We start from the raw sequence: 54005 nt of genomic DNA, 5'->3' as shown, positions 1-54005 counted from the left end.
GGCGTCGTCGGCAACCCGAAGGGCAAGGTCACGATCGTCGAGTTCTACGACTACAATTGCGGCTTCTGCAAACGCGCCATCGAGGACATGAAGGCATTGACCAAGTCCGACCCGGACCTGCGCTTCGTGCTCAAGGAGTTCCCCATCCTCAGCCCGGATTCGCAGAAGGCCAGCGTCGTCTCCATGGCGTTCCACCTGATGCATCCTGAGAAATACGGCGAATTCCATACCGCGCTGCTTGGCGGCCAGGGTCGTGCCACTGAAGCGACCGCGATCAAGGTGGCGCTTTCGCTCGGCGCCGACGAGGCGACCCTGCGCGAGAAGATGAAGGACCCCAGCATCGCCGAAACGCTTTCGCGCACCTATGACCTTGCGACGAAACTGTCGATCACCGGCACGCCGTCCTATGTGGTTGGCAACGAGGTGATCTTCGGAGCGCTCGGTCAGCAGGTCCTGGCGGAAAAGATCGAAGAGGCAAAGAGCGCGCTCTAAGCGCCTCAAGGCATGTCGCCCAAGTGCGCACCGATTCTGGGGCAACGACATGGGTCAAAACAAAGATTTAAAGCGCGTCGCCCGAATCCGTTTCCGGGCGACGCGCTTTAAGGCGCAAAAGCCGGCCGCTGTGGACAGCGAAAGAACGCACTTGCGCTCTTTTCGCGGGCGGCTATGCCCATTATAGAGGCCCAGTGCGCCGGCTTGGGGTCGGCGTAGAACAAGGTCGGCATATTGAAAACGATTTTCGTCCTCAACGGTCCCAATCTCAATGCGCTCGGCAAGCGCGAGCCGGGGATATATGGCGGCAAGACGCTTGCGGCCATCGAAGAGGACTGCAAGGCGGCGGGTGCCGCGCTCGGGCTCAAGATCGATTTTCGTCAATCCAACCATGAGGGCGACCTGGTCGACTGGATCCAGGAAGCCGGCGAGAAGGCGGCAGGCATCGTCATCAACCCCGGCGCCTACAGCCACACCTCGATCGCCATCCATGACGCAATTCGCGCCGCGGCACCCTTGCCCGTCGCAGAAGTGCATCTCTCCAACATCCACGCGCGGGAGCCCTTCCGCCACGTCTCCATGGTCGCGCCGGTCGCTGTCGGCATGATCTGCGGGTTCGGGCCGCTCGGCTACACGCTCGCGCTGCAGGCATTGGCGGCACGCCTGTGACCGGCCCCCAAACAGAAGGCTCGAAAATGTCGATAAAAAAGACCGGTGTTGACCAGCAGCTGATCCGCGACCTGGCGGGCATTCTGAACGACACCAATCTGACCGAGATCGAGGTCGAGCTCGGCGACCTCAAGGTGCGTGTGTCACGCCAGTCGCAGGCCGTCCATGCCGTGGCCGCGCCGCTGCCGGCGATCGCCGCCGCTCCAGCAACCGCGCAGCCGGTTGCCGTGTCCGCCGCCGCGCCCGCCGATCCGGCCAAGAACGCCGTGCCCTCGCCGATGGTCGGCACGGCCTATCTGGCGCCCTCGCCCGACGCCAAGCCGTTCGTCGAAATCGGCCAGAAGGTGAAGGAAGGCCAGACGCTGCTCATCATCGAGGCGATGAAGACGATGAACCAGATCCCCTCGCCGCGCGCCGGCACGGTGACGGCGATCCTCATCGAGGATGCCCAGCCGGTCGAGTACGGGATGCCGCTGGTGGTCCTTGAGTAGGAACAGCCAAGAGATGTTCCAGAAAATCCTCATCGCCAATCGCGGCGAAATCGCGCTCCGGGTGCTGCGCGCCTGCAAGGAGCTCGGCATCCAGACGGTCGTGGTCCATTCGACCGCCGATTCCGACGCCATGCACGTGCGGCTTGCCGACGAGAGCGTGTGCATCGGCCCGCCGCCCTCGCGCGAAAGCTACCTCAACATCCACCAGATCGTCGCCGCCTGCGAAATCACCGGGGCGGATGCCGTGCATCCGGGCTACGGCTTCCTGTCGGAAAACGCCAAGTTCGCCGACATTCTCGCCGCCCACAACATCACCTTCATCGGCCCGTCGGGCGACCATATCCGTATCATGGGCGACAAGATCGAGGCCAAGCGCACGGCAAAGCGTCTCGGCATTCCCGTCGTGCCAGGTTCCGACGGCGCGATCAACGACGACAAGGAAGCCAAGCGCGTCGCCGCCGAAATCGGCTATCCGGTGATCATCAAGGCCTCGGCCGGCGGCGGTGGCCGCGGCATGAAGGTGGCGCACACTGAGCAGGACCTCGAAGTTGCGCTGCAGACGGCAAAGTCGGAAGCGGGCGCGGCCTTCGGCGACGACGCCGTCTATATCGAGAAATATCTGGAGAAGCCGCGCCATATCGAGGTGCAGGTGTTCGGCGACGGCGCCGGCCGCGGCGTCCATTTCGGCGAACGCGACTGCTCGCTGCAACGTCGCCACCAGAAGGTCTGGGAAGAGGCCAATTCGCCGGCGCTCAACGCCGAGGAGCGTTCGCGCATCGGCGGCATCTGCGCCAAGGCGATCGCCGATCTCGGCTATTCCGGCGCCGGCACGATCGAGTTCCTCTACGAGAATGGCGAGTTCTATTTCATCGAGATGAACACGCGCCTGCAGGTCGAGCATCCGGTGACCGAAGCGATCACCGGCATCGATCTCGTGCATGAGCAGATCCGCGTCGCTTCCGGCGCCGGGCTGTCGGTCAGGCAGGAGGACATCAAGTTCAACGGCCATGCCATCGAGTGCCGCATCAACGCCGAGGACCCGCGCACCTTCACGCCCTCGCCCGGCACGATCACGCATTTCCACACGCCCGGCGGTCTCGGCGTTCGCGTCGATTCCGGCGTCTATTCCGGCTACAAGATCCCGCCCTATTACGACAGCCTGATCGGCAAGCTGATCGTGCATGGCCGCAACCGCGTCGAATGCATGATGCGGCTGCGCCGCGCGCTCGACGAGTTCGTCGTCGACGGCATCAAGACGACGCTGCCGCTGTTTCGCGACCTTGTCGGCAACCCTGATATCGCCAATGGCGACTATGACATCCACTGGCTGGAAAAATTTCTGGCCAAAGGTGAGTGATACGGGGATGCGATGACCCGTCCCTACGCACCAGGCTATCGCATCCCGACCGACCTTTTGTTGAGGGCCTACGCCTCTGGCGTCTTCCCGATGGCCGAGAGCGCCAACGACCCGGAAGTGTTCTGGGTGCGGCCGGAAACGCGCGGCATCATTCCGCTGGACGGATTTCACACACCGCGCAGCCTGAAGAAGACGATCCGCAGGCATCCGTTCGACATCCGCTACGACTTCGATTTCGAGGCGACGATCGATGGATGCGCCGAAAAGCGCGAGGAGCGCCGCTCGACGTGGATCAACGCGCCGATCCGCGAAGCCTATGTCGAGCTCTATAGGCTGGGGCACTGCCATTCGGTCGAAGCGTGGCGCGAAGACAGGCTGGTCGGCGGCCTCTATGGCGTCTCACTCGGGCGCGTGTTCTTCGGTGAGAGCATGTTCGCCAGGGAGACCGACGCCTCGAAGACCTGCCTCCACTATCTCGTCGAACGGCTGAAGGCGCGCGGCTTCGCGCTGCTCGACACGCAGTTCACGACCGAGCACCTCAAGCGCTTCGGCGCCGTCGACGTGCCGCGCGGCCAGTATGAGAAGCTGCTCGCCGAGGCGCTGAAGGGTGAGGCTGTCTTCTACCCTTGAGGCTCAGTCCTGCGCGGTATCCAACGGCGTCTGCGCATGGAACATCATCTTCCAGCCGTCGGCGCGATGGACATAGCCGGTGCTGACCAGCGCGGCATAGGATTCGCCGTTCTCGCGTGTCGCGTGCGCCTCGTAAGTCAGCATAATGATGTCGCTGCCCGGCTCGACCATGCCCTTGAGCTTGATGTCGAGGTCGCGCCATCGGTTGGGCTTGCTGGCCGTCGCTGCCAGTTCGGCATTGGTCATCGCCTTGGCCATCTGGGGGAACGCAACCAGGCATCCCGTATCGGCATTGGCTTCATAGTAGGCGGAATCGCCGGTCCAGAAGCCCTTCTCGATGTCGAGAAGCTCCTGCTTGTTGGCCATGATCGGCTTTTTGGGGGGCATCGTGGAATCCTCCTCGCCTTGCCGAGTTGGAACGGCTCAAAGGCGGACAGGTTCCGGGATCAGTTGGCGCTGGAAGGATCGTCGTCAGCCGGCTCGGGGGCGGCGTCGGCCGGTTGCGCCGCAGCCTTGGGCTTGGCGGCCTCGGTCTTCGGCTTGACCGTGTCGGCCTTGGCCGCGGTCGGCGGCGGCACGTCGGACTTCTGCTTGCAGCCTTTCAGCCAGACGTCATAGACGGCGTGCTCGACGGCGTTGAGGCCGGGGCTTTCGGCGAACATCCAGCCGGTGAAGATGCGGCGGATCTTGCGGTCGAGCGTGATCTCGTCGACCTCGACGAAGGAATCGGTCTTGGGCTGTTCCGTATCCGGCCGCGAATAGCAGACGCGGGGCGTCACCTGCAGAGCGCCGAACTGCACCGTCTCGTCGACATAGACGTCGAAGGTGATGATGCGTCCGGTGATCTTGTCGATGCCGGCGAACTCGGCCACCGGATTGGTGATGCGGTCGGCAACCGCGGGTGCCGCGGCCGGCGCCTGCGCGGCGAAAGCAGCCGTCGAGGCAATCAGAATCGACGTCGCCGCGATCAGCGCCTTAGAGATATGGCCGAAAGAGCTCATGCAAAATACCGGTGGTTGTGCCCGGGTGATTCTTCAACACCCAAGGCTAATCATGGCTGCGCAGTCAGCAACCAGCTAAATGCCAATTGTGGCGATAACGGACCGAAGCGGCGCCTTAGATGACGATCCGGAGGATTACGATCCCGGCGTCCAGGCGTCGTAGTCGCCGGTCACCTGCGGACGATGCTGATTGGTCAGAATCGAACCTTGCGGCCGATAGGCGCCAGGTGTTCCGGTGAGGTTCGCCCGATGCGGCTTCTGCCACTCGCGCGCCTTGTAGCTCTCGCTCGAGGGGGGCGTGTCGACACGGTGATGGATCCAGCCATGCCAGCCGGGCGGGATCTTCGAGGCTTCCGAATAGTCGCGGTAGATGATCCAGCGGCGGGTGCGGCCTTCCGAATCGACGCCGCCCTCGTAATAGACGTTGCCGGCCTCGTCCTCGCCGACCTTCTTGCCGAAGCGCCAGGTGTGCAAGCGCGTGCCCAGCGTCTGGCTATTCCACCAGGTGAAAAACTGCAGCAGGAAAGTTTTCATCCAGATCCTCGCGGCGGCAGCGGCTGCGCCTTTCTCCTGCTTATGGCGTCACGCCACAATGAAGGCAAGGGTTTTGCCATGCCCGCAGTATAAATGCTTCGTGCGCTAAATCGATGCACCGCTACTACCGGCGACAGCGCCGCTTGCCAAGCGTGGCCTGTCTTTCTAAAGCTCTGCCCGTCCGTTCCGGGCGCGCCTAGAGCCGGATGATTTCAGGTCGAATCGACCTGAAATCATCCGGCTCTAAAGAGATTGAGCATGATGTCGTCCGAAAACCGCTACACACTTTTCGGCATCATGCTCTAGGGAGGTGACGATTGACTCGTGATCCGTCCGCCGCCATCCGGATCAATGCCGAAGACATTCGCCGCCGCAAGGGCGGTGTGCCGATCGTCTGCCTCACCGCCTACACCTACCCCGTCGCTCGCCTGCTCGATCCGCATGTCGACCTGCTGCTGGTCGGCGACAGTGTCGCCATGGTCCTGCATGGTCACGCAACGACCCTCGGCGCCTCGCTGGACATGATGATCGCCCATGGCCAGGCCGTGATGCGCGGCTCGGCCAAAGCATGCGTCGTGGTCGACATGCCGGCCGGCAGCTATGAGGCCTCGCCGGCACAGGCCGTGACTGCGGCAAGGCGCATCGTCGAGGAAACGGGCTGCCAGGCTGTGAAGCTCGAAGGCGGCGTCGACATGGCCGTCCAGATCGCGGCGATCGTCGCGGCGGGAATACCCGTCATGGGTCATATCGGCCTGCAGCCACAGTCGGTGGAGAAGGAGGGCGGCTACAGGATCAAGGGCCGCACGGAGGAGAACATCGCAGCCCTCTTTCGCGATGCCGAGGCTGTGGAAAAAGCCGGCGCCTTCTCCGTCGTCATCGAGGGCACAGTGGAGGCGGTAGCGGCGAAGCTCAGCCATCATATACCCATACCGACGATCGGCATCGGCGCCAGTGCCGACTGCGACGGCCAGATCCTGGTGATCGACGACATGGTCGGCCTGACCGTCGATCGCGTGCCGAAATTCGTCAAGGAATATGCCGACTTGCGCAGCGTGGTGGCGGATGCGGCGGCGCGCTATGCGGCCGAGGTGCGCAGCCGGGCCTTTCCCGGTTCCGACCACGTCTTCACGACTGCACCCGGCAAGGACGAGATATGACCGCTCCCATCGTCGTCGACAGCGTCGCCGCCCTTCGCGCCCAGGTCCGGGACTGGCGGCAGGCCGGCCTCAAGGTCGCCATGGTGCCGACCATGGGCGCGCTGCATGACGGCCACATCTCGCTGGTCAGGATCGCGCTCGAACGGGCCGATCGCAGCGTCGTCTCGATCTTCGTCAATCCGACCCAGTTCGCGCCGACGGAAGATCTCGACAAATACCCGCGCCAGCTGGCGCGCGATCTCGACCGGTTGCGGGACGCAGGCGCGCACCTCGCCTTCACGCCCGGCGTGGCGGAAATGTACCCGGCCGGCTTCACCACCAAAATCTCGGTGGGCGGCCCTTCCTCCGGTCTCGAAACCGACTTCAGGCCGAATTTCTTCGACGGTGTCGCGACCGTGGTGGCCAAGCTCTTCCTGCAGGCAGAGCCCGATTGCGCCGTGTTCGGCGAGAAGGACTACCAGCAGCTTTGCGTCGTCAGGCAGCTCTGCCGCGATCTCGACCTGCCCGTCGAAATCGTCGGCGCGCCAACCGTGCGCGACGCTCACGGCCTCGCCATGTCGTCGCGCAATGCCTATCTCGGCGAGGCCGAGCTTGACATCGCGCGCCAGCTCAACGTGATCCTGCGCCGTGCGGCGGCGGCGCTTTCGGCCGGCGAGGACGAAGCCGGCGCCACCGAAGATGCTGCAAAGGCCCTTGTCTCAGCAGGCTTCCGGAAGGTCGACTATGTCGCCGCCCGCGCGAGCGTCACGCTTGCACCCTGGCAGCGGAAGCGCGACGGCCGTGTGCTCGCAGCAGCCTGGCTTGGCACGACGCGGTTGATCGACAACGTGGAAATCCCTTCCACCTGAGCGCTCGCTGCTCGACGGCTGCTGATCCTTGAATTGTCGCCACTGCCGCGATCGGCCTGCTCGCGAAACGCCTACTCTTCCGACGGCATGTGCAGATACATCGACTGGATGCCGACCCGGCCCGGTCCGGTGAAGCGGTTGACGACGAAATTCATGGCGGCGCCGAAGAAGCCGCTGGAAAGCTTGTCGATCCTCGTATCCATCCTCACCGAGGCGTCCTTGAACAGCCAGCCGCCTGGCTCGATGTCGATAGTTTCGCCGGGCGCCAGCACCTTCTCGAAGACGTTGCCGTAGCCGTGCAGCCAGACGATGCCGTCGCCGGTCTCGCCACGGAAACGGTCGATGAAGAAGCCGCTCTGGCCGAACAGCATCGTTCCCAGGCCGCGCACGCGCTCGAACGTGTAGTCGACGCTGGCGGTGGCGGCGAGAAACTGGTGCTCGCGCACCTGGATCTCTTCGCCGCGCCGGAGATGGATCGGCACGATATGGCCGGGCCCGTCGCGGCTGAAGGCAATGACACCCGGCCCGGACGCCTCGGTGACGAAGATCTGCATGCCGGCGATCATGCGCTTCAGCGCGCCCTTCAGCGACTTCAGGCCGATGGTGATGGTGGTGTTCTTCCAGAGCAGGATATGGTGCTCGAAATAGACCGGCATATTGGTCACATCGACCGACAGCACCGGCACCAGTTCGCCAGCGACGTGATAGGTCACGCCGCCGAAAGTCTCACCCGACACTTCGGTCGGCATCAGTTCCGGCAAGCTCGGCATGGTTTCCCCCTAGCGAGCGGCGCCCCTAACCTTGTGGCGGGTGCGAACGCTGCGTGGAACAGGTTTGATCGGGCGGATCGGCGCGATCAAATCAAAACCGCGCGATGATGCACGAGGATGCGCGCCGACGATCTAGCCGAGCCGCTTCTCCAGAATAAGCGCGGGCAATCCCGAATTGCCGCCGCAGTCGGCGGTCCTGCCCGCCGGCCGGAACCCATTGGCCTCGTAGAAGGCGATCGCCACGGCATTGGCTTCCTCGACCTCGAGACGCAGCGTATGCATCTCGGGAAAGCTGGCCTCGACCTCGTCGAGCAACGAGTGGCCAATGCCTCGCCGCTGGTAGGCCGGATGCACGTAGAGCTGGTTCAGAAGGACGATCTTCGGGTCGGTGGTGGCGGCGGCGAATGCCATGCCGCCGAGCCGCTTGCCATCGTCGGCGACCAGGAATTCGGAATTCGGTCGCGTCAACCGCGCCTTGAGCGAGGCGATCGAATGCCAGTCGTCGGTGATCGCGGTAACCCGCTCGGCGCCATAGATGGTGTCATAGGTCGCATGCCAGGTCTCGACCAGCAGCGCACGGACCGCAACCAGATCGCGTTCGCTGGCGGTGCGGACGAACATCGCCCTACTCGATGCCGAGCTTGGCCTTGACCAGGTCGTTGACCGCCTGCGGGTTGGCCTTGCCGCCGGTGGCCTTCATGACCTGACCGACGAACCAGCCGGCCATGGTCGGCTTGGCGCGCGCCTGCTCGGCCTTGTCCGGGTTGGCGGCGATGACCTCGTCGACCGCCTTCTCGATAGCGCCGGTGTCGGTGACCTGCTTCATGCCGCGGCTCTCGACCAGCTTGCGCGGATCGCCACCTTCGTTCCAGACGATCTCGAACAGGTCCTTGGCGATCTTGCCGGAAATGGTGCCTTCCTTGATCAGGTCTAGAACGGCACCGAGCTGATCAGGTGAAACCGGAGCATTTTCAATGTCTTTGCCGGCCTTGTTCAGCTGACCCAGCAGATCGTTGATGACCCAGTTGGCGGCGAGCTTGCCGTCGCGACCGGAGGCCACCTTCTCGAAATAGTCGGCAATCGGCTTCTCCGACACCAGGACGGAAGCGTCATAGGCCGACAGGCCGAGCACATCGACCAGCCGCGCCTTCTTGTCGTCGGGCAGCTCAGGCAGTTCCTTTTCGAGCGCGTCGACATAGGCCTGGTCGAACTCCAGTGGCAAAAGGTCTGGATCCGGGAAGTAGCGGTAGTCGTGCGCCTCCTCCTTGGAACGCATCGAACGCGTCTCGCCCTTGTTCGGGTCGAACAGGCGTGTCTCCTGGTCGATCTTGCCACCGTCTTCCAGGATGGCGATCTGCCGGCGCGCCTCGTATTCGATGGCCTGGCCGATGAAGCGGATCGAGTTCATGTTCTTGATCTCGCAGCGCGTGCCGAACGCGCCACCCGGACGACGGACGGAAACGTTGACATCGGCGCGCAGCGAGCCTTCGTCCATGTTGCCGTCGCACGTGCCGAGATAGCGCATGATCGAGCGAAGCTTCGTCACATAGGCCTTGGCTTCCTCCGCCGAGCGGATGTCGGGCTTGGAGACGATCTCCATCAGCGCCACGCCGGAGCGGTTGAGGTCGACATAGGACATCGTCGGGTGCTGGTCGTGCATCGACTTGCCGGCGTCCTGCTCCAGATGCAGGCGCTCGATGCCGACCTCGATATCCTCGAACTCGCCGTGCCGGTCGGGGCCGACCGAGACGATCACCTTGCCCTCGCCGACGATCGGCTGCTTGAACTGCGAGATCTGGTAGCCCTGCGGCAGGTCCGGATAGAAATAGTTCTTCCGGTCGAAGACCGACTTGTGGTTGATCGCGGCCTTGAGGCCGAGCCCAGTGCGGATCGCCTGCTTGACGCATTCCTCGTTGATGACCGGCAGCATGCCGGGCATCGCCGCGTCGACCAGGCTAACGTTGGCGTTGGGCGCCGCGCCGAACGACGTCGAGGCACCCGAGAAAAGCTTGGCCTGCGAGATCACTTGCGCATGCACTTCGAGCCCGATGATGACCTCCCAGTCGCCGGTGGCGCCGGGGATCAGACGTTTTGCGTCGGGGGTGCGGGTGTCGATGATGCTCATAGAGGCCTGCTCGTTCGCGAACGTGATTTTCACGCCAGACGTGAAAGTCACTCGCTAGTGCAAACCGCCTTGTGAGACAAGCCTCGCGCTGGCCTTCCGCGCCGCTTTCGCCTAAGAAGTGTCCATCCAATGGAGAGTGGATGTCCACTTACGTCAGTCCCGGTGAAGCCCTGACCTCGTAAGAGGCAGGGCAGGAAAACCTGAAACCCCGTGCCGCGATGTCTCGCGGCGGCGGCTTTTGTTGTTTTTCCCGGGAGTTCTCCAATGGGCATTTCGCGCAGCGCATGACCCCGAAAATCGGAACCGATTTTCGGAAAGGATCATGCGCCAACCAAGAGTGCCACGCGTCCAAGAGGACGCGCGGCGCTGTGGGGAACAGCGCATCCTGCATCTGCTCGCGCAGGGCGGACGTATCGAAATCGAAAAGAACGAGAGCAGGAAGATCGCCGCGGTTCGGTGCCTGACCCGCGACGGCTGGCGCTATCCGGGCTTCGACCTGGAACTCTTTCGAAAACTGAGGCGCAAGAAAGCGGTTTCCTCGACGGATGCCGGACCTTACCGCATCACCCGGCGCGGGCTCGAGCTGGTCCGCGCCGAGCTCGACAACCGATAGAACGCGCCGACGCCGCCGGCTGGCAACAGCCGGCGGTTTTTACTCAAGATCAAGCGGTGGCGATGTATTGCTTGATCTCTTCGGCCTCGCGCTCGACATCCTCGATGCGGCGCTTGACCACGTCACCGATGGAGACGATGCCGTCGAGCAGGCCGTTTTTCTCCACCGGCAGATGGCGGAAGCGGCCCCTCGTCATGATCTCCATGACCTCGTTGACCGTGTGGTTTTCGTTGCAGATCTTCACCTTCGGCGTCATCGCCGAACGCACGGGGATATCGAGCGCGGCGGCGCCTTCCCTGGCCACGACCTTGACGATGTCGCGCTCCGAGAGGATGCCGACGATCTTTCGGTCGCCATTGGTGATGACGAGCGCGCCGATCCTGTGCTCGGCCAGCATGCGAATGGCCTCGCTAAGTTTCTCATTGGGCCCGAGCGTGAACACGTCATGGCCCTTGCTTTCCAGAATTGCCTTAACCGTCATGGCGTCCTCCACTGCCTTTGACGCCGGCTCCCCCGCCCCGACCGGCTTTTGAGCCCCTGCGCCCTCGCAAAGACACTGGGTGCTTGGGCAACATCGTGCGCCGTGATTGGTTGCATTTCAAGTGGAAGCAGGTCTCAGACCGCGGGCCAAGGACGGTCGAAAAAACGCAAGCCGAAAAAGCCGGCGACGAAGCCGCCGATATGAGCCTCCCAGGCGATCTGGCCCTCGATTCCTGGCGCGAAGCCGATCAGGCCGGTGGCAAGATTTATGACCATCCAGACGCCCAGAAAGGTCATGACGCCACGCGAGCGCAACACCGCCGCGATCGGCAAGGGCTCGCCGGCGAAAGCGGCCTTGCCGGACGAACGGTCGACGCGGAAGCCATAGCGCGCCGCCGCGCCCATCATGCCGGAAATCGCGCCCGAAGCACCGACCAGCGGCGCCTCGCCATAGGGATGCAGCGCCCAGAACAGAACAACCGAAGCCAGCCCGGTCACAGCGTAGAATATCGCAAAGCGCAGCGCGCCGAGGCGATTGGCGAGCGGCGAGCCGAAAGCCGCAAGCCAGATCATGTTGATGGCGATGTGAGCAACGCCCCCATGCATGAACGCATAGGTGAACGGACGCGTGAACAGGAACCAGTCGAAGCCGTATTGGCCGGTATAGAGCACCGGAATGAAGGCACCGTCGTAGAGCAGCGTCATTTGCTGCGTCTCGTTCAGCCCATATTGCTGCAGCAGATAGACCGCCCCGCAAATGGCGATCACCGCGAGCACGATCGGAGGCAGATTGAACACCGGCTCGCGACGCGGCGGCTCGGGGGCCTCGTCCGGCAGCGGTTCGGTTTCGGTGGGATTTACCGGTTCGCTCATGCGCCCTTGCAGGTCTGGGACTCGATTTCGGCGAGCATGTAGATCACGCGCTTTCGAAGCACAAATAGCGAATCGCCACAGTCACGACCGGAAAAGCGCGAATCAGAACCGGGGGCGAATCAAAAAGAAGGCCGTCCAGGTGTCCCCCTGAACGGCCGGTCGAGTCCCCCTGCTCCCATAAACTCTGACTGAAGTGCTGCCGATCGCTGCTGAAACGACCGTTTTGGAGTGACTTTCGTGTGCCACGGGCGTCGCCAGCGCGCAATGTAAACCACTTGTTAACCTTAACGACCCCGAGGCGTGAACAAACGTTAACGATACTGGCACGCATCCTGCTCCGCACCGCATGAAGGTCATCGGAGGGCGCCCTGTCTGTTCGCCGATGGGACATCAAAAGACAGATTGTGCGGAGCGGAATGGACATGAAAGAAAAAGGATCGATCGCGCTGTTCCAATATTGGAACCAGCTGCGTGATGGTCGCCTTGCCCCGAAGCGATCGGAAGTGGAGCCGGCGGACATCAAGTCGCTTTTGGCGGACACCTTCATCCTGGAGCGCGACACGCGCGGCGAAGCGGTGTTCCGGCTGGCCGGCACAAGGCTCTGCGCCTATTACGGCCGGGAGCTCAAGGGCTTCTCCTTTCCCTCGCTCTGGCGCGAGAAGGACCAGCGGCTGGTGTCGCGGCTCATGCAGGGCGTTTTCGAGCAGAAATCGGTCCTGCTCATGACCTTCGAAGGGTTCAGCCGCAACGGCCGTTCCAACAAATTCGAGCTCCTGGCGCTGCCGCTGGACGGCGGTGCGGAGAACCAACGCTGCCTCGGCATCATCAGCACCGCCGACAAGCCGTTCTGGCTGGGCGCCGACCCGCTCGTCGACGCACTAATCGACACGATCCGGGTGATAGATCCCGAGAAGGAGCCGATGTTCCTGAAGAACCGGCCCGCGATCGACGTTCCATCGCTCGTCCCGGCCGAATTCGACCCTCCGGAGACCATTTCGGCGCTCGGCCGCGTGCGCCGCATCCGCCATCTCGTCGTCCTCGACGGCGGGCGTCACGAATGAGCCCGGCCGCGCGCGTTTTCTGCCTCGCACACGGTTAATTTTTCCGCCTGGAATCGACTTCCCGGCGTCGGCATTCGCGGCCGATTTTTCCCGTTTGTTAACCTGCTTTGCTGTACTTTTTGGGCGAAATTCCTCGCATCGTCGCGCGGAATGCCAATGGGGTGTAGGCGGTCATGAGGTCAGCGGCGGTAGATTATGCACCGTCACGAGCTGAACGGCGCAACTTTCAGCGTGTCCGCGTCAAGATTTACGGGCGCTTCATGCTGGAGGACCGCACCGAGCATCCATGCCAGGTGATCGACATGTCACCCGGCAACGTTGCGCTGCGCACCGATCGCATCGGCATGCCGGGCGAAAAGGTCATCGCCTATATCGACCATATCGGCCGCGTTGAAGGCGTCGTGACCCGCACCTCGCAGGACGGCTTCGCCATGACCGTCATCGCTTCGGATCGCAAGAAGGACAAGCTCGCCGCGCAGCTCACATGGCTTGCAAACAAGCATGAGCTAGACCTGCCCGAGGACCGTCGTCATGAGCGCGTGGCGCCGCGCAATCCGATGAGCGTTCTGCAGCTCACCGATGGGCGCCAGTATCAGTGCCGCATCATCGACCTGTCGCTGTCCGGTGCTGCGATCGAGATCGACGTCAAGCCGGCGATCGGCGTCCAGGTCATGCTCGGCACGATGCGCGGCCAGGTGGTGCGCCATTTCGAGGACGGCGTCGCCATCGAGTTCGCCGTCATCCAGCGGCCGGAAACGCTCGATCAGGAATTCAACGCGCCGCGGTCCTGACGCGGACCGCATAGCAAGCGCGAAGCCAACCGGCCCTCAGCGGCCGGTTTTTTGTTGCCTAGTCTTGATCGCCCGGAGCAGGCACGTCCCGTGCCGGCAGAACCCTCTCGCAAACCTGGGTAACCCTGAATAATCCAGGACCGCGATAGTTCAAATTTTATGTTTATTCGACCGGCGTTTTACTCAATGTCTACTTCGCGTTTTTGCGTCAAATAAATCCCAACGTGGCACAGTCTTCTCAAACGGGGAGACTACCACAATGAAAATGACGAGGGGCAAGCTGTTGCTCTTGGCAATGGCGATGCATCTGTCCGCGTGGGGAACGGCAAGCGCAGGACCGGTTTACATGCATACGGGTGGCCGCACTACCCAGCCGGTCGGTCACTATGATTTCTGTCAGCGCATTCCTGTCGAATGCAACGAGCGGACGCCGAAGGGCACGCCGGTCGAGCTGACGCGCAAGCTGTGGGCGACGATCGTCAACGTCAACAATTCGGTCAACACCCGCGTCAAGCCGCGCACCGACATGGAAATCTACGGTGTCGAGGAATACTGGGCCTATCCTGACAAGGGCGTCGGCGATTGCGAGGACTACGCGCTGGAGAAGCGGCGCGAGCTGATGGCTGCGGGTGTCCCGGCCGGCAATCTGTTGATGACGGTGGTGCGCCAGCCGAATGGCGATGGCCATGCCGTGCTCACCGTGCGCACCAGCCTCGGCGAGTTCATCCTCGATAACCTCGAGCCGAAAGTGCTCGCCTGGAACGACACGGTCTACACCTACCTCAAGCGTCAATCGACCGAGAATTCGGGCGTTTGGGTCACCATCAACGACGGCCGCGAGGATGCGGTCGCCAGCGTCCGCTAAGGGCGCCAAAGCGATTAGCTACGTCGTGCCCGCGCGGCGTGCTTAGGGAAAAGCCCGGTCGAGTCCCCACCCTCCCCGTCCCCAACGACCGGGTTTTAGGAGCCGGCCCCTGTCCCCGGGGCCGGCTCCGCTATTTCGGGCAGTACCCGTCTCGAGGTCGACCGGCCGGCGCCCTCTTGCCGAAGCGCCATTGGCCGGCGGCCCTTCCGGATCGGGGCAGACAGGAGTATAGCGCGATCATTGCGGATCAAGGCGATGCTGGAAGTCCCGGAGGATCGCGGTGCCCGGCACCGGTTGTTCAAGGCCATAGACGAGGCTTTCAAAACGGGCGACTTCGAGGGCCTCGGCAAGGCGCTCGGCGGCTCGGCGAACTGGTTCGACGAGAGGATGCCGTTCGAGCTCGGTCTCGGCCATCCGCTGGAATATGCCATCTACTGGAGCCCGGCCGCATTCATCGCCGCCTTGCTCGATGCCGGCTCGAACCCGAATTATGAGGATCCTGCCGGCTTTCCCTCGATCATTGCCGCGTTATCGACGGAACGGCCGGACAGGCTGGAGGTCTTGCGTACCCTGATCGAACACGGCGCCAACCCGGATATGCGCGGCGTGAACGACTGGACGCCCCTGCACTACGCGGTTTCGCGGCGTGACGCCGAGGCGATCCACCTGCTGCTGGTCTCGGGCGCGGACCCGTCGCTAAGGACCCGCATCGACGACTATGAGACACCATTGGAAGGCGCGGAAGAGGCCGGCTTCGAAGCCGGCGCCTTTCTGCTGCGTGAAGCGATGAACAGTCGCCGCGGATGAGGACGCGGCGCGCGGTCGCCGTTATACCACCGCCAACTTGGCCTTGAAGCGCTTGGCGTTGGCCACGTAATGGGCTGCCGAGACACGCAGCCGCTCGATCGCCGCTTGGTCCAGCGTCCTTATCACCTTGGCGGGCGAGCCGACGATCAGCGAATTGTCCGGGAAAACCTTGTTTTCCGTCACCAGCGCGCCGGCGCCGACCAGCGAGTTGCTGCCGATCCTGGCGCCGTTCAACACGATGGCACCCATGCCGATCAGGCTGTTGTCGCCGATCGTGCAGCCATGCAGCAGCGCCCTGTGGCCGATCGTGCAGCCTTGGCCGATGGTCAGCGGAAACCCCGGATCGGTGTGCATGATCGTATGTTCCTGCACATTGGTGTCGGCACCGATGATGATCGGTTCACCGTCGCCGCGGATGGCGACACCGAACCAGAAGCCGACATTGCGGCCGATCCTGATATTGCCGATCAGCGTGGCGTCGGGGGCGATCCAGTTGGTTTCCGCATCCTCGAACTCAGGCGCTTTCCCATCGATCGCATAGACCGGCATTTTGCGTCTCCGAATCGTCTCAACCAACGAATTCGAAAGACCCTAAGTTGGCGGTCGCCCAGGATGCAATGGTAATGATCACGACGCCGAGCGCCAGCGCCCAGGCAATGGCGGTGCAGCCGCAGGACAACAGCGCCATCGTGCCGATGCGCCCCTCGCGCCGGGCAGCCAAGGCTTCATTCGTGAGCATAAACGGTCCGGCGCAGGCCGTCGCCGCCAGTGAACGCAGGATATGGACCGGCGAAACATAAGGTTCGGCAAAGGCCAGGCGCCTGCCGGACAGCAACTCCATGGCCGACCCGGCCAGCCCGCAGGCCGTCAGACCGACCGCAAAAGCGTAAAGAACAAGCACAACGGGATCCATGTTTACCACTCGTTTACCATGAAAACGCACAGTCGTGCCAACGCGCTGCAAGAGCCATGCCGCGCAGGCTGTGCCGCCGAAGGACAGGTGGGCGGATCGGGAAAGAGCGAATGAAACAGGCAACCGCCGCCGAGAGCCCGGACTTCGAGGTCGTCGATTCGACCTTGATGAAGCGGGTCTTCTATGTTTTCGCGGCGCTGGCGCTGCTTTCGGTGGCGATCAGCGTCGGCGGCAAATGGCTTGGACGGTCGATCGCCATGGCCGGCTATTCGGATGACACGACGGTGCGCCGGATCGTCATGGGCAACAATCTGATCAGCGTGCCGGCAAACTTCATCCGCTTCGACCAGGCCAGGCGCGACGGCATCGCCTCGCGGCTCGATCTCTACCTGCGCTATCCCGAGATGGACGGCTACAGCACCGCCGCACGCGACGACTTCAACCACGCGACGACCAAGAAGATCGTGTTCCTGTCATTCGAGCCGCGCATGATGTCGCGCGACATGAGCGGCCGCTTCGCGCCGATCTACAGCGCCCTGATCGAAAAGCCGGGCACAGCCGGTCCGGGCGGCACGACGGTTTATGCCTTCAGCGAAAAATCAGGTTATCTCAACGAAGTGCTGGCCGTCGCCGAACGCCCCGGCAAGGATCCGTTCGTCGCCCGCTGCCTCAGCGGGCCGAGCGCCGAGGAATCGCTGGCCCCTTGCGAGCGCGACATTCAGGTCGGCGATGAGCTCAGCCTCACCTACCGTTTTCCGCGCGAGTTGCTGGCGAACTGGCCGGCGCTCGATGCGGCCATTGCAGCCAAGGTGACGGCTATCCTGAAAACGGGACACTAGCGGCCGGCTCAACGCTTCTCCGTTTCGGGCGCCAAGACATGGTCTGGCATCGCGCTGACAAGGCGCGCTAAAGATTGAGCATGACGCCAGCCTATCTCGCCTTCGACCCCGCCAGCCGCCGCCTCCGACTCGACCCGCACGAGCCGGCCTTCGTGCAGAACCCGTATGAGGCTTATGTCTTCCTGCACGGCGCCGCCAACGCCTTCTTCTGGGAGGACTACGGCTTCTGGTGTTTCGGCGGTTTCGATGACGTGAGCCGTCTTTTGCGCGACCGCCGTTTCGGCCGCCAGAACCCGGCGGGGATCCCCGACAGCCGCGGCGTGGGCGACGACCGCTCGCATCTCGTGTCCTTCGACGCGATCGAGGCAAATTCAATGCTGGAGCTTGAGCCGCCGGTGCATACGCGGCTGAGGACGCTGGTCAACCGCGCCTTCGTCTCGCGCCAGGTCGAGCGGCTGAGGCCGCGCATCGAGGCATTGGCCAATGAACTGGTCGACCGCTTCGAGCCGGGCGGCGTCGACCTATTGCCAGCCTATGCCTCGCCCTTGCCGATCACCATCATCGCCGAAATGCTCGGCGTCCCGGTCGATATGGGGCCGCAGCTGCTCGACTGGTCGCATCGGATGGTCGCGATGTACGTGCACGGGCGCACGCGCGAGATCGAGGACACGGCCAACCGCGCCGCGCGCGATTTCGCCGCTTTCCTGCGCGGCCATGTGGCCGAGCGGCGCAGGAGACCTGGCGACGACCTGCTTTCCCTGCTGATCGAGGCCCAGGACAACGGCCAGAAACTTTCCGAGGACGAGCTGGTGTCCTCGGCGATCCTGCTTCTCAATGCCGGCCATGAAGCGACTGTGCACCAGACGGGCAATGCGGTGCGCTCGATCCTGGCGCAAGGCGGCGATCCACGCCGCTTCTTCGAAACGCCGGAGAAAAACGTCGCGGCAGTCGAGGAATGCCTGCGCTACGACGCGCCGCTGCACATGTTCCTGCGCTATGCCTATGAGGAAATTGAAGTGTCGCCGGGCATTCTGGTCAAGCCCGGCGAGATGGTGGCATTGCTACTCGGCATGGCCAACCACGATCCCCTGGCCTTTGCCGAGCCCGACACATTCAATCCGGCGCGCACGGACCAGAAGAACGTCTCCTTCGGTGCCGGCATTCATTTTTGCATCGGCGCGCCGCTGGCGCGGCTGGAGTTGCAGGTGTCACTGAAAACGCTGTTCGACCGGCTGCCGGATCTGAGCCTGGCGGAGACGCCGCGCTTCCGCGACACTTACCATTTCCACGGTCTGGAACGGGTTGCCGTGACCTTTTGACCGCGAACCGATCCGCCTCGAAAGCTGAAATCGTCGTTCGGAACCTAAACATGAAATTCGCCTACCTGCAGGAGCCGCCTTTCTGCTTCACCGACGCGTCGGGCGCGATCACTGGCTGCGACGTGGAACTCGCCAAGCGGATATGCCAGATGCTCGGCGAGGACTTTTCGTCGATCGAGACGGAGTTCGCCGAACTGCTCCCCGGTTTGGTCGACGGCCGCTGGGACATGACGACCGGCCTGTTCATCTCGGAAGAGCGCAGCAAGCTCGTGGATTTCACACGGCCGATCTGGTCACTCCCGGACGGGCTCATGGTCGCCAGGGCCAACCCGCTGGACTTGACTGGCTACCGGTCCATCGCTCGGCACCCCTCCGCCGCGCTCGCAGTGATATCGGACCAGATCCAGCACCAGACCGCGCTGCGGAATGGCGTGCTGCCGCAACGGATCAGGATATTCGCAACACAGGCCGAAGCAGCCGAAGCCGTCGCGGCGGGTCACGCCGACGTCTATGCCAGCGTCGCCATGGCACATCGCGGCTATGTCAACGGGCGGCCAGGCGCGCTGCTCGATGTGATCGACGTCCCGGCCTCCGAACGGCAACCGGCCGCGGGCGCTTTCGCTCTCGCCAAGGGCAATGACGCGCTGCGCCGGCGCGTCGACCAATGCCTCGGTGACCTGCTCGGAAGCGCCTGGCACCGAGAGATCATGGGTCGCTATGGCTTTTCCGACAGCGATATCGACCGGCTGCTCTGATTACGGCTGCGAAGCAATCAAAGCTTGATCACATACCCCTTGCGCGTCGTCTCGAGCACTTCCCAGGTGCCCTTGAAACCTGGCCTCAGCACGAAACTGTCGCCGGCCCGGACAGTGCGGGTCTCGCCGCCATCCTCTGCGATGACCGAGACGCCGGACAGGATGTGGCAGAACTCCCATTCGTCATAGACGATGCGCCACTTGCCCGGCGTCGCTTCCCAGATGCCGGCATAAAGGCCGCCGTCGCGCTCCTCGACGTTCCAGGTGCGGAATTTCGGATCGCCGGAGATCACCCGGTCCGGGGCCGGCGCGCCGGCCTCCGGTTCGACGCTGTCGATATTGACCGCAAGAAAGGCCGACATATCAGACCTTGCCGAGCGCCTGTTCGAGGTCGGCGACGATGTCGTTGACGTCCTCGATGCCGATCGACAGCCGCACGGTATCCGGCCCGGCGCCGGCCTTGACCTTCTGCTCGTCGGAAAGCTGGCGATGCGTGGTCGAGGCCGGGTGGATGACCAGCGACTTGGTGTCGCCGACATTGGCGAGGTGCGAAAACAGCTCCAGCGCCTCGACGAATTTGACGCCGGCCTCGTAGCCGCCCTTGAGGCCGAAAGTAAACACGGCGCCGGCGCCCTGCGGCGAATATTTCTTCTGCAGCGCGTTGTTCTTATCGCTCGGAAGGCCGGGATAGTTCACCCAGGCAACCTTGGGATGGTTGGAGAGCCAGCCGGCGACGCTCGCGGCATTGTCACAATGGCGCTGCATGCGCAGCGGCAAGGTTTCCAGACCGGTCAGGATCAGGAAGGCGTTGAAGGGCGAGATCGCCGGGCCAAGGTCGCGCAGGCCGAGCACGCGCGCAGCGATGGCGAAAGCGAAATTGCCGAAGGTCTCGTGCAGCACCAGACCGCCATATTCGGGCCGCGGCTCCGACAGCATCGGATATTTGCCCGACTTCGACCAGTCGAACGTGCCGCCGTCGACAATGACGCCGCCGATCGAATTGCCATGGCCGCCGATGAACTTGGTCAGCGAATGCACGACGATGTCGGCGCCGTGCTCGATCGGCCGCACCAGATAGGGCGAGGCCAGCGTGTTGTCGACGATCAACGGCAGGCCATACTTGCGGGCGATGTCGCCGATCTTTTCGATGTCGACGAAGACGCCACCGGGATTGGCAAGACTTTCGATGAAGATCGCCTTGGTCTTGTCGTCGATCTGGCTCTCGAAGGTCGCGAGGTCGTTGACGTCGGCCCAGCGCACCTCCCAGCCATAATTCTTGAAGGCGTGGCCGAACTGGTTGATCGATCCGCCATAGAGCTTGTTGGCGGCGATGAAATTGTCGCCGGGGCGCATCAGATTGTGAAAGACGATGACCTGCGCGGCATGGCCCGAGGCAACGGCAAGCGCCGCCGTGCCGCCTTCGAGTGCTGCGACGCGCTCCTCGAGCACCGCCTGGGTCGGGTTCATGATGCGGGTGTAGATGTTGCCGAAGGCCTTCAGCCCGAACAGCGAGGCGGCATGGTCGGCGTCGTCGAAGACAAAGGAGGTGGTCTGGTAGATCGGCGTGGCCCGAGCGCCAGTGGCCGGATCGGGCTTGGCGCCGGCATGAACGGCGAGCGTGTTGAAACCGGGCGTACTGGTCATCGAAATCCTCTCCTGACCGTTCTAAAATCGCCGGGCATTCTTGGCGAAGCCCGGCTGGGAATGCAAAGAAGAAAATACCTTTCGGCGTGCGATCTTCGGCGAACGCCCGAGAAAATCCATTTCTTCCCGGTATAATTTTGCGCGAGCTGCGCTCCGCTATTTCTGCCGCACGCCGAAGCTCTGAAAACCCTGGCGCATTATCGGCTTCTTCGACGACAGAACGCCGGAATTGACGCCGGTCCAACCGATTTCGCCCGACAGCTTGCCATATTCGATCTTGGGGCAGCGGTTCATCACCACCTTGATGCCGGCCGCCTCGGCGCGGGCAGCGGCCTCGTCGTGGCGTACGCTAAGCTGCATCCAGACGACCTTGGGCAACGGATCGAGTTTCAGCACCTGGTCGACGATACCAGGGACTACCGCCGAGCCGCGAAAAATGTCGACCATGTCGACCGGCTGCGGCACGTCGGCCAGGCTGGCATAGACGGTGCGGCCAAGGATCTCCTTGCCGGCGTGTCCGGGATTGATCGGGAACACCGAAAAACCCTTGGCCAAAAGGTATTTCAGCACGAAATAACTCGGCCGCACATCGTTCGGCGAAGCGCCAACCATGGCGATGGTTTTCACCGAGTTCAGAATGCCGGCGATGTAGGCGTTGTCGTAAGTGTCGTGGTTCATGGCTCGTCCTCATATAGCGCTTCGGCGAGAAAGGCAGCCGGATCGCTGCAGAAGTCGCGCATCATGCGAAAATGATCGGTGTCCTGAAAATCAATCAGGTCGAGGCCGAAGCGGCTGATGCGGAAGAGCCGCGCGTTCGGACAAGCCATCAGCAGCGGCGAGTGCGTGGCCATGATCACCTGCGCCGTGCCGGACTGCTCCATGCGTTGAAGCAATTTGAGCAGCTCGATCTGGCGTGTCGGCGACAGCGCGCTTTCGGGCTCGTCGAGAATGTAGATGCCTTGCCGGCGGCAGCGTTCCTCAAAGAAGCGGATAAAACCTTCGCCATGCGACCATGAGAGGAAATCGGGCGGCGCACCGCCGGATTCCCGCGCCGCCGCGTCGAGATAGCGTGCAACCGAATAGAAGGACTCGGCGCGAAAGAACCAACCCGCGGTCACCTTTGGCAGCCAGTGGCACCGGAAACTGCTCGCCAATCCTGCGCCGCTCTTGTCGATGGCGCGAGAATGATCGACGGGCATGTAGCCCTTGCCGCCGCCAGCCTCGTCATAACCGGCCAAGGCACCGATCGCTTCAAGCAGCGTCGATTTGCCGGTGCCGTTCTCGCCGACGATGATGGTGATGGCCGAGGCGAATTCGAACTCGAATGCGCCCTCCCGAAAGAGCGGCAGGTTCCAGGGATATTTGTCCCAGTCGGCAACGCGCGACGGCTCAAGCAGGATGCGCCTGAGATAGGGCGCTTTCAGCCGCGTCAGTTGCTTGCGGGCAGCCATGTCGCACCTTCAGCGATGGGATGGCGCGGCTTCATTCAGGCCCGCTACTCGTCGGTCCATTCCGGCTTGCGCTTGCCGATGAAGGCGCCGATGCCTTCCTCGGCGTCGCGTGCCAGCATGTTCTCGACCATCACCCGGCCGGTATAGGCATAGGCATCGGCCAGCCCCATTTCGGTCTGGGCGTAGAAGGCTTCCTTGCCAGTCTTGACGACCAAAGACGATTTCGAAGCAATGGTTTGCGCGTATTTGTTGACAACTTGATTCAGATATTCGCGCGGCACGATGCGGTTGATCAGGCCGAATTCCTTCGCGGTCGCGGCATCGATCGTCTCACCGGTGAGCAGCATTTCCATCGCCTGCTTGCGCGAGACGTTGCGCGACAGCGCCACCATGGGTGTCGAGCAGAACAGGCCGATGTTGACGCCCGGCGTGCAGAAGGTCGCTTCGTGCGAGGCGATGGCAAGGTCGCAGCTGGCGACCAGTTGCAGGCCGGCGGCTGTGGCAAGGCCATCGACCTCGGCGATCACCGGCTTTGGATGGCGCACAATTGTCTGCATGAGCTTGGCACAAGCGGCGAAGGTCTTTTCGAAGAAGGCCTTGCCGCGATCCGTTTCGGCGCGGTGGGCCGTCATCTCCTTGAGGTCGTGACCGGCGCAGAACACTTTTCCTGACCCCGCCAGGATGATGACGCGCACGGATTTGTCTTCTCTCACACGGTCGAATTCGGCCTGCAGGGCCGCCATTGTCGCCAGCGACAGCGCATTGGCCGGCGGGCTGGCGAGCGTGAGGCGCAGGACGCCCTTGTCCTGGCTGACAAGAACGGGGCCGTCGGCGACGGCGGGCTTGATGGCGACGACTTCGGCCATTTCCAATCTCTCGGGTCAGCGCTCGCGGCGCATGGAGCAACAGAACTAGCACGCTGCCGGTTGAAGAACAGCCGCGAGGCGTGTTTTCTCCGTCGCACCGTTTGGTCCAGGCATATCGCCCGGAGCTTGCCATTCCATATAGGACGCCGCCATGCCTACCCAAAGCAATCTGAAGCCAATGCTCAACGCGGCCGAGGTCAATGCGCTGATGGCGAGCGTCTATCCGCAGCTCAACGACAGCTTTACCTCGTACGAGGCGATCGAAGTGTTTCCCGGAGGCTGCACGGTGCGGCTCAATGCCGATGAGCGGCATCTGCGCCCCGGTGGCACGGTATCCGGTCCGTCCTTATTCACGCTGGCCGACATTGGCGGTTATGTCTGCGTGCTCAGCCACGCCGGACCGGACGCGCTTTCGGTGACGGTCAACCTCGACATCAACTTCATGCGCAAGGCCGAGGCCGGTCCGATCGACGGCCATTGCCGGATCCTGAAGCTCGGCAAGAGCCTGATGGTCTTCGACATCGACATCGTCGCCGGTCCCGATGGGCACACTGTCGCGCATGCCACCGGCACCTATTCGATCCCAAGGAAACGCGAAATGATGCGGTAAAATAATACCGTCATATCAAACCATTGTTTTTGCTTGATTTTATGCACCGAATTCGTTTTCGATCGCCTTGACGGGTCAGGCGCCCTCGCCTATAAGCCCTCGCGAAGCAGCGGCCCGCAACGGCCGCCGTTTTGTTATTGGCGGGTGGCTTCGGCTTTCCTGTCAATCCAAGCAACAAGAAACGCCTTCTCTTGTCCCTTTTGGATGGGAAAGGTCAACGTGAGAGCAAAACCATGGCTACCTTTTCGCAGAAGCCTGCGGATGTGGTGAAGAAGTGGGTGCTGATCGACGCCGAAGGTCTCGTCGTCGGTCGTCTGGCCACCGTCATCGCCAACCATCTGCGCGGCAAGCACAAGCCCACCTTCACCCCGCATGTCGATGATGGCGACAATGTCATCGTCATCAACGCCGACAAGGTGGTGTTCACCGGCAAGAAGTACACCGACAAGGTCTACTACTGGCACACCGGCCATCCCGGCGGCATCAAGGAGCGCACCGCGCGCCAGCTGCTCGAGGGCCGTTTCCCCGAGCGCGTCGTCGAGAAGGCCGTCGAGCGCATGATCCCGCGCGGCCCGCTTGGCCGTCGCCAGATGAAGAATCTCCGCGTCTATGCAGGCGCCGAGCATCCGCACACCGCCCAGCAGCCCGTCACGCTCGACGTGGCCAAGCTGAACTCCAAGAACAAGAGGGCCTCGTAATGGCTGAGCTTTCCTCGCTCGCAGAACTCGGCACCGTTGCCGCGCAGCCGGCCGCGCCCGTGCATGTCCAGAAGCTCGACAAGTCGGGCCGCGCCTATGCCACCGGCAAGCGCAAGAACGCCATCGCGCGCGTCTGGGTGAAGCCGGGCTCCGGCAAGATCACCGTCAACGACAAGGAATTCGCGGCCTATTTCGCGCGTCCGGTGCTGCAGATGATCCTCAACCAGCCGATCGTCGCGGCCAACCGCGCCGGCCAGTACGACATCGTCGCCACCGTCATCGGCGGCGGCCTCTCCGGCCAGGCCGGTGCGGTGCGTCACGGCATCTCCAAGGCGCTGACCTACTACGAGCCGGGTCTGCGCTCGGTGCTCAAGAAGGGCGGCTTCCTGACCCGCGACAGCCGCGTGGTCGAGCGCAAGAAGTACGGCAAGGCGAAGGCCCGCCGCAGCTTCCAGTTCTCCAAGCGCTAACAAGCGCTTGGAGCCAAGTTTTCCAAGCGCTAAGGAGCGCTTGGGGGCAAGTTCTCGAAGCGCCAAGCTTTACGGGTTCCAAGCTTTCGAAAGGCCGCCTCCGGGCGGCCTTTTTGTTTCCGCTACCAGTGCCCGGCCGGCGTTTTGATGTAGTCGATGAAGGCGCGCAGCGGCGCGGGCACCAGACGGCGGCCGGGATAATAGAGAAATGGCCCAGAGAAGCTCTGCCACCACGGCTCAAGCACAGGTTCCAGCGCGCCGCTCTCGAAATGCGGGCGGACCCAGTCCTCGAACAGCCAGAGAATGCCGACGCCGGCGATCGCCGCATCGATGGCGAGATCGACGCCCCCACCGATGCTGACGAGCAAGGGCCCAGTGGTATCGACCCGTACCACCTCACCATCCCGCTCGAACTCCCAGGGCGTCATGACCCCGCTCGGGAAGCGTCCGCGCACGCAGGCATGGCCAAGCAGGTCGCGCGGGTGCTGCGGCCGACCGTGCCGGTCAAGGTAGGACGGCGCGGCGGAGGTGGTGAAGCGCTGCGCGCGCGGCCCGATCGGCACCGCGATCATGTCCTGCTCCAGCCGCTCGTCATAGCGGATGCCGGCATCGCAGCCTGCCACCAGCAGATCGATAAAGTTCTCCTCGGCGATCACCTCCAGGCGAATGGCCGGATAGGCGGCGAGAAATCCCGGAACGATTCTTGGCAGCACCAGCCGCGAGGCGCTTATCGGCACGTTGACACGCAAGGTTCCGGCGGGCCGGTCGCGAAAGCCGTTCACCACATCGAGTGCGGCTTCTACCTCGCCCAATGCGGGGCCGAGCCGCGCCAGCAGGCTGGCGCCAGCCTCGGTCAAAGCGACGCTGCGCGTGGTGCGGTTGAAGAGTCGCACGCCGAGCTGGGTTTCCAGACGACGGATGGCTTCGCTGAGCGCGGAGGCGCTGCCCGCCGTCGCGCGGGCTCCTTCGCGAAAACCGCCGGCGCGCGCCACCGCCATAAACGCCTGGAGATCGTTGAGGTCAGCTGCCATTGTTCTTATTTCCGTACAGGTCGTGCCAGTTATACCCGGTTATCGGGACAGCGGCCATGCTCTATCTCCCTCGTCGACACGAAGGAGAACCATGATGTCCAGCGTAGACAAATCAGGCACATACCAACTGGGCGACCGCTCGGTCCACCGCCTCGGCTACGGCGCCATGCAGCTTGCGGGCAAAGGCGTCTTCGGACCGCCGAAGGACCATGACGCGGCAATCGCTGTGCTGCGCGAAGCGATAGCGCAAGGCGTGGACCATATCGACACCAGCGATTATTACGGGCCGTACGTCACCAACAAGCTGATCCGCGAGGCGCTGGCGCCCTACCCCGACGACCTCACCATCGTCACCAAGATCGGCGCCCGTCGGGGCGAAGACGCGTCCTGGCTGCCGGCCTTCACAGCCGACGAGCTCGAGCAGGCGGTGCACGACAATCTTCGCAATCTTGGCCTCGAGGTGATGGACGTCGTCAATCTGCGCATCATGTTCGGGGCGCTTGGTCCAGCCGAAGGCTCCATCGAGGCGCAGGTCACCAAGCTCGCCGAGCTGCAGCGCAAAGGCCTCGTGCGCCATATCGGCTTGAGCAACGTCACCCGCGCCCAAATAGCGGAAGGCCGAAAAATCTGCAAAATCGTCTGCGTGCAGAACCAGTACAATCTCGCGCATCGCGACGACGACGCGCTGATCGATGAACTGGCACGCGACGGCATCGCCTACGTGCCGTTCTTCCCGCTCGGCGGCTTCAGCCCGCTGCAATCCTCGACGCTGTCAAACGTGGCGGAACGGCTCGGAGCGACGCCGATGCAGGTTGCCCTGGCGTGGCTGTTGCAGCGCTCGCCCAACATCCTCTTGATCCCGGGCACGTCATCGGTCGCGCATTTGCGGGAGAATCTCGCGGCTGCCGAGCTGGAGCTGTCGGCGGATGTGCTCGCCGAGTTGGATGGCGTGGCGAAGGCCGCGTGATTGGCGACTAGCTAATCTCCCCCCTCGTGGGGGAGATGGCCGGCAGGCCAGAGGGGGGCGCTGTCCCGCCAGCATATCCAGCGTTTTTGAGTCAATCAAGCTCACGTTTGAAGTCACTGAAGATCGCAGGCCATCGAAGCTGGCGTTCCTTCGCGCCCCCCTCTGCCCTGCCGGCCATCTCCCCCACGAGGGGGGAGATCGGCTGTATCGGCGCCTCGCTTAATTAATACTCGCCGTATGCGCCGGCTCGGCCTGCTTGATGCCCGTCGTATATGGTACCCGATAGCCATTGGCCGCCAACCAGTCGATCGCCGCTTTCGGCTCATCCGTCTGGATGATCGTCGCGCCGCGGTCGACCCAGAAACCCCAGGCTTCGCGCGGCAGGCCGGCGGCGACGGCGAGTTCATCCCCGCGGCCGCCGGCAAGGAAGCCGCCCGGCTTGTGGACGATGGCGTAGGTGTCCGCCCAGAGATGCCAGCCGCCGCGGACCGCTTCCGCACGCATATGGTTGCCGAACAGCGGGCCGCCGTTCGACGTCAGCGTTTCCGCGCCGTTGCGCCAATTGATCAGCTCGATGGCATGAGGCGCGAACGCCTTGTTGACCTCGGCGGCGAAGGCGGCGTCATGCACGGCGTCGTCGGCGAGGATCGGCATGAACTGGAAGCCACCGCCGGCCTTGGCGAGCGCGGCGCTCGCCGTATCGATGCGCTGCCGGTTCCGGAGGTTCTCCTTGACGATCACCTGGTCGGCCATGCCGAGGTCGCGCGCCTCCGCGACCATGCCCGGCAGGTCGGTCACCTCCAGCTTGTTGTCGAGGTTGATCAGGATCCTGTCCCTTGTCGTCAGCAGCATCTCGCGCAGCGTCGAAACCGTCTCGTTGGTGACGGCCCCCGTGCCCTCTATGACCAGCCGGCACTTCTTCAGCTCGGAAAGCGTGTAGTTCACGACCTCGCCCTTGCAGGTGGTGGTGCGGTCGAGCCAGCTGTCATGCATGACGACGAACTCGCCATCCTTCGCGCGCCTGATGTCGACCTCGACGATCTCGGCGCCGATGGCGATCGACCCCTCGACCGCGGCCAGCGAATTCTCGGCGAAAGGCGTCTTGCGGGCCTCCATGCTGCCGGCGCGGTGCGCGGCGATCATCACATGATCGAACTGATTGGCATGTTCGAACCGGTCGAGGATCTGCGCGGCGCGTGTCTCGCCGGCTAAGCTTTGGCCAGGGATGGCGGCAAGTGCTGTGGACAGAAGAAGGCTCAGCCAGAGTGTTCGCATCGGGGGAATCGCTCCGTTCCGGGTCGAGACCCGGTTAGGCGATGCCTATGACAGGGCGGTGAACGAAGCCGGCTAGTTTTTCGTATCGAAGTCCGTCAAACCCGCTTGGCAAGGCGTCGGAACCAGGCGAGCGCCGGCATTTCGACGAAGCGCCAGGTGAACCAGGACGCGACGACGACAGCGATCAGCATCGCGATCAGAGCCGCGAAGCCGATCCATGGCGAGCCGGCGCCGAAGCCGGTCGCATGGTCGCCGCGCAGCATCAGATCGCCGACGATGCCGAGGCCGAGCCTGCGTTCGATGAGGCCGCCGACATTGATCATGCGCGCCTGGACGAAGATGTGCACCATGTAGATCGAGTAGGAGAGCGAGCCGAGCAACAGCATCGGCCGGCTGCGCAAAACCAAGCTCAGCCAGCCGCCCTCATGGGCGAAAAGATAAAGCGCCAGCGCGAAGACGACCGGCGCCAAAACGCCAATGTCGTTGGTGCCGGCAAAGGAGACGAACAGCGCAATCCCCACGATCATCGCAAGCTCTGCCAGCGTCCAGGCAAGGCGCCCTGCCCCGCCGCCAAGCGCCTGTCGCGCCTCTGCAATGGAATCGTGCTGAAACCAGGCGAGCAACGCGCCGAGCGAGAAACCGTAAAGGCAACGGATGAAGCCGAAATCGAAAGACACGTCCATATGACGCGTCGAGACCGCGAGCAGGAAAAGCGGCGCCGTCACAGCAGCGGCGACGAACCATATCCAGGCGAGCTGGCCGGCGGCGAAGACGACGGCGGCAAAGATGAGATAGGTGAAGAACTCGGCCGAGATGCTCCAGCTCGGCGCGTTCCAGCTCAGATGATCCTCAACCCCCATGCCCTGCAGAAGGAAGAGGTTGGCGATGAGGCTCTTCAGGTCGAAGCCGGCGGTGAAGGGCCCGGGACCCGTTCCGTGCAGGGCCGGCAGGACGAGCCGCAGCGCCTCGAAGCCGGCGAAGGCGGCAAGCATCAGGACATGCAGCGGATAGATGCGGCCGAAGCGCACCAGCGCGAAGCGGGCAAGGTCATCCTGCTCGTTCAGCCGGCTGCCATAGGCGCTGGCGATGACGAAGCCGGAGAGCACGAAGAAGAAGTCGACGAACAGATAGGAGCCGCCGACAAAGGCGCTTTGCGAAATCATCGACGTGGTCGGGAAGTGGAACAGCGCCACCAGCAGCGCGCAGATGCCGCGCCAGGAATCCAGCACCAGGAAGCGCTCGCCGGTCGCCGTGCCGGCACGGGACATCGCCGGCGCGGGCGCAAGGTTGAGCAGAGCCGTCTCAGCCATAATGATACAGATCCTGTGCTGCCGTGGCGCTCAGCGAGCGCCGCCTCGTTTCCGCAAGCTGTGACTGGCATGTTGCGTGCCGGTTCTGTAGTGGTGGCTGCCCGATGAAACCGAGGACCCGTAATGGCGAACCAAGAAATCGATCACGCCTTCACCGCCAGCTCCAAGACGGGCGCGTCGTTCGAGCCGACCTATGCCGGCGCGCTGTCATTCATGCGGCGCAAATACACGAAGGACGTGAAGGGCGCGGACGCCGTCGTGTGGGGCATTCCGTTCGACGCCGCTGTCACCAACCGGCCGGGCGCCCGCTTTGGGCCGCAGGCGATCCGCCGCGCCTCGGCGATCCTCGACAACGACCCGCAATACCCGTTCTCGCGCGACCTGTTCGAGCATCTTTCGGTGGTCGACTATGGCGATTGCCTGCTGGACAGCGGCAACCATCAGAAGACGCCCGGCACGATCGAGCGCGAGGCGGCCAAGATCTTGAAATCAGGCGCGTTCCTGCTGACGCTCGGCGGCGACCATTTCGTCACCTGGCCGGTGCTCAAGGCGCACGCCGCGATCCATGGGCCGTTGGCCCTGGTGCAGTTCGATGCGCATCAGGACACCTGGCCGGACGACGGCAAGCGCATCGACCACGGCTCCTTCGTTGCCCGGGCGGTGAATGAAGGCATCATCGATCCAGACCGCTCGATCCAGATCGGCATCCGCACGCACGCGCCGGATACGTTCGGCATCAAGATCCTCCACGGCCATGAAGTCGAGGAAATGCGGGCTTCCGACATCGCCTACGCCATCGTCGAGCGCACCGGCGGCAAGAAGACCTATCTCACTTTCGACATCGACTGCCTCGACCCTGCCTTCGCGCCCGGCACCGGCACGCCGGTGGCCGGTGGCCCGTCCTCGGCAAAAATGCTGTCGACGCTGCGCCAGCTGGGTCAGATCGACATCGTCGGCGCCGACATCGTCGAGGTTGCGCCGGCCTATGATCATGCCGATATAACGGCGATCGCCGGATCGATCATCGCCATGCACTATCTCGGCCTGCTGGCGGAACGAAAGGCGCGGCTCGAAGAATTGAGCAACGGCACTTATGCCGCAACAAATCATGCCAACGGCATATAACATTGGAATCGCAAGGAATTGGGTAAGCGATGAAACCGAAAATCTTCATTGACGGCGAACACGGCACCACCGGCCTGCAGATCAGGGCGCTGCTGGCCGACCGCGGCGACCTGGAGATCATCTCCATCCCGACCGAACGCCGCAAGGAAGCCGCCGCGCGCGCCGAATTCCTCAATGCGGCCGATGTTGCGATCCTTTGCCTGCCGGATGCGGCGGCGAAGGAAAGCGTGTCGCTGATTACGAACGACACCACCAAGGTGATCGACGCCTCGACCGCGCATCGCGTGGCCGAGGGCTGGGAATATGGCTTCGCCGAAATGGACAAGGACCAGGCGAAGAAGATCGCCAGCGCGAAGCGCGTCGCCAATCCGGGCTGCTGGCCGCAAGGCCCGATCGCCACGCTTCGTCCGCTGCTCTCCGCCGGCCTTCTGCCCGCCGATTTTCCGGTCACCGTGAACGGCATTTCCGGCTATTCCGGCGGCGGCCGGCCGATGATCGAGGACTATGTCGGCAAGGGCGAGGACGCGCCCGAGTTCCTGCCCTACGGGTTGACACTGCAGCACAAGCATGTGCCGGAGCTCCGCACCTATGCGAAGCTGTCGCATGACCCGATCATGCAGCCGGCGGTGGGCAATTTCGCGCAGGGCATGATCACGGTGGTGCCGCTGCAGCTCGGCGGTCTCGATCGCGTGCCGACAGGCGCTGAGCTCCATGCTGCGATCGCCGACCATTATGCGTCGATCGACGGCGGCGTGGTCGAGGTCGCGCCCTACACCCATATGGAGCGCATCCCGGAGATCGATCCGGAGATCTACAACGGCACCAACCGGATGAAGGTCTACGTGTTCGCCAATGACGAGCGGGCGCAGGCGCTGCTGATGGCCGTCTACGACAATCTCGGCAAGGGCGCGTCTGGTGCGGCGGTGCAAAATCTCGACCTGATGCTCGGCATCAAGCACTGAGCGGCGATGCAGGCGTTTCCAGAGCGCTGGGGCCTCCGAAAGGTTCGCTCGCGATACTGATCGCCGGCCGTCAGCTTCCGACCTTTATCTCGGTCTGTAGCGGATAGGCGCCCTTGGTGCCGCGCCAGTGCGCGGCGGCGAAGCCGAGCAGGACCAGCGCGATCGCCTGGTGCGTCAACGCCATGTGCAGCGGCACCTGCATCAGCAGCGTGCCGATGCCGATCGAGGCCTGGACGACCACCAGCGCGAACAGAAGCGTAGCCCGGCGGGCGTGGGTGGTGCCCGGCTGGCGCCGCCAAGTGGAGATCATGTGCCAGAGCGTCACGACGAAGATCGTATAGGCGCCCAGCCGATGCACGAACTGCACCGTCTTCGGATTTTCAAAGAAGTTCAGCCAGGCGGGCTTCAGGAGAAGCAAATCGGATGGAATCACCTTTCCGTCCATCAGCGGCCATGTGTTGTAGGAAAGGCCGGCGTGGAGCCCGGCGACCAGCCCGCCGAGATAGATCTGGATCAGCGCCAGCAGCACGATGAAGCCGGCGAGCCGCTGTGTCGACCGGTCGGCGGCGGGCTCGGAGTGCGGCGCCAAACCACGCGCCACCACCATCGTCGCCGTGAAGATCAGCGCGGCAAGCGTCAAATGCGTTGCCAGCCGGTACTGGCTGACCGAAACGCGGTCGACCAGGCCCGAAGCCACCATCCACCAGCCGATGGCGCCTTGCAGTCCGCCGAGCGCCAGGATGCCGATCAGCTTCAGCCCAAGGCCGCGCTCGATGCGTCGCGTTGCCCAGAAGAACAGCAGCGGCAGGGCAAAGACCACGCCGACGCTGCGCGCCAGGATGCGGTGCGCCCACTCCCACCAGAAGATGGACTTGAAGTCCTCGAGGCTCATGCCCTTGTTGATCTCGGTGTATTGCGGGATCTGCTGGTAGCGCTGGAACTCTTCCTGCCATTCGGCGTCGTTGAGCGGCGGGATGACGCCATGTATCGGCTGCCACTGAGTGATCGACAGCCCCGAGCCGGTGAGACGCGTGGAACCGCCGACCAGCACCAGCGCGAACAGCACGAGCACCACGACGTAGAGCCAGCCGCGCACCAAAGCCCGGTTGTGGAGGTCGCGGTCACGTGCGGCGTGGGGGGCCGTGGCGGTCATGGCAGCCATGGTCGTTTTCCGACAGTTGAAACGCTGACGTGGTGGACCAAGGCCGCCCAACTGGCAAGACTGGACAGCGCGGCACGCCGTCGCGCCGGGCCGCGGCGGTTGCGCGCGCACGTCATTCAGCCTAAGCGAGACGGGTCAACGAGACCGCGACATGTCCATTCGCCTGAAAAAGCTGATCGGAACCATTCTGCTGGTGGCGCTGGTCGTCATCTACGCGCTGATCGCGTCGGCCGTCGCGGTCACCCGGCTCGCCGAATACGGCCCCACGGCGCATCTCCTGTTCTTCCTGCTCAGCGGCTTTCTCTGGGTCCTGCCTGCCATGGCCATCATCAAATGGCTGATCATCGAGCCGCGGCCGAAAGGCTGAGCCGCGCTGACGCCGGCGGCGCCGGCTCGTCTAGATCGTCACCACCATCTTGCCCGCATTGGCGAGCGGCGTCGTGATGCCGGACAGCATCGTGCGGATATGGGCCACGTTCTGGTAGCGACCGTTGACGGAGATGCGCGGCAGCGCATGCAGGAAGCCGACATGCTCGGCGCGCAGCACACCATGCCGTGTCGTCACCGCGGAGGCATAACCAGCGTCGCGCGCGAAGCCCACTTCGCGGCAGCCGACCGCGCTGGCATAGCCATACGGATAGGCCAGATGATGTGGCTCTTCGCCGAGCTTCTCCGCGAGGATGCGGCGGACGTCGCCGATCTCATGGCGCGCGTCGGCCTCGGACAGCCGCTTCAAGTTTCGGTGGGTGACGGTGTGCGCGCCAATGGTCACCAACGGATGCGCGGCCATGGTGCGAAGCTCTTCCCAGGTCATCAAGGTGCACGGGCGGCCCGAACCGAATTCATAGCCATTCGAACGAGCCAGTTCGCGCAGCGCGGCGCCCTGCTCTTGCTCCGCGACTTCCTCGGTCAGCCAGGCGTTCAGCCGCGCCACGGCCTGGATCTTGCGGCCGGGCGTCGAGCAATCGATGATTGTCGATCCGCCCTCCGTCGTCAGCGTCAGGCGCGAGCTGGTGTCGACGATATCCTCCACCACATCCCACCAGAGGTCGGCAGCGCCGTCGATCAAGCCGGGGGCGACGTAGATGGTGATCGGCGCGCCGTGTTTTTCCAGCACCGGCAGCGCCTCCGTCATGTTGTCGCGATAGGCGTCGTCGGCGGTGATCGTGGCGAACTGGCCGCCCTTGCCGCCAAGTTTGATGCGTTCGATCGCTTCATCAAGAGAGACAAAGGCATAGCCCCTTGCCTTCATGTCGGCGATCAGATTGTCGAGGAAGGCGGGCGCGATGTTCAGATGACGGTTGACGCTGTTCGGCTTCTCCGGCGTCGCGGTCACACGATGCAGCATCAGGATAGCGCCGATGCCGCCGACAAACGGCCGCGCCAGAGGTGCAAGGCCGGAGTAGCGGGCAAGGTTCAACGCCAGTTTCCGGATTGCCTCGCCCCCGTCGATCATTCCTTCACCTTTTGCGCCTAGGCTCAACCAATCACACATTCGCCTATGCCAACCCCCAAGTCGGAACCAATACGTCTTAAGGATTGAGGTATGGTTGACGCCGCCGCGTCATTTGACGGCAACCGGGTCGCGGCCAACGAGGTTTCCGCGCGACCTGTCAAAGCCTCTCAGGGCCGATGGGCTGCCGCCCTGAGCGGTGGAGCCGGCCTGGTGGACTACGCGCAATTTTGCGCCTCGGCGCTGTACGCGCCGGCGCAAAGCGCATCCTGGGTCAGCAACTGGGCGGCCGCGACCGGCGCCGACATCATTGTCGCGACGCTTGCCTGCGATGGCCGTCCAGCGCTTTCGCTGGCACTTGAGGTCGTACGTCGCGGCCCATTCAAGGTCGCGCGTTTCCCCGGCGGACGTCACGCCAACGGCAATTTCGCCGCGGTTGACCCGCGTTTCCTGCCTGCCATCGACGGCCCGGCGATCCGGTCGATGTTCAAGGAAATCGCTGGAACGCGGCCGGACATCGACCTGACCTCGCTGGAACGGCTGCTGCCCGACCTTGATGGCGTCGCCAATCCGCTTGCCGCACTGCCCAGCTTTCCGAGTCCGAACCTCGCGCTCGCCGTCGATCTTGACGGCGGGTTCGATGCGCTGCTGTCACGTGCGAGCGGCAAGCGCAAGCGCAAGAAGCATCGTTCGCAGACGCGCAAGTTCGAGGCCATCGGCACCTTCCGACGGATCGAAGCCCGCACCCCCGAAGACGTCGAAAGGCTGCTCGGCGCCTTCCTTGACATGAAGGAAGTGCGTTTCGCCAAGATGGGCATCGCCAATGTCTTCGGCGATGCGGGCGTGCGCGCCTTCTTCCGGGCGCTGTTTACCGATGCGCTCACCGAGGACAAGCCGTCGTTTCTGCTGCATGGCCTGGACGTGGCCGGGAAACTGCGCGCAGTGACCGGCTCCAGCCGCTCGGGCAAGCGGCTGATCTGCGAATTCGGCGCCATCGCCGACGACGATCTCGCCTTCACCAGTCCCGGCGATTTCCTGTTCTTCGACAACATCCAGGAAGCCTGCGAGCTCGGTTTCGACGTCTATGATTTCTCGGTCGGAGACGAGCCTTACAAACGGCTCTGGTGCGATATCGAGGTCCAGCATTTCGAGGTGCTTGCGCCACTGACGCTGAAGGGCCGCGCGTTGGCCGCGGCGATGCGGCAAGGCGCGCTGGGGAAGGCCTTCATCAAGAACAACCCGACGATCTGGAAGCTGACCAAGATGCTGCGCCGCAAGGCTGCCGGACAGGCAGCACCTGCCGCAGCCGAGGACGACAGCTAGACCTGGCGAGAGCCGCTAACTACGCCGCCTGAACGATCTCGACCAATTCAACGTCGAACACCAGGTCCTTTCCGGCCAACGGATGATTGCCGTCGAGCTTGACGCTGGCGTCGTCGACCCCGATGACCGTCACTTGCATGGGACGTCCCTCACGGGTACGGGCCTGCAATCGGGTGCCAACACCGACGTCGATGTTTGCCGGCACGGCGGCGCGGTCGACGGTTACGACCGCCTCGGGGCGATGGGGGCCATAGGCGGCGTCAGCGGGAACGGTGACGGTGCTTTTGGTACCGACCTCCATGCCCTCGACATGGGTTTCGAGACCAGGAATTACCTGTCCTTCACCGAGTGTGAACTGCAACGGTTCACTGCCTGAAGAATCAAATTGGGTGCCGTCCACCAGACGCCCAGTGTAGTTGATGCGTACGGTGTCGCCGTTCTTGGCCTGGGTCATAACAGCCATCCTTTGGGAGTTTTGGGGGCCGGCCTGGGATCACGGTCCCGCTCTCGATCATCCACGCACCAAAATGCGCAGCGCGAAACATCCAAACTAGGTGCCTTGCCGCCGATGTAAAGTGCGGGAGCCGCAGAGAAATGGTCCGGTCCGGCCTTGCACCTAAAGCGCGTCGCGATCCTTCGGATTCGCTCCATGTGCTTTAGGTCTTTGATTTTGCGCATGTATTTATCCCGAAACCGGCTCCCACTTTCGGGAGACATGCTTTAAGATTGTCATGCCCCCGGCTGAGCCGCGCTCCGTTTGTCGCGGTCCGGACTCCGGTACCTCGCGATTATCCTTCAAGCGTCGCGGCAGCGCCGGACAGCCGTCTCGGCCTCCAACCCTATGCAGCCGACCGGCGCCCGGGCAATGGATCTACCGGCTCATGGCCGACCGGCGTGACCAGCGTGACGCCCGGAAAGCCGTTCTCGATCAGCTTCACCGCGGCCTGGGTCACCTGATCGTCGGCTTCCAGCATCGACAGGAAGACTTCGGTGCCATCGCCGACCAAGCGGCTGATGCCCTGCGCGTCGGCCGGGCCGCATTCTACCACGACGAGGTCGTAGGCCGTGGTCAGCGATTGCATGATGATGGGCAGCCGGTCTGCGGCGCGCATAGCGCGCACCGGGTCGGCGGTGCCAACCGGAATGACATGCGCATCCGAATAGAGATCGGGATGGATAACGTCGCTGAACTGCGCTTCGGAAGCGAGCAGATTGGTGATGCCCGGAAACAGGCTCGAGTCCAGCATCGGCCGCGACGCCGCGCCCGATGCGGTGAGATCGAGCAGCAGCACACGCAGGCCGGCGTCCGAAACTTCCCGCGCCACGAGCACGGCGGACGCGGCCGCCTCGTCGCCTTCCGGCGAGACGAAGATCGCGCGTGATGCGCCGGAAGCGATCAGCTTCTCCGCCGCCTTGTCGACATCAATCTCGCCGAGCCTGGACGGAAGCGGTTCGGGTTTCGGCTCGGGCAAGGGTTGCGTCGGCTCGACGGGCTCCGATTCCATTGCACGGGTCTGCGCCATCCGAGACTCTTGCGGCAATCGTCCGCGGCGCATGGTCGCCTCATAGGGAGCGAAAGGATCCCCATCATCCTCCTCTTCGGCGACCGCCGGCTCGGCGCGCGTCACCGGCATTGCCACCTGCTCGATATTGGCGAAACGGGCGCCGGCGGCCGGACGCATGGCGCGGCCAGAGAACAGCTCGGCAAGCAGCGTGCCGATGGCCATCAACAACAGCGAAGCAGCGGCGGCGGCGCCAGTGATCGGCCCGATCTTCGGGAAATAAGGTTGCGACGGCACCTGTGCTTGCGCGATCAGGCTTGCCGCGACGGGCGAATATTTGCGATCCTTGCGCGAGGCCACCGCGTTGTAACTTGTCATATAGGATTCAAGCTGTTGGCGCTGAACGTTGGCGTCACGCTGCAAGGCGTCCAGTTGCACCTGCTGCTCGCCGGCGCGCGCCGAGGCTGCCTTCAGGGTGTTGACGTCGGCAACCAGCTGATCCTCGCGGGCCTTGGCCGTCTGGGCCTGGGCCGACAGCCCCCGGATGATCTTTTGAGCCTCGTTGCGAATCTGGCCGTCGAGGTCGGCAAGCTGCGACTTCAGCGCCCGGATGCGCGGATGGTTGTCGAGCAAGGTCGTCGAAAGATCGGCAATGTTGGCCCTGAGTTCCACCTGGCGCTCGCGCAGGCGCTGGATCAGCTCGGAAGACAGGACTTCCGGCACGCTGTCCAGCGAACCGCCGTTCTGCAGCGCCCGACGCACGGCCTCGGCACTCCCCTCGGCGGCGGCGCGGCTGGCGCGCACCCGCGACAGTTCGCTCGACAGCTCGGCAAGCTGCTGAGTGGGCAGCACCGCATTGTTGCCGCCCATCAAAAGGTCCGACTGAGCGCGGAACGCCGCGACCTTGGCCTCGGCGTCCTTCACGCGGTTCTGCAGGTCGGCGATTTCGGGCGCGAGGAAGTTGGTGGCGGCGGCGTTCGATTCGAGCTTGGCGTCGCCCTTCGAGGCGATATAGGCGTCGGCAATGCCATTCGCGACCGCCGCGGCAAGCTTGGGATCCTTCGAGGCGAACTCGATGGCGATGGCGCGAGTCTTTTCAACGGCATAGACATTGAGCTTGTCGTGCATGGCGTTCAGCACGCGCTCTTCCGGCGGCATATCGAACGGATCGCTTTTCAGGCCGACAAGGACCAGCACGCGCCCAAGCGCGGACATCTTCAGCGTCTCATCGAACTCCGGCAACTTGTCCAAGTTGAGCTTGGTCGCCACCTGCTTGAGGATGTCGGGAGAGGAAATGATCTGAACCTGGGTGGCCACGCCCTGTTCATCGAGAATCGGCTTGTCGTCGTCATTGGTGCCTGGCGGCCGGGTGTATTCCGATTCGCGCGAGCCGATCTCCAGCTTGGCCGTCGCCTTATAGTATGGCGTTGCCAGCCAGGCGAAAGCAAAGGCCAATCCGGTAACCAGAAGCGTCACAACAACAATACGCAGCCAGTTTCGCCCCAGACTGGCGAAAAGCTGTCTCAGGTCGACATCAACATCTGCGGCCGCGGACTGAACGGACATGCATCCTGCTCCGAACTTTGAGTCGAGGACGGACCGTAAACAACTATGGTAACTCACCCGTTAAGATGAACCCGAACCGCTACTGGCGCGAGCCCCCAAAACACTGTGCGAAAGCCATATAAAGACTCTGCTTTTTACAAATCCTCGTTCCTTCAGGGCGCCTTCCTTTACCGCCCATTAACCCTAACAGGATGATAACGACCCTACGTCCTGGGGTTGACCGCAGCGGTTGCGGCAAGAGCGATGAAGGTTCCTGGTCGGTCATGAAAAGCACTGCTTCCCTCTTTCGCGCTTTGCTTGCCCTGTCGCTGCTGACCGGCTGCTCGAGCTACCGGCCGACGCCGGCCGCCTTCCATGAAGTGCTCGACCAGCCTTACCGACTGGGCGCAGGCGATCGCGTCCGCGTCACGGTATTCGAGCAGGACGGGTTGACCAACACCTACAGCGTCGACCAGTCCGGCTATCTTTCCTTCCCGCTGGTCGGCGCGGTGCCGGCGCGCGGCCACACGGCACAGCAGCTGGAAAAGGAGATCGCCGACAAATTGCGCCAAGGCTATTTGCGCGATCCCGACGTCTCGGTCGAGATCGATCGCTACCGGCCGATCTTCGTCATGGGCGAAGTGGGTGCCGCCGGCCAGTATTCCTACGTTCCCGGGCTCACTGTGCAAAAGGCGGTCGCGATAGCCGGCGGTTTCACGCCGCGCGCCAATCAGGAGAGCGTCGACATCACCCGCGACATCAACGGCAAGGTGATGACCGGCAGGGTGGTGACATCCGACCCGCTGCTGCCCGGCGACACCGTCTACGTCCGCGAACGCCTGTTCTGAAAAAACCGTCGTGGCGGCGTCCCTGAGGATCGTCCACTGCTTTCGCTCACCTGTCGGAGGAATCTTCCGGCATGTGCGCGACCTGACCGAGGCGCAGGTCGCCGCCGGCCATTCGGTCGGCATCGTCTGCGACTCGACCACCGGCGGCGACTATGAAGAGCGCTTGTTCGAAGCGATGAAGGATAACCTCGCGCTCGGCATCCATCGTACACCGATGCAGCGCCATGTGGGGCCGGGCGACCTCGCCTCGGCCTGGCGCACCTACCGAATCATCCAGGAATTGCGGCCGGATGTGCTGCACGGGCATGGCGCCAAGGGTGGCGCCTATGCCCGGCTGTTCGGCTCACTGTTGCGGGTATCAAGGTCTCGCGTTGCCCGCCTTTATTCGCCGCATGGCGGCTCCCTCCACTATGACGAAACGACGGCGACGGGAAAGCTGTTCTTCGGACTGGAGCGCTCCATGGCGCGCTTCACCGACTGCCTGCTGTTCGTTTCCGACTACGAGCGCCAAACCTATCGCCGCAAGGTCGGCGAACCGCCCATACCCAACACGCTCGTCTATAACGGCTTGCGCACGGCCGAGTTCGAACCGGTGGCGACGGCGGCGGACGCCGCCGATCTCCTCTACATCGGCATGATGCGAGACCTGAAAGGTCCCGACATCTTCATCGAGGCGCTGGCGCTGGCCGGCAACGCGCTCGGGCGCCCGTTGAGCGCCGTAATGGTGGGCGACGGCGACGACCTGCCGCGCTACCACGTGCAGGTTGAACGGCTTGGGCTCAAGAGCCATGTCCGTTTCCTGCCGCCCATGCCGGCAAGGCAGGCTTTTGCCCTGGCGGAGCTGATCGTCGTGCCGTCGCGCGCGGAAGCGATGCCCTACATCGTGCTCGAGGCGCTCGCCGCGGGCATGCCGATGATCGCGACAGCGGTTGGCGGCATTCCGGAGATTTTTGGCGAAGACTCCCCCGCCCTGATCCGGCCGGACGCCGTGCAGCTCGCGGCCAGGATGGGTACAGCGCTCGACGCCTTTGACGCCTATCGCAGGCTGATGCCCCAGACGGATGAGTTGAAGGCCCGATTCGGCGCCGACGTGATGGCTGCCGAGATCGAGAAAGCCTATTTCGCGGCGCTCCAAAAGTAGCTTGCCACAGCCGACAGCTCCAAAACCACTGGTTGTTTCAAGGCTTTCTTAGCTCTCTTTTGCTATGTCGTTGCGCGAAGGCTCGCGGACAGTTCCCATGAATGAGATCGACCCCGCGCACCGCTTTTCCATGGATGCGGTGCGCAACTACGAGGCTCCCGCCGACAGCGATAAAGCCGGCGGCATCAACGATGTGGCGCGCCAAGTCGCGTCGCAGTACCGGCGCGATACCATGTCGCCGATCATGGTCAGCGGCGTGCTGCGCATGGTCGAGTTCGCGATACTGTTCCTGTCGGGACTCTGTGTCTATTTCTACTATGTCGGCTTCTTCACCTATCTGGCCTGGCAATATCCACTGGCAATCGCGGCGACCTCGTTCCTGGCGGTGGTGCTGCTCGACGTCACCGACTGCTATCAGATCGCGGCGCTGATGCGCCCTCTCGCCAATTTCGGCCGCGTGCTGCTCGTCTGGGCCGGCAGCTTCGCGCTGATGGCGCTCACCGCTTTCGTCATCAAGGCGTCGGAAGACTATTCGCGCCTGCTGTTCGGCACCTGGTTCGTGGTCGGTTTCGTGCTCATCTTCGGCCTCAGGCTGGTGATGTCCAACCTCATCCGGCGCTGGGCGCGCGACGGCCGCATGGAGCGCCGCGCGCTCATCGTCGGCGGCGGCAAGGCGGCTGAACAGCTGATCCGCTCGGTCGAGAAGCAGCCCTACAACGACATCCGCATCTGCGGCATCTTCGACGACCGCAACGACAAGCGTTCGCCGCCGATCGTCGCCGGCTACCCGAAGCTCGGCACCATTTCTGAGCTGATCGAGTTCGCACGCATCGCGCGCATCGACATGTTGATCGTGTCGCTGCCGCTGACCGCCGAATCGCGCGTGCTGCAGCTTTTGAAGAAGCTCTGGGTTCTGCCGGTCGACATCCGGCTCTCGGCGCATTCGAACGCGCTGCAATTCCGGCCGCGCGCCTATTCCTATATCGGCTCGGTGCCGATGCTCGACATCTTCGACAAGCCGATCAACGACTGGGATTCGGTCGCCAAGCGCGCTTTCGACATCGTCTTTTCACTGATCGGCATCATCGTCTTCTCGCCGGTGATGCTCGTCACCGCGATCGCCATCAAGCTCGACAGCAAGGGCCCTGTGCTGTTCAAGCAGAAGCGGCACGGCTTCAACAACGAGATCATCGAGGTCTACAAGTTCCGCTCGATGTTCACCGACCGGTCCGACCCGACCGCCAAGCAGACGGTGACCAAGAACGATCCGCGCGTCACCCGCGTCGGCCGCTTCATCCGCAAGACCTCGATCGACGAGCTGCCGCAGTTCTTCAACTCGCTCTTCGGCTCGCTGTCGCTGGTCGGACCGCGGCCGCATGCGATCGCCGCGCAGTCGCACAACCTGCTCTACAATGAGGTGGTCGACGGCTATTTCGCCCGCCACAAGGTGAAGCCCGGCGTCACCGGATGGGCGCAGATCAATGGCTGGCGCGGCGAGATGGACACCAATGAAAAGATCCGCATGCGCACCGAATACGACCTCTATTACATCGAGAACTGGTCGATGATGTTCGACTTGCGCATCCTGTTCCTGACGCCGGTCCGTCTGCTCAACACGGAAAACGCCTATTGAGCGCCATCGCCCATGAGTTGTCGCCTCAGGCGGTCAACGCCAAACTGATCTCGCTGATCGCGTCGGCGGCGATCGGTATCGGCATCCTGCTCTCCGGCTTCGTCATCAGCGAGCCCGCCCCTTACGAAATCTACATGGCCGGGCTGATCGCGATCTGGGCATTGTTCGGCCTCAGGATCTCGCGCGCGATCGTGCCGCTGCTGTTGCTGCTGGTGGCGATGAATATCGGCGGCATGATTGCCATGACGCAGATGGCGGACCTTGCCAACACGCCGCTCTATCTCGCGGTCTCGCTGTTCCTGGCCTTCAGCGCCGTGTTCTTCGCTTCGGTGACCTCGGTCCAGCCGATCCTCTACCGGCTGATCTTCATCGCCTATGTCGTGTCGGCCGTGGCGACGTCGCTGCTCGGCATCGCCGGTTATTTCCACGCCTTTCCGGGCGCGGAGATGTTCACCAAATACGACCGCGCCGCCGGCGCCTTCCAGGATCCGAACGTGTTCGGGCCGTTCCTGGTGCTGCCCGGAACCTATCTGCTCTATCTGCTCTTGACCGGCCCCGTATCGCGCATGCCGCTTCTGGCGGTGCCGCTGCTCATCATCACGGCCGGCATCTTCTTTTCCTTCTCGCGCGGCGCCTGGGGCATGTTCGCGGTGTCGGCGGTGCTGCTCACCGCCTGCCTGTTCCTGCAGAGCGCCAGCGGCAAGTTCAGGCTGCGGGTGGTGGTGATGACGATCGCAGCCGTGGCGCTGCTGGTCATCGCATTCATCATCATCCTGCAACTGCCCGGCGTGTCGGACATGTTCACCCAGCGTGCGCAGCTCGAGCAGAGCTACGATTCGGCACGACTTGGCCGCTTCGCCCGCTATACGATCGGCTTCCAGCTGGCGATGGAGCATCCGTTCGGCATCGGCCCGCTGGTGTTCGGCACGATCTATGGCGAGGATACGCACGACATCTGGCTGAAGGCGCTGATGGATTATGGCTGGCTGGGCTTCGTGTCGTTCCTGACGCTGACGCTGTGGACGATCGGCACCGGCTTCCGCATCCTTCTGCGCGACCGGCCCTGGCAGCCTTATCTGCTCTGCGCCTATGTCGCCTATCTCGGTAATATCGGGCTCGGCACCTTCATCGACATTGACCACTGGCGCCATCTGTACCTGTTGCTCGGGCTGGTCTGGGGCGCCATCGCGCTGGAATACCGGCACCAGCGGGAATTGCGGCTGGCAGCGCCTGCATCGCAGCTCTCGATTTCACCTGCGCGATAGGCACCGAATTCGGTTGACCGGCACCGGGTTATCACGATACATCGCCACCCGGTCCGGAGTGTAGCGCAGCCCGGTAGCGCACTTGACTGGGGGTCAAGGGGTCGTCGGTTCGAATCCGGCCACTCCGACCATTCTAATCCTTGATATCCCCACGCCTCGCGAAGCGCGCTCGCAGTGCCGCCCCAGACACCGGTCCCATCAATAAGGTGCAACAACGCCGTTGCGCACAAGAATGTCCTTGGTCTGGCGATCCCGGGATTCACTGCTTGTGCCCGACGTGATCCTTGCAATCGCATCGGCGTCGCAGCTCAGCTGCCAGGCGACAGCGCGTGAAAATTGTCGTTCTGCGTCGCTGTCGCAATACTTGCCTCTACGATCTCCCACCAAACCCGATCCGGAATACGGTTCGGGTCGACCCCTCGTTTCTTGACCGCCTTCTTCAGAAAACGTCGACCGGATGGCCGTCCAAGGGCATGCTGATCGAATTGACGAAAATACCGAGATAACTCACCGTCAAAAGCACAAGGCCGCAGCAAGAGATCCAGATTATTGTCGTCACCGCTTTAGCCTGCGCGCTTAGGCGATCGTCAAACCTACGCCCCATGCGCCGCCAGCATGCGGCGCGCGCTTTCTTCGTCGGTGATCAGGATGGTCGGCGCGATCAGGTGCATGGCGCCGAGCAGCGCCTCGGTCTTCTCGGCGCCGCCGGACGTGAGGATGCGGATCGGCGCCTTGCGGAGCCGATCGACATCCACGGACATCACATGGCTGTTGACGGGATGATCGACCAGTTCGCCGTTGCGGTCGTAGAAATGGAACAGAAGGTCGCCGACCGCGCCACGCGCAAGCAACGCCTCCCGATCCGCTTCCTGAAGAAAACCGCCGCGCGAGAAGGTGGTGGCCGAAGCGATGCCGCCGACGCTCAGCAGCACGGCGTCGAGCGAATCGGCCATCTCGAAAACCTCCTGCAGGCCGCAGCGCTCGACCAGCGCGATCTTTGTCTCGACGCTGTCGACGACCGCAGGCGTCGGGATCAGATAGCCGTCGCCCTGAAAAATCTGGGCGAAACGCCAGGCGAATTCGGCCGGGTTGTACCGGCGCACGACGCCGACGCCGCCGAGCAGCGAGATGACCCTGAAGTCGCTCAACGACTTGGCGCTGATAAACGGCAAGGTGCTGAACAGGGTCCTGCCCCAGCCGACACCGACCCGCGTGTCCGATTTCATCGCGTCGGACAGGAACATGCCGGTCTTGGCGGCGATTGCCGGGATCGGATCGGCGTTGGGGTCGGTGAGCGGCGCGACCAGCGCCTGCTGCAGCCCGAAGGTCTTTTCCAGCGCCCGCTCCAGCCGCACGATCTCGGAGAGCTCGCTTTCGATGGTGATCTTCACCTCGTTGCGCGCCCGCGCCTCGGCAAGCATGCGCACGATGGTGACGCGGCCGACACCCAGCACGTCGGCGATCTCGTTCTGCGTCATCTGCTCGACGAAATACATCCAGGCGGCGCGGATCCTGAGGCGGTCGGTCCGGCTTTCATTGACGATCGGCTCGGAAGCCTCCGACGTCCTGCCGTTTTCGGGTGGTTCGCCCTGCCGTCGCCTGCCCAACTTCCCCTCCCAACCCGGCGATGACGCTGCCGTCAGCCGATTCTGCATACTGGTTAAATATCGTCTATTGATCTACCAATCGACACGAACAATCTAGAGAGGGCGACTGGCGCCCTAAAGCCGTGAACGGCTTCAGCATTTCGAGGCGATTGGCGATGCTGCGACAAATCTCCGAAGACGTCCGCGTCAACCTGAAGGATCGGCTTCGGGAGCTGCGCGACGCCATCCGTCAGAGCCGCCACGACAGCGCCGGCGAAACCTCGCGCGATATCATCGACAATCTGCCTCCCTTTCCGGGCCGCAGCCTGCTTGGCCACGCCGCGACCGCCGTCGACGAGGCGTTGACGATCGCCGAATCCTTCGTTCCGCATTCCCGGCCGCTCAAGGTCGACGGCACGACCGTCAAAAGCCTGCGCGCCTATTTCCCGCAAGGCGATGAAGACCGGCAGATAAGCGGCGAACGTCAGTTCAGGCGTGACATGTATTATCTGACCCGAGCGGTCCTTGCTGGGCTCGGCATAGAAAACCCCAGGGTGCATGAGGCGAGCTTTTCGGCCGTCCATGCCGCGATGCGCAAGCGCCATGCGGAATTGCTCGCCGCGGCGACAGCGTCCGCGGCCTCCACGGACCAGATCGCGGCGGCCTGCTCGGCCCTGCTTGTCGAATGCCTCAACCACCGCCCTATCCAGGTCGGCGAGACCGGCTCGGCCGCAACGATCTCCAGCGACAGGTCGTTTGACATCGATTGCCTGGCGCCGGTCGTGCTTGCCTGCGGTCTCGCCACCAAGGGCGAGACGTCCGAGCCGGACATCCTCGAAATCGCGGTGCTGGCGACCGAAGTCCGCGAGGATCGCATCCGGCAGGCCGTCGGCCAGGCGAATGCGGTGCAGGAACTGACACCGGTTCTCGCCACCCTGCTTGCGCATCTGACGTAACCGCCGCGAGGATCCGCTATCGTTCGGCCGCCATGGCCGCGATGGTCTTTTTGGCGCGCTGGATCGAGGCCGGACTCATGCTGAGCTCGGTCAGCCCCATCTTGATGAAGGCCGGGATCAGATCCGGACGGCCGGCGGCCTCGCCGCACATGCCGACCATGATGCCGGCGGCGACACCCGCCTTAGCCGTCAGTTCGATTGCCGCCATCACCGCCGGATTGGTGACGTCGTTGAGCTTGGCGACCGTCGGATTGAGGCGGTCGGCGGCCATGATGTATTGGGTCAGGTCGTTGGTGCCGATCGAGAAGAACGCCACTTCCTTCGCCAGCGCCGGTGAGATCAGCACAGCGGCCGGCGTCTCGATCATGACGCCAAGGTCGAAGCTCGCATGCTCAACGCCCTCGGCCCTCAACTCGGCCTCGCATTCATCGACCAGCGCGCGTGTGCGCGTTACCTCGGCGATTTCCGAGACCATCGGCAGCATCACCTTGATATTGCCGTGGACGGCGGCACGGAGCAGTGCCCGCAGCTGGCGCTTGAAGATGTCGGGGCGGTCGAGACACATGCGGATGCCGCGCCAGCCGAGGAAGGGGTTTTCCTCATCCGGGAATTCGATGCCGGCGATCGGCTTGTCGCCCCCGATATCGAGCGTGCGCACGATCACCGGATGCGGCGCAAACGCCTTGGCCAGCGCGCTGTAGGTTTCGGCCTGCATGTCTTCCGACGGCAGGTGCATGTGACGCATGAAAAGCAGTTCGGTGCGGAACAGCCCGACACCCATGGCGCCGGCTTCCTGCGCCGCCTCGATCTCTTCGAGCGAGCCAATATTGGCGGCGACCTCGATCACCGTGCCGTCCGCGCGGGTCGGCGTCACGCCCTTGAATACCTTCAGGCCGGCACGCTCCTGCGCCGCCGCCTCGACACGCCGGGTGAAATCGGCACGAGCCGTCCCGTCCGGATCGGCGATGACATGCCCGGCATTGCCGTCGATCGCCACCTCTTTGGCGCTGCGCAGGTCGTTGACCTTGCCGCCAAGACCCAGCACCGCCGGGATGCCATGCGAGCGGGCGATGATGGCGATGTGCGAGGTCGCGCCGCCATGGCCACAGACCACGCCACCGATGCGCTTCAGCGGAGCGCGCGCCAGATCCCAGGCGCCGATGTCGTCGGCAATCAGGATCGCGCCCTGCGGAATGGTCTCCAGGCTGAGCTCGTCCTGGCCGAGCAGCACCAGGCAGATCTGCCGCCCGACGGCATGAACGTCGTCGGCCCGAGCGTTGAGATAGTGATCATCGACCGCGCTGAAATCGGCAGCGATGGTAGAGGCCGCGCCGATAACGGCGGACACAGCGTCATCGCCCTCGCTAATGAGCCTTTCGACTTCGCCGGTCAGGCTGTCGTCGGCGGCAATGTCGCGCAGGGCCGCGACGATGCCTCTGTCGCCGGCCGAGAGATTGTCCTCGGCGAGCGTGCGATCCATGCGCGCCTGGACCTGCGCTACGGCCGCACGGAACCGTTCGACCTCGCCGTCGATCTGATCGGCTTGCAGGCGCCGGCCAGGCCCTTCGATCGCGGCGGGAAAATGGGCAAAGGCCGGCCCGATGGCCACGCCTTCGCTGGCGGCGACGCCCTGGAGTTTCCGTGTTCCATCCGCCGGTGCGGCAACCGGCGGGGAGACCTCCGGAGCGGCTGCGGCTTCCGAACCACCCTCGCCCGCTTCGCTCTCATCGTCGAGACCGGCGCGCGGATTCTCGAGATAGCCGATCAGCGCTTCGACCGCCTCGATGGCATCGGCGCCGTTGGCGCGCACGGTGACTTCCTGGTTTTCCTTGACCGCCAGCAGCATCAGCTTGACGGAGCTTTTGGCGCTGACCGCCTTGCCGTCCTTGACCAGCTCGACGTCGGACTCGAAACCCTTGGCGAGTTTCACGAACCGGGTGGCGGGACGGGCGTGCAAACCTTCATGCACTCTGACGATGGTCGAGCGTTCCATGGCAATACTCTAGCTTATAGCGCCATACCTGGACGGCGCAGATCCTATCAGGCGGCGATGGTGATGACAGCGCCCGGCGTCAGCGCCGTCATAAGCGCGCTGGTATCGATCTCTGAGGCGCACAGCTCGCCCGGCCTTTCGGCCTCGGATGCTCCGTTGAAAGAGATCACGACATGGCCCATTTCGCGGACCTTGCTCCAGGCTGTTTCGCCGACCGCGGTTATAACAGCCGAGACCGGTCCGAGCGTGATCGACGCACCTTTCGCCGGCCCGCTGTCGCTCGGACCTTCCTCCGTCTTGTGCAGAACGGAGACCTCTGCCAGTTCGGGAGGCGAGCCATCCGCGAACAGGATGACCACGCCGCCCTCGGCGAGGTCCGCCACTTCGGGCCCGATTGCCGTGACCCGCGTCTTGAGAAGAACCGACATATGGCGAACCTCGATATTGTTACGACTTAGAACACGATCAGGGACACGACCCATGCGATCAGCACGGAGACCGGGCCCATGATCTGGCGGCTGATAAGCACCGCCGGCACGCCGATTTCGATCGTCTTCGGCTTGGCCTCACCGAGCGCCAGGCCGACCGGAACGAAGTCGCAGCCCACCTGGGTGTTGTAGGCAAAAAGCGCCGGCAGCGCCATTGCGGGCGAGATGGTGCCGTTGGCGATCTGCGGGCCGATGATGGCGACGCCGATGACCTGCGCGATGACCGCGCCCGGTCCCAGGATGGGCGACAGGAACGGCAGGCCGCAGATGGCCGAGATGACGAGCAGGCCGACGATGTTGTTGGCCAGCGGTCCCATCGGCTGCGCCAGCACGTCACCGATGCCGGTATAGAGGATCAGGCCGATCAGCATGGTCACGAAGGCCATGAAGGGCAGCACGTTGCGGACGACCTGGTCGATGGTGCGGCGGCCGGAGTTGAAGAAGATACCGACCACACGGCCCATGACGCGGCCGATCGAGCTGATCAGGCCGATAAGCCCGCCTTCGCTTGGCAGCGGCTCAGCCGCCCTGGTTGTAGTGTTGCTGCTTGAATTCATGGTTGCTGCTCCCCCCGCAGTGGTGACCGCTTCGGATCCGTCCGCCATTGCGACGTTGGCCGGCTTCACGCCCGAAACGTAGATGTCTTCCGTGATGAACTGGGCGAGCGGACCCGCCTGGCCGACCGGCGTCAGATTGACGGTCGGGATACGCTTGCGCGGATAGACGCCGCAGCGCGCGGTGCCGCCGCAATCGACGACGACGACCGCCATCTCGCTTTCGATCGGCGGCGCCTTGAAGCCGTCGACCGCCTCGGCGCCGGTCATGTCGGCGATAAGCTGCGCCACGGGGTGAATGCCGCCGCCGGTGACCGACACGACCTTGTTGCGTTGAATGGTCGGTTCGATGACCAGCGGGCCACCCCAACCGGTGGAGCCTCTCGAGATCTTTACTGCCTTGTATGTCTTGTCCATGGTGCCCTCCCGCCCTTAGAGCTCGACGCCCTGGCGGCGCGCCATGATGGCCGTGATGCGCTCGGTCAGGATGCCCTTCAGCAGGATGACGACGAGGCCGACGATGGCGTACCAGATGGCCACCTTGACGTGGTAGCCATTGGCGATGACGCCGCGCTTCTCTAGGTCGAGCAATGCGACCAGCATGCCGCCCCAGACGAAATATTCACCGGGGTTGATGTGCGGGAAGAGGCCGAGCGGCGGATGCACGTAGGACACCGCCGCGTCGTAGAAGGCAGGCTTGTGCTTTTCTTCCAGGAACGAACCGAAGGTGTAGGCCATCGGGTTGGTGAGGAAGAATACCGACAGGACCGGCAGCACCGTATAGCGGGTCAGCGCGATGCGGCCGGCGCCGCGCGCCAGACCGTGGACGCGCTCCTCGCCGACCAGTTCGGTGACGGCGTAGAAGGCGGTCATCAGCACGACCAGGGTCGGGATGATGCCAGTGACGAAGCCGGCGAACACTTCGCCGCCCTTCTGGAAAATGCCGATGAAGTATTTGCCGATCGCCGTCAGCCAGCCGAGCTGCTCTTCCTGCTGCACGTTCTTCAGCTGTTCCTTCAGCTGATCGGCGGTGACCGGCGCGTTGTCGGTCGTCGCCTGCGCCAGGACCACGAGATGATCGGTGGCATGCTCGACGCCGAGCTTGCCGTGCCAGGCAGCATCCGAGACCATGGTGCCTGCGACATGCAAATTGTGCACCGCGAGGTCCGCATGCTGCGCCAATAACGAAATTACAGACATTTCTCCTCCTTATGACCCCTGCCGGTCATTCCCAGCCGGCTGCCGGCGTCGTTTAAGCCCTTGCTATGTTCAAGCCGGACAGGCCCGGCTTCTTCCCCGGCTCCGACCGCGCGCGGTCGATCTGCTCGATCGCCCGTTTCACGGCCTCGGCCACACCGGGTTCCCCCTCCCCCATGATCGCAGGGTTGGACCGGAGTCGATCGAGGGGGATGCCCTCGAATTCTTCATGTCGCTTGAATTTGGTCAGCACCGAACGGCCGCTCATGACCATCATGCGGCGCACGATGAGATCCGGCGTCACGACGATGAGCGCGATGGTGCCCTTGGCCAGCCGGCCGCGGAAATTGCCGGCGCCGACAAAGCCGTCCTTGAACTCTCCGGTGACGCCTTTGAAGACGTCAGAATAGTGCCGCATCTGCAGCCAGACGCCGAGTGATTGCAGCGCCCAGACAACAAAAAGCAGAAGCAGCGCCCACTGCCAGATCGCCATTTCGGTTTCCTCCCGAGTCTCTTTCTCCGGCTCATATTGGACGGAGGAGAGATGACCCGAAAGTGAGAACATTTGTTTCCTGAAATGTCAACATGTATTATATTAGCCGCCATAACGCTCCACAGACGGCTGGCCGATTTCGGCATCGGGGACGCCTGTGCTAGCCTGTCGTCAAACGGGATATGAGACATGGACCTGCCCTTCAGGCATGAACTGGCGCTTATGCCGGACCTGCGCCACCGGCTGCGGCAGTTGCGCTGGTTCCGCGCCACGTTCCGCAGCAGCGCGAAGGTGGTGTCGGAAACATTCGGCGTGCGCTTCGAGATCGACGAGGCCAAGCTGACGCGCGCCTTTCTCGAATGGATCGAAGTCATGGAGGCGCAGAAGCGATTCGCTGACGTAGACCGGGCGGACTTCATCGTCTTCGCGGCCGGGCTGGTATTGCGCGAACTGATCCGGCAGGCGCCGGCGCGCGAGATTTCGGGGCTTACCGACATGATCGAGACGGAGGCCAATGCCGGCACGGCGGAGATCGTGCGCTTCTGGCCGGAGGGTTTTCTCTATACCAACTATTGCGTGTCAGCGATCCTGGCCGTGCACGAGCAGGAGTTCGGCACCGCGCCCAGCATCGACAAATGCGCCGACGACCTGCGCACATGGTGGTCCTATCGCGAGAACGCAACGGAAATGCCCGCCTATGCGGTTGCTTTCCTCGACCGCTTTCTCGGCGCCGAGCCAAACTGGATCACGCCCGACCGCGCCCAGTCGCGCCAAGCCATGCAGCGCGCGCTTGGATCCTCCCCGGTCAGCGAGGCGCTGCGTCAGCTTTGATGCGTTGGGGTCGCCTTACTATTGAACATCTGACTTTTTACCGATAGCGATGTGCAAATTTGTTATCGAAGCCGGGAGAGGCGCGTGGCGCGATCCAGACTGATGATCTTCGACTGCGACGGCGTTCTCGTCGACAGCGAACCGCTGGCAGCCAAGGCTTATGAGCGTGTCTACGACAAGCACGGCATGCCCGGCGTGCACGGCGGCATCATCGCTCAGTGCATCGGCATGAAGCAGGCCGACATCATCGCCAAGATCAAGACACTGACCGGCCATCAGTTCCCGTCCGCCGCCGAAGGCGACATCTGGGCCGAGACCAAGCTTTTGTTCTCCGAGGAGCTTAAATCCACGCCGGGGATCGTGCCGTTCCTCAACGCGCTTGCCGGCGACCGCTGCGTCGCCTCGTCATCCTCGGTCGAACGCATCAACCACAGCCTGTCGGTGACGGGACTGTCGCGCTTCTTCGGCGAGGCGATCTTTTCCTCCTCGATGGTCAAGAACGGCAAGCCGGCGCCCGACATCTTCTTCCACGCCGCCGAAAAGATGGGCGCGAAGCCGGCCGACTGCATCGTCATCGAGGATTCGCCCTTTGGGATCCAGGGCGCGGTCGCGGCCGGCATGATCGCGATCGGCTATACCGGCGGTGGTCACACCTATCCCGAGCACGGCATGCGGCTGAAGGCTGCCGGCGCCGATTTCGTCTGCGCCGATTGGCACGGGGTCAACCGAGAATTGGCCAGGCTGGGCGTGCCGGCCTAATCTAGCGGAGACTTGGGAAGCGACGCCGGGTCCAGTCACCGGGCGGGACCAATCCCCCCACGCGGAAGTTGAAAGACAGGACCCGCGTCGCATCGGCGTCGACCTCGCAGCGGAAGCTCAGATCGTACCATTGGGTTGTCGTGCTGAAGGCGGCCTGCGGTGGGTTGAGAACATTGCCCTGCTTCAGCGGGATGGTCGGCAGCCATTTCGGCGCGTAATCGGCACTTTGCAATTCCTGGTTCAGGACGTTGGCGCAAAGATTGGCGATGCGCTGATCGCGCGGCACGTTCTCCATCGAGCTTGTGGCCAGCGCGTTGCCGGTTGCGCCCGGCGAGTAGAGCTTTCTGACGCCCGGCAGGCCGGAATAGATCGGCGATCCCGCGACGTCGCTGTCGGCGGGATTTGACCTTCCCGGGTTCAAGCCTGGTGCTCTCAAAGCTCTTGCGGATTTGAACTTCATCGCCTTGGAAGGCTTAGGCTTTGCCTTTTCGGCCGGCGCAGACTTGTCGCCGGCGTCAGCCGTCAATGGCTTTGGCGCTTCGGACGCAGGCTTTTCGGCGGTTTGCGGGGCTGCCTCCTGCTTGTCCTGCTGCTGTTTGTCGGTGTCCTCAGTCGCCTTGTTCGAGTCCGCCTGCTGCTCGGGCGTTGCAGGCGGAGCAGGCTGGCTTGGTGCCGGCTTCGGCTCGACAGGCGGCTTCGCGGCCTCATCCTGGGCCGGCGACGGCGCGTTGGCTGGCGCGCTGCCCCCGTCGGGAGATTTCTCCGGCCCGGTATCCTTCTCGCCATACTGAAAGACGCGTTTCAGAACCGGGATGTCCTGCGGTTTCGGAAGCTGCGGGGGCGGTGGCTTTTGCACGGGCTGCTCAGGCGGCTTTTCAGCCTTCTTTTCAGGCGTCGGCTCCGGCGGCTTTGGCGCAGGTTTCGGCTTGGGTTGCTCGGGCGGCGGCACGATCGCGACATTGACCGGCTGTTCCTGCTGGTCCGGCTGCTGCTCGGGTCTCGGCAGGCCATAGAACAGGAAGGTTGCGATCAGGGCATGCAGGAAGAGCGATGCGGCCAAGGCCCATCGCCAATTCCGAAACCATTCCCGCATCTTGCCGTTCATTGCGCCCGATGTGGAACGAAACAGCCGCGGCTTCAAGCACCGGGCCGGATTCCTGCGAGCTGCCGGGCTGACAAGTCAGTGATCGGAAGACCCGCCGTGCAAGAGCAAGCCGGAACAAGGCCCGGATGGCCTACACCAGCATGCCCATCGGGTTTTCGATCATGCGCTTGAAGGCGCCGAGCAGTTCCGCCCCGAGCGCGCCGTCGACGGCGCGATGGTCGGTGGACAAGGTCACCGACATCACATTGGCGATCTTGATTTCGCCGTTCTTCACCACCGCCCGCTGCTCGCCGGCGCCGACCGCCAGGATCGTCGCATGCGGCGGGTTGATGACGGCGGCAAAATCCTTGATGCCGAACATGCCGAGATTGG

Annotated in this window: 60 protein-coding genes and 1 tRNA gene (1 of these 61 running past the window's edge); 31 read left to right on the top strand and 30 right to left on the bottom strand. The window is 63.4% G+C overall.

Going from position 1 to position 54005, the window contains the following annotated elements:
* The 5 genes from EN869_RS29990 to aat all read left to right on the top strand — a co-directional run.
* Positions 1 to 492, top strand: the 3' portion of a protein-coding gene (locus tag EN869_RS29990) for a DsbA family protein (protein WP_127230153.1). 336 nt of this gene lie to the left of the window's left edge; only the last 492 of its 828 coding nucleotides appear in the window; the start codon falls outside the window, past its left edge; the stop codon is at positions 490 to 492.
* A 234-nt stretch (positions 493 to 726) separates the two neighbouring features.
* On the top strand, positions 727 to 1161 hold the full coding sequence (gene aroQ / locus EN869_RS29985) for a type II 3-dehydroquinate dehydratase (RefSeq protein ID WP_127230152.1): 435 nt from the start codon (positions 727 to 729) through the stop codon (positions 1159 to 1161).
* 26 nt (positions 1162 to 1187) lie between these two features.
* The gene (accB, locus tag EN869_RS29980) at positions 1188 to 1652 is read left to right on the top strand and encodes an acetyl-CoA carboxylase biotin carboxyl carrier protein (RefSeq protein WP_127230151.1); all 465 of its coding nucleotides are present in this window, start codon (positions 1188 to 1190) and stop codon (positions 1650 to 1652) included.
* 13 nt (positions 1653 to 1665) lie between these two features.
* Complete coding sequence (accC, locus tag EN869_RS29975) at positions 1666 to 3009, top strand: acetyl-CoA carboxylase biotin carboxylase subunit (RefSeq protein ID WP_127230150.1); 1344 nt, start codon at positions 1666 to 1668, stop codon at positions 3007 to 3009.
* Positions 3010 to 3021: 12 nt separating this feature from the next.
* Positions 3022 to 3639 (top strand): leucyl/phenylalanyl-tRNA--protein transferase, encoded by a 618-nt coding sequence (gene aat, locus EN869_RS29970; protein ID WP_127230149.1) that lies wholly within the window; start codon positions 3022 to 3024, stop codon positions 3637 to 3639.
* Positions 3640 to 3642: 3 nt separating this feature from the next.
* Here aat and EN869_RS29965 read toward each other — a convergent pair whose 3' ends face one another.
* From EN869_RS29965 to EN869_RS29955, 3 genes are all read right to left on the bottom strand, one after another.
* Positions 3643 to 4026 carry a hypothetical protein gene (locus tag EN869_RS29965; protein ID WP_127230148.1) on the bottom strand — a complete coding sequence of 128 codons (384 nt, stop codon included), beginning with the start codon at positions 4024 to 4026 and terminating at the stop codon, positions 3643 to 3645.
* A 59-nt stretch (positions 4027 to 4085) separates the two neighbouring features.
* A complete protein-coding gene (locus EN869_RS29960; protein WP_127230147.1) occupies positions 4086 to 4640 on the bottom strand; it encodes a DUF2155 domain-containing protein in 555 nt (184 codons plus the stop codon).
* A gap of 135 nt (positions 4641 to 4775) precedes the next feature.
* Positions 4776 to 5174: an NADH:ubiquinone oxidoreductase subunit NDUFA12 gene (locus tag EN869_RS29955; RefSeq protein WP_127230146.1), complete on the bottom strand. Its 399-nt coding sequence runs from the start codon at positions 5172 to 5174 to the stop codon at positions 4776 to 4778.
* A 317-nt stretch (positions 5175 to 5491) separates the two neighbouring features.
* Here EN869_RS29955 and panB point away from each other — a divergent pair, with 317 nt between their 5' ends.
* Together panB and panC are read left to right on the top strand one after the other, a co-directional pair.
* Positions 5492 to 6331: a 3-methyl-2-oxobutanoate hydroxymethyltransferase gene (gene panB, locus EN869_RS29950; protein WP_127230145.1), complete on the top strand. Its 840-nt coding sequence runs from the start codon at positions 5492 to 5494 to the stop codon at positions 6329 to 6331.
* A complete protein-coding gene (panC, locus tag EN869_RS29945) occupies positions 6328 to 7179 on the top strand; it encodes a pantoate--beta-alanine ligase (protein ID WP_127230144.1) in 852 nt (283 codons plus the stop codon). Before panB ends, panC begins: the two co-directional genes overlap by 4 nt.
* Before the next feature lie 71 nt (positions 7180 to 7250).
* Here the strand turns inward: panC and EN869_RS29940 are convergent, their stop codons facing one another.
* The 3 genes from EN869_RS29940 to gatB all read right to left on the bottom strand — a co-directional run bounded on the left by EN869_RS29940 (position 7251) and on the right by gatB (position 10074).
* Positions 7251 to 7949: an AIM24 family protein gene (locus EN869_RS29940; RefSeq protein ID WP_127230143.1), complete on the bottom strand. Its 699-nt coding sequence runs from the start codon at positions 7947 to 7949 to the stop codon at positions 7251 to 7253.
* A 132-nt stretch (positions 7950 to 8081) separates the two neighbouring features.
* Positions 8082 to 8570 (bottom strand): GNAT family N-acetyltransferase, encoded by a 489-nt coding sequence (locus EN869_RS29935; protein ID WP_127230142.1) that lies wholly within the window; start codon positions 8568 to 8570, stop codon positions 8082 to 8084.
* 4 nt (positions 8571 to 8574) lie between these two features.
* Positions 8575 to 10074: an Asp-tRNA(Asn)/Glu-tRNA(Gln) amidotransferase subunit GatB gene (gene gatB, locus EN869_RS29930; protein ID WP_127230141.1), complete on the bottom strand. Its 1500-nt coding sequence runs from the start codon at positions 10072 to 10074 to the stop codon at positions 8575 to 8577.
* 322 nt (positions 10075 to 10396) lie between these two features.
* Here gatB and EN869_RS29920 point away from each other — a divergent pair, with 322 nt between their 5' ends.
* Entirely contained in the window at positions 10397 to 10687 is a 291-nt protein-coding gene (locus EN869_RS29920; RefSeq protein WP_127230140.1) for a YjhX family toxin, read from the top strand.
* Between the two features lie 49 nt (positions 10688 to 10736).
* On the opposite strand, the gene EN869_RS29915 is transcribed toward EN869_RS29920, so the two are convergent.
* The gene (locus EN869_RS29915) at positions 10737 to 11168 is read right to left on the bottom strand and encodes a CBS domain-containing protein (protein WP_112130040.1); all 432 of its coding nucleotides are present in this window, start codon (positions 11166 to 11168) and stop codon (positions 10737 to 10739) included.
* Between the two features lie 134 nt (positions 11169 to 11302).
* Entirely contained in the window at positions 11303 to 12040 is a 738-nt protein-coding gene (locus tag EN869_RS29910) for a rhomboid family intramembrane serine protease (protein WP_127230139.1), read from the bottom strand.
* 422 nt (positions 12041 to 12462) lie between these two features.
* On the opposite strand from EN869_RS29910, the gene EN869_RS29905 reads away from it, so the two are divergent.
* The 4 genes from EN869_RS29905 to EN869_RS29890 all read left to right on the top strand — a co-directional run bounded on the left by EN869_RS29905 (position 12463) and on the right by EN869_RS29890 (position 15564).
* Entirely contained in the window at positions 12463 to 13101 is a 639-nt protein-coding gene (locus EN869_RS29905) for a PAS domain-containing protein (protein ID WP_127230138.1), read from the top strand.
* 173 nt (positions 13102 to 13274) lie between these two features.
* Positions 13275 to 13892: a PilZ domain-containing protein gene (locus EN869_RS29900; protein WP_127230137.1), complete on the top strand. Its 618-nt coding sequence runs from the start codon at positions 13275 to 13277 to the stop codon at positions 13890 to 13892.
* 259 nt (positions 13893 to 14151) lie between these two features.
* Positions 14152 to 14757: a transglutaminase-like cysteine peptidase gene (locus tag EN869_RS29895; protein WP_127230136.1), complete on the top strand. Its 606-nt coding sequence runs from the start codon at positions 14152 to 14154 to the stop codon at positions 14755 to 14757.
* Positions 14758 to 15012: 255 nt separating this feature from the next.
* Positions 15013 to 15564 carry an ankyrin repeat domain-containing protein gene (locus EN869_RS29890; protein WP_127230135.1) on the top strand — a complete coding sequence of 184 codons (552 nt, stop codon included), beginning with the start codon at positions 15013 to 15015 and terminating at the stop codon, positions 15562 to 15564.
* Between the two features lie 21 nt (positions 15565 to 15585).
* Here EN869_RS29890 and EN869_RS29885 read toward each other — a convergent pair whose 3' ends face one another.
* Together EN869_RS29885 and EN869_RS29880 are read right to left on the bottom strand one after the other, a co-directional pair.
* Positions 15586 to 16113, bottom strand: a complete 528-nt coding sequence (locus EN869_RS29885) for a gamma carbonic anhydrase family protein (RefSeq protein ID WP_127230134.1) — start codon at positions 16111 to 16113, stop codon at positions 15586 to 15588.
* Between the two features lie 19 nt (positions 16114 to 16132).
* On the bottom strand, positions 16133 to 16477 hold the full coding sequence (locus tag EN869_RS29880) for a hypothetical protein (protein WP_127230133.1): 345 nt from the start codon (positions 16475 to 16477) through the stop codon (positions 16133 to 16135).
* A gap of 110 nt (positions 16478 to 16587) precedes the next feature.
* Between EN869_RS29880 and EN869_RS29875 the strand changes: the two genes are divergently transcribed.
* From EN869_RS29875 to EN869_RS29865, 3 genes are all read left to right on the top strand, one after another.
* Positions 16588 to 17316 (top strand): hypothetical protein, encoded by a 729-nt coding sequence (locus EN869_RS29875; protein ID WP_127230132.1) that lies wholly within the window; start codon positions 16588 to 16590, stop codon positions 17314 to 17316.
* An 80-nt stretch (positions 17317 to 17396) separates the two neighbouring features.
* Positions 17397 to 18635: a cytochrome P450 gene (locus EN869_RS29870; protein ID WP_127230186.1), complete on the top strand. Its 1239-nt coding sequence runs from the start codon at positions 17397 to 17399 to the stop codon at positions 18633 to 18635.
* A gap of 50 nt (positions 18636 to 18685) precedes the next feature.
* A complete protein-coding gene (locus EN869_RS29865) occupies positions 18686 to 19390 on the top strand; it encodes a transporter substrate-binding domain-containing protein (RefSeq protein ID WP_127230131.1) in 705 nt (234 codons plus the stop codon).
* A 17-nt stretch (positions 19391 to 19407) separates the two neighbouring features.
* Here the strand turns inward: EN869_RS29865 and EN869_RS29860 are convergent, their stop codons facing one another.
* From EN869_RS29860 to EN869_RS29840, 5 genes are all read right to left on the bottom strand, one after another.
* The gene (locus EN869_RS29860) at positions 19408 to 19752 is read right to left on the bottom strand and encodes a cupin domain-containing protein (RefSeq protein ID WP_127230130.1); all 345 of its coding nucleotides are present in this window, start codon (positions 19750 to 19752) and stop codon (positions 19408 to 19410) included.
* A 1-nt stretch (position 19753) separates the two neighbouring features.
* Positions 19754 to 21034, bottom strand: a complete 1281-nt coding sequence (locus tag EN869_RS29855) for an O-acetylhomoserine aminocarboxypropyltransferase (RefSeq protein WP_127230129.1) — start codon at positions 21032 to 21034, stop codon at positions 19754 to 19756.
* Positions 21035 to 21190: 156 nt separating this feature from the next.
* Positions 21191 to 21712: a CoA-binding protein gene (locus EN869_RS29850; RefSeq protein WP_127230128.1), complete on the bottom strand. Its 522-nt coding sequence runs from the start codon at positions 21710 to 21712 to the stop codon at positions 21191 to 21193.
* Entirely contained in the window at positions 21709 to 22485 is a 777-nt protein-coding gene (locus EN869_RS29845; RefSeq protein ID WP_127230127.1) for an AAA family ATPase, read from the bottom strand. Before EN869_RS29845 ends, EN869_RS29850 begins: the two co-directional genes overlap by 4 nt.
* Before the next feature lie 44 nt (positions 22486 to 22529).
* Entirely contained in the window at positions 22530 to 23351 is an 822-nt protein-coding gene (locus tag EN869_RS29840) for an enoyl-CoA hydratase (RefSeq protein ID WP_127230126.1), read from the bottom strand.
* A gap of 151 nt (positions 23352 to 23502) precedes the next feature.
* Here EN869_RS29840 and EN869_RS29835 point away from each other — a divergent pair, with 151 nt between their 5' ends.
* The 3 genes from EN869_RS29835 to rpsI all read left to right on the top strand — a co-directional run bounded on the left by EN869_RS29835 (position 23503) and on the right by rpsI (position 25129).
* Positions 23503 to 23961 (top strand): PaaI family thioesterase, encoded by a 459-nt coding sequence (locus tag EN869_RS29835; RefSeq protein ID WP_127230125.1) that lies wholly within the window; start codon positions 23503 to 23505, stop codon positions 23959 to 23961.
* Positions 23962 to 24194: 233 nt separating this feature from the next.
* Entirely contained in the window at positions 24195 to 24659 is a 465-nt protein-coding gene (gene rplM / locus EN869_RS29830) for a 50S ribosomal protein L13 (protein ID WP_040983169.1), read from the top strand.
* Complete coding sequence (gene rpsI / locus EN869_RS29825; protein WP_112099693.1) at positions 24659 to 25129, top strand: 30S ribosomal protein S9; 471 nt, start codon at positions 24659 to 24661, stop codon at positions 25127 to 25129. Before rplM ends, rpsI begins: the two co-directional genes overlap by 1 nt.
* A 122-nt stretch (positions 25130 to 25251) precedes the next feature.
* Here rpsI and EN869_RS29820 read toward each other — a convergent pair whose 3' ends face one another.
* On the bottom strand, positions 25252 to 26160 hold the full coding sequence (locus tag EN869_RS29820; RefSeq protein ID WP_127230124.1) for a LysR family transcriptional regulator: 909 nt from the start codon (positions 26158 to 26160) through the stop codon (positions 25252 to 25254).
* A 94-nt stretch (positions 26161 to 26254) separates the two neighbouring features.
* Between EN869_RS29820 and EN869_RS29815 the strand changes: the two genes are divergently transcribed.
* Positions 26255 to 27127, top strand: a complete 873-nt coding sequence (locus EN869_RS29815; protein ID WP_127230123.1) for an aldo/keto reductase family oxidoreductase — start codon at positions 26255 to 26257, stop codon at positions 27125 to 27127.
* A gap of 219 nt (positions 27128 to 27346) precedes the next feature.
* Here EN869_RS29815 and EN869_RS29805 read toward each other — a convergent pair whose 3' ends face one another.
* The gene (locus EN869_RS29805; RefSeq protein WP_127230122.1) at positions 27347 to 28402 is read right to left on the bottom strand and encodes a glycerophosphodiester phosphodiesterase family protein; all 1056 of its coding nucleotides are present in this window, start codon (positions 28400 to 28402) and stop codon (positions 27347 to 27349) included.
* A 95-nt stretch (positions 28403 to 28497) separates the two neighbouring features.
* Positions 28498 to 29712: an acyltransferase gene (locus EN869_RS29800; RefSeq protein ID WP_127230121.1), complete on the bottom strand. Its 1215-nt coding sequence runs from the start codon at positions 29710 to 29712 to the stop codon at positions 28498 to 28500.
* A 123-nt stretch (positions 29713 to 29835) separates the two neighbouring features.
* On the opposite strand from EN869_RS29800, the gene speB reads away from it, so the two are divergent.
* Positions 29836 to 30837, top strand: coding sequence for an agmatinase (speB, locus tag EN869_RS29795; RefSeq protein WP_127230120.1), 1002 nt, complete (start codon positions 29836 to 29838; stop codon positions 30835 to 30837).
* Between the two features lie 29 nt (positions 30838 to 30866).
* Positions 30867 to 31799, top strand: coding sequence for an N-acetyl-gamma-glutamyl-phosphate reductase (gene argC, locus EN869_RS29790; protein WP_127230119.1), 933 nt, complete (start codon positions 30867 to 30869; stop codon positions 31797 to 31799).
* 70 nt (positions 31800 to 31869) lie between these two features.
* On the opposite strand, the gene EN869_RS29785 is transcribed toward argC, so the two are convergent.
* The gene (locus tag EN869_RS29785) at positions 31870 to 32961 is read right to left on the bottom strand and encodes a COX15/CtaA family protein (RefSeq protein ID WP_127230118.1); all 1092 of its coding nucleotides are present in this window, start codon (positions 32959 to 32961) and stop codon (positions 31870 to 31872) included.
* 151 nt (positions 32962 to 33112) lie between these two features.
* Here EN869_RS29785 and EN869_RS29780 point away from each other — a divergent pair, with 151 nt between their 5' ends.
* The gene (locus EN869_RS29780) at positions 33113 to 33328 is read left to right on the top strand and encodes a DUF2842 domain-containing protein (protein ID WP_127230117.1); all 216 of its coding nucleotides are present in this window, start codon (positions 33113 to 33115) and stop codon (positions 33326 to 33328) included.
* A 30-nt stretch (positions 33329 to 33358) separates the two neighbouring features.
* On the opposite strand, the gene EN869_RS29775 is transcribed toward EN869_RS29780, so the two are convergent.
* Positions 33359 to 34417, bottom strand: a complete 1059-nt coding sequence (locus EN869_RS29775; protein WP_127230116.1) for a polysaccharide deacetylase family protein — start codon at positions 34415 to 34417, stop codon at positions 33359 to 33361.
* Between the two features lie 90 nt (positions 34418 to 34507).
* Here EN869_RS29775 and EN869_RS29770 point away from each other — a divergent pair, with 90 nt between their 5' ends.
* Positions 34508 to 35737, top strand: coding sequence for a GNAT family N-acetyltransferase (locus EN869_RS29770; protein ID WP_127230115.1), 1230 nt, complete (start codon positions 34508 to 34510; stop codon positions 35735 to 35737).
* Positions 35738 to 35756: 19 nt separating this feature from the next.
* Here the strand turns inward: EN869_RS29770 and EN869_RS29765 are convergent, their stop codons facing one another.
* Both EN869_RS29765 and EN869_RS29760 read right to left on the bottom strand, forming a co-directional pair.
* On the bottom strand, positions 35757 to 36191 hold the full coding sequence (locus EN869_RS29765; protein ID WP_127230114.1) for a peptidylprolyl isomerase: 435 nt from the start codon (positions 36189 to 36191) through the stop codon (positions 35757 to 35759).
* A 385-nt stretch (positions 36192 to 36576) separates the two neighbouring features.
* Positions 36577 to 38805, bottom strand: coding sequence for an exopolysaccharide transport family protein (locus EN869_RS29760; RefSeq protein ID WP_127230113.1), 2229 nt, complete (start codon positions 38803 to 38805; stop codon positions 36577 to 36579).
* A gap of 263 nt (positions 38806 to 39068) precedes the next feature.
* On the opposite strand from EN869_RS29760, the gene EN869_RS29755 reads away from it, so the two are divergent.
* The 5 genes from EN869_RS29755 (at position 39069) to EN869_RS29735 (ending at position 43802) form a co-directional block, all read left to right on the top strand.
* Positions 39069 to 39632, top strand: coding sequence for a polysaccharide biosynthesis/export family protein (locus EN869_RS29755; protein ID WP_127230112.1), 564 nt, complete (start codon positions 39069 to 39071; stop codon positions 39630 to 39632).
* A gap of 10 nt (positions 39633 to 39642) precedes the next feature.
* Positions 39643 to 40773 carry a glycosyltransferase family 4 protein gene (locus EN869_RS29750; RefSeq protein WP_127230111.1) on the top strand — a complete coding sequence of 377 codons (1131 nt, stop codon included), beginning with the start codon at positions 39643 to 39645 and terminating at the stop codon, positions 40771 to 40773.
* A 97-nt stretch (positions 40774 to 40870) separates the two neighbouring features.
* The gene (locus tag EN869_RS29745; protein ID WP_127230110.1) at positions 40871 to 42406 is read left to right on the top strand and encodes an undecaprenyl-phosphate glucose phosphotransferase; all 1536 of its coding nucleotides are present in this window, start codon (positions 40871 to 40873) and stop codon (positions 42404 to 42406) included.
* Entirely contained in the window at positions 42403 to 43671 is a 1269-nt protein-coding gene (locus EN869_RS29740) for an O-antigen ligase family protein (protein ID WP_127230109.1), read from the top strand. Before EN869_RS29745 ends, EN869_RS29740 begins: the two co-directional genes overlap by 4 nt.
* A gap of 54 nt (positions 43672 to 43725) precedes the next feature.
* Positions 43726 to 43802, top strand: a tRNA-Pro gene (locus EN869_RS29735).
* A 462-nt stretch (positions 43803 to 44264) separates the two neighbouring features.
* Here the strand turns inward: EN869_RS29735 and EN869_RS29730 are convergent.
* A complete protein-coding gene (locus EN869_RS29730) occupies positions 44265 to 45278 on the bottom strand; it encodes a sugar-binding transcriptional regulator (protein WP_127230108.1) in 1014 nt (337 codons plus the stop codon).
* 155 nt (positions 45279 to 45433) lie between these two features.
* On the opposite strand from EN869_RS29730, the gene EN869_RS29725 reads away from it, so the two are divergent.
* Complete coding sequence (locus tag EN869_RS29725; protein WP_127230107.1) at positions 45434 to 46213, top strand: hypothetical protein; 780 nt, start codon at positions 45434 to 45436, stop codon at positions 46211 to 46213.
* Between the two features lie 16 nt (positions 46214 to 46229).
* Here EN869_RS29725 and ptsP read toward each other — a convergent pair whose 3' ends face one another.
* From ptsP to EN869_RS29700, 5 genes are read right to left on the bottom strand one after another with little or no spacing between them, the layout of a single operon-like run.
* A complete protein-coding gene (gene ptsP / locus EN869_RS29720) occupies positions 46230 to 48206 on the bottom strand; it encodes a phosphoenolpyruvate--protein phosphotransferase (protein WP_127230106.1) in 1977 nt (658 codons plus the stop codon).
* Positions 48207 to 48253: 47 nt separating this feature from the next.
* Positions 48254 to 48634 carry a PTS glucitol/sorbitol transporter subunit IIA gene (locus tag EN869_RS29715; RefSeq protein ID WP_127230105.1) on the bottom strand — a complete coding sequence of 127 codons (381 nt, stop codon included), beginning with the start codon at positions 48632 to 48634 and terminating at the stop codon, positions 48254 to 48256.
* A gap of 26 nt (positions 48635 to 48660) precedes the next feature.
* Positions 48661 to 49665 carry a PTS glucitol/sorbitol transporter subunit IIB gene (locus EN869_RS29710; RefSeq protein WP_127230104.1) on the bottom strand — a complete coding sequence of 335 codons (1005 nt, stop codon included), beginning with the start codon at positions 49663 to 49665 and terminating at the stop codon, positions 48661 to 48663.
* Positions 49666 to 49680: 15 nt separating this feature from the next.
* A complete protein-coding gene (locus tag EN869_RS29705) occupies positions 49681 to 50448 on the bottom strand; it encodes a PTS glucitol/sorbitol transporter subunit IIC (protein WP_042643976.1) in 768 nt (255 codons plus the stop codon).
* 52 nt (positions 50449 to 50500) lie between these two features.
* Positions 50501 to 50938: a transcriptional regulator GutM gene (locus EN869_RS29700; RefSeq protein WP_127230103.1), complete on the bottom strand. Its 438-nt coding sequence runs from the start codon at positions 50936 to 50938 to the stop codon at positions 50501 to 50503.
* Positions 50939 to 51127: 189 nt separating this feature from the next.
* Between EN869_RS29700 and EN869_RS29695 the strand changes: the two genes are divergently transcribed.
* Positions 51128 to 51769 (top strand): hypothetical protein, encoded by a 642-nt coding sequence (locus EN869_RS29695; protein WP_127230102.1) that lies wholly within the window; start codon positions 51128 to 51130, stop codon positions 51767 to 51769.
* 84 nt (positions 51770 to 51853) lie between these two features.
* Positions 51854 to 52528 (top strand): HAD family phosphatase, encoded by a 675-nt coding sequence (locus EN869_RS29690; RefSeq protein ID WP_127230101.1) that lies wholly within the window; start codon positions 51854 to 51856, stop codon positions 52526 to 52528.
* Position 52529: 1 nt separating this feature from the next.
* Here EN869_RS29690 and EN869_RS29685 read toward each other — a convergent pair whose 3' ends face one another.
* Both EN869_RS29685 and EN869_RS29680 read right to left on the bottom strand, forming a co-directional pair.
* Positions 52530 to 53633 carry a DUF930 domain-containing protein gene (locus EN869_RS29685; protein WP_127230100.1) on the bottom strand — a complete coding sequence of 368 codons (1104 nt, stop codon included), beginning with the start codon at positions 53631 to 53633 and terminating at the stop codon, positions 52530 to 52532.
* A gap of 130 nt (positions 53634 to 53763) precedes the next feature.
* Positions 53764 to 54005 (bottom strand): 2-oxo acid dehydrogenase subunit E2 (locus tag EN869_RS29680; protein WP_189342944.1); only part of this gene is annotated, 242 nt, incomplete at its 5' end.

This window comes from Mesorhizobium sp. M2D.F.Ca.ET.226.01.1.1 (assembly GCF_004022705.2).
Taxonomy (GTDB): domain Bacteria; phylum Pseudomonadota; class Alphaproteobacteria; order Rhizobiales; family Rhizobiaceae; genus Mesorhizobium.
Note: the sequence above shows the minus strand (reverse complement) of the source record. Positions and strands in the feature narration are given on the sequence as shown.

Excerpts from the sequence above, each read along its gene's own strand:
- EN869_RS29870 (WP_127230186.1), top strand. The coding sequence starts at position 17,397 with ATGACGCCAGCCTATCTCGCCTTCGACCCCGCCAGCCGCCGCCTCCGA.
- EN869_RS29890 (WP_127230135.1), top strand. The coding sequence starts at position 15,013 with ATGCTGGAAGTCCCGGAGGATCGCGGTGCCCGGCACCGGTTGTTCAAG.
- EN869_RS29700 (WP_127230103.1), bottom strand. The coding sequence starts at position 50,938 with ATGGCGATCTGGCAGTGGGCGCTGCTTCTGCTTTTTGTTGTCTGGGCG.
- rpsI (WP_112099693.1), top strand. The coding sequence starts at position 24,659 with ATGGCTGAGCTTTCCTCGCTCGCAGAACTCGGCACCGTTGCCGCGCAG.
- EN869_RS29915 (WP_112130040.1), bottom strand. The coding sequence starts at position 11,168 with ATGACGGTTAAGGCAATTCTGGAAAGCAAGGGCCATGACGTGTTCACG.
- EN869_RS29745 (WP_127230110.1), top strand. The coding sequence starts at position 40,871 with ATGAATGAGATCGACCCCGCGCACCGCTTTTCCATGGATGCGGTGCGC.
- EN869_RS29785 (WP_127230118.1), bottom strand. The coding sequence starts at position 32,961 with ATGGCTGCCATGACCGCCACGGCCCCCCACGCCGCACGTGACCGCGAC.
- EN869_RS29845 (WP_127230127.1), bottom strand. The coding sequence starts at position 22,485 with ATGGCTGCCCGCAAGCAACTGACGCGGCTGAAAGCGCCCTATCTCAGG.
- accC (WP_127230150.1), top strand. The coding sequence starts at position 1,666 with ATGTTCCAGAAAATCCTCATCGCCAATCGCGGCGAAATCGCGCTCCGG.
- aat (WP_127230149.1), top strand. The coding sequence starts at position 3,022 with ATGACCCGTCCCTACGCACCAGGCTATCGCATCCCGACCGACCTTTTG.
- EN869_RS29755 (WP_127230112.1), top strand. The coding sequence starts at position 39,069 with ATGAAAAGCACTGCTTCCCTCTTTCGCGCTTTGCTTGCCCTGTCGCTG.
- EN869_RS29880 (WP_127230133.1), bottom strand. The coding sequence starts at position 16,477 with ATGGATCCCGTTGTGCTTGTTCTTTACGCTTTTGCGGTCGGTCTGACG.
- EN869_RS29800 (WP_127230121.1), bottom strand. The coding sequence starts at position 29,712 with ATGGCTGAGACGGCTCTGCTCAACCTTGCGCCCGCGCCGGCGATGTCC.
- EN869_RS29865 (WP_127230131.1), top strand. The coding sequence starts at position 18,686 with ATGAAATTCGCCTACCTGCAGGAGCCGCCTTTCTGCTTCACCGACGCG.
- speB (WP_127230120.1), top strand. The coding sequence starts at position 29,836 with ATGGCGAACCAAGAAATCGATCACGCCTTCACCGCCAGCTCCAAGACG.
- EN869_RS29905 (WP_127230138.1), top strand. The coding sequence starts at position 12,463 with ATGAAAGAAAAAGGATCGATCGCGCTGTTCCAATATTGGAACCAGCTG.
- ptsP (WP_127230106.1), bottom strand. The coding sequence starts at position 48,206 with ATGGAACGCTCGACCATCGTCAGAGTGCATGAAGGTTTGCACGCCCGT.
- EN869_RS29910 (WP_127230139.1), bottom strand. The coding sequence starts at position 12,040 with ATGAGCGAACCGGTAAATCCCACCGAAACCGAACCGCTGCCGGACGAG.
- EN869_RS29760 (WP_127230113.1), bottom strand. The coding sequence starts at position 38,805 with ATGTCCGTTCAGTCCGCGGCCGCAGATGTTGATGTCGACCTGAGACAG.
- EN869_RS29895 (WP_127230136.1), top strand. The coding sequence starts at position 14,152 with ATGAAAATGACGAGGGGCAAGCTGTTGCTCTTGGCAATGGCGATGCAT.
- EN869_RS29765 (WP_127230114.1), bottom strand. The coding sequence starts at position 36,191 with ATGACCCAGGCCAAGAACGGCGACACCGTACGCATCAACTACACTGGG.
- EN869_RS29940 (WP_127230143.1), bottom strand. The coding sequence starts at position 7,949 with ATGCCGAGCTTGCCGGAACTGATGCCGACCGAAGTGTCGGGTGAGACT.
- EN869_RS29955 (WP_127230146.1), bottom strand. The coding sequence starts at position 5,174 with ATGAAAACTTTCCTGCTGCAGTTTTTCACCTGGTGGAATAGCCAGACG.
- EN869_RS29900 (WP_127230137.1), top strand. The coding sequence starts at position 13,275 with ATGAGGTCAGCGGCGGTAGATTATGCACCGTCACGAGCTGAACGGCGC.
- EN869_RS29710 (WP_127230104.1), bottom strand. The coding sequence starts at position 49,665 with ATGGACAAGACATACAAGGCAGTAAAGATCTCGAGAGGCTCCACCGGT.
- EN869_RS29685 (WP_127230100.1), bottom strand. The coding sequence starts at position 53,633 with ATGAACGGCAAGATGCGGGAATGGTTTCGGAATTGGCGATGGGCCTTG.
- EN869_RS29805 (WP_127230122.1), bottom strand. The coding sequence starts at position 28,402 with ATGCGAACACTCTGGCTGAGCCTTCTTCTGTCCACAGCACTTGCCGCC.
- EN869_RS29715 (WP_127230105.1), bottom strand. The coding sequence starts at position 48,634 with ATGTCGGTTCTTCTCAAGACGCGGGTCACGGCAATCGGGCCCGAAGTG.
- EN869_RS29840 (WP_127230126.1), bottom strand. The coding sequence starts at position 23,351 with ATGGCCGAAGTCGTCGCCATCAAGCCCGCCGTCGCCGACGGCCCCGTT.
- panC (WP_127230144.1), top strand. The coding sequence starts at position 6,328 with ATGACCGCTCCCATCGTCGTCGACAGCGTCGCCGCCCTTCGCGCCCAG.
- gatB (WP_127230141.1), bottom strand. The coding sequence starts at position 10,074 with ATGAGCATCATCGACACCCGCACCCCCGACGCAAAACGTCTGATCCCC.
- EN869_RS29965 (WP_127230148.1), bottom strand. The coding sequence starts at position 4,026 with ATGCCCCCCAAAAAGCCGATCATGGCCAACAAGCAGGAGCTTCTCGAC.
- EN869_RS29695 (WP_127230102.1), top strand. The coding sequence starts at position 51,128 with ATGGACCTGCCCTTCAGGCATGAACTGGCGCTTATGCCGGACCTGCGC.
- accB (WP_127230151.1), top strand. The coding sequence starts at position 1,188 with ATGTCGATAAAAAAGACCGGTGTTGACCAGCAGCTGATCCGCGACCTG.
- EN869_RS29855 (WP_127230129.1), bottom strand. The coding sequence starts at position 21,034 with ATGACCAGTACGCCCGGTTTCAACACGCTCGCCGTTCATGCCGGCGCC.
- rplM (WP_040983169.1), top strand. The coding sequence starts at position 24,195 with ATGGCTACCTTTTCGCAGAAGCCTGCGGATGTGGTGAAGAAGTGGGTG.
- EN869_RS29835 (WP_127230125.1), top strand. The coding sequence starts at position 23,503 with ATGCCTACCCAAAGCAATCTGAAGCCAATGCTCAACGCGGCCGAGGTC.
- EN869_RS29850 (WP_127230128.1), bottom strand. The coding sequence starts at position 21,712 with ATGAACCACGACACTTACGACAACGCCTACATCGCCGGCATTCTGAAC.
- EN869_RS29860 (WP_127230130.1), bottom strand. The coding sequence starts at position 19,752 with ATGTCGGCCTTTCTTGCGGTCAATATCGACAGCGTCGAACCGGAGGCC.
- EN869_RS29815 (WP_127230123.1), top strand. The coding sequence starts at position 26,255 with ATGTCCAGCGTAGACAAATCAGGCACATACCAACTGGGCGACCGCTCG.
- EN869_RS29725 (WP_127230107.1), top strand. The coding sequence starts at position 45,434 with ATGCTGCGACAAATCTCCGAAGACGTCCGCGTCAACCTGAAGGATCGG.
- EN869_RS29875 (WP_127230132.1), top strand. The coding sequence starts at position 16,588 with ATGAAACAGGCAACCGCCGCCGAGAGCCCGGACTTCGAGGTCGTCGAT.
- EN869_RS29705 (WP_042643976.1), bottom strand. The coding sequence starts at position 50,448 with ATGTCTGTAATTTCGTTATTGGCGCAGCATGCGGACCTCGCGGTGCAC.
- EN869_RS29775 (WP_127230116.1), bottom strand. The coding sequence starts at position 34,417 with ATGATCGACGGGGGCGAGGCAATCCGGAAACTGGCGTTGAACCTTGCC.
- argC (WP_127230119.1), top strand. The coding sequence starts at position 30,867 with ATGAAACCGAAAATCTTCATTGACGGCGAACACGGCACCACCGGCCTG.
- EN869_RS29770 (WP_127230115.1), top strand. The coding sequence starts at position 34,508 with ATGGTTGACGCCGCCGCGTCATTTGACGGCAACCGGGTCGCGGCCAAC.
- EN869_RS29920 (WP_127230140.1), top strand. The coding sequence starts at position 10,397 with ATGCGCCAACCAAGAGTGCCACGCGTCCAAGAGGACGCGCGGCGCTGT.
- EN869_RS29780 (WP_127230117.1), top strand. The coding sequence starts at position 33,113 with ATGTCCATTCGCCTGAAAAAGCTGATCGGAACCATTCTGCTGGTGGCG.
- EN869_RS29820 (WP_127230124.1), bottom strand. The coding sequence starts at position 26,160 with ATGGCAGCTGACCTCAACGATCTCCAGGCGTTTATGGCGGTGGCGCGC.
- EN869_RS29935 (WP_127230142.1), bottom strand. The coding sequence starts at position 8,570 with ATGTTCGTCCGCACCGCCAGCGAACGCGATCTGGTTGCGGTCCGTGCG.
- EN869_RS29960 (WP_127230147.1), bottom strand. The coding sequence starts at position 4,640 with ATGAGCTCTTTCGGCCATATCTCTAAGGCGCTGATCGCGGCGACGTCG.
- EN869_RS29885 (WP_127230134.1), bottom strand. The coding sequence starts at position 16,113 with ATGCCGGTCTATGCGATCGATGGGAAAGCGCCTGAGTTCGAGGATGCG.